Consider the following 57,671-nt stretch of genomic DNA (forward strand, 5'->3'; position numbering starts at 1 on the left):
TGCGTCGGCCGGCGCGAAGGTTTATCCGGGAGGCAAACGCGAACTCGGATGGGGAACCATTTCTATCACGCAGGAAGGGATGGCCTCGCCACTCAGGCATTTGCGTGAAGCGGCATGTCACGTACTCCACTGGCATGGAGACACATTTGACCTGCCAGAAGGCGCGAGGCTGCTCGCATCGAGCCATGTCTATCCTCACCAGGCTTTTTCGATAGGCTCAAACGTGCTTGGCGTGCAGTTTCACCCGGAGGTAAAGGAGCATGGATTCGACCGCTGGCTCATCGGGCACGCAGTCGAGATTGGCATCACGCCGGGACAGAATGTGGCCGATCTCAGACGAGGAACGGCTGGATATGCGACGGCATTAGCTATTCAGGCATCCAGAATGTTCAACGACTGGCTTGATGGACTGAAGTCGCTTCCAACTCCACATTGAATACCGGGGCCTGTCAGCTCGTGAGGCGACGATACGCGCTTAGATGACGAACGAGGCCCTGTGGATCGCCGCGTTTCTCGAGCAGCATCGCCAGATTGTGGTGAGCATCCGCGTACGACGGGTCGAGTTCCAGACAACGTATATAGCTTCGCTCAGCGTCCTCGAAGCGACCCATCTCCTCGAACGCAATCGCGCGATTGAAGTGCAACACGGCATCGTCGGGGAAGTGAGCTAGCGCCTCGTCGAATACGTGCAGCGCATCTTCGCAGCGCGCTTCGCGTTCGCACAGCAGCGCGCCGAGGTCCACGTAGGCAGCATAAAAAGGCTGCGGAGATAACTCGATGGCCTTCTTGTACGCCCTTTCGGCACCGTTCACATCGGATGTCCGCAACTGTTCGCCGAGGTCGTACCACTCGTGGGCCTGGTGCGCGAGATCCTCGTGCGCAGGCGCCGAGTCGAGAAAGACGACATCGCCCTTGATTTGCGCGACTTCGAAATCCAGCAGGAACTGACCTGTCGCAGCGTCCCATTGCGAAGGGCCGGTCCGCACGGCCACATTGTTGCCGACCGCCGATACGCGAATCCCTGTGAGCGGCAACTCGTCGGGCAGTTCGTCTCGCAGCCGCGAGAGCGCCGTGATGATTTTGCGCGTCGGTATGCGGGCGTCGCGCAACTGCAACGCGGTGCGCAGCAGCACGACATCCTGGAACGTAAAGCGGTATGCGTTTCGTGGCCCCCGCGACGGTGTCACGAAGCCCGCAGCAATGAGGCCTGAAACCACGCTGCGCGAGACGCCCAGCATGGCCTGCAACTCACGCATCGAAATCTCGCGCGTGGCGACTTGTGGCGTCACTTGCGTGCCCGGACCTTTGCAGGCGCTTCAGCGGGTGCTTTCGCTGCACGCGCCGGTGGCTTGCGCGTTTTAGGCGCGACAGGCAATTCGGCAACGGGCTCCGCGCTCTTGCTGCGCCTGGGTGCCGGAGCCGCTTTTGCTTTCGCGCCGCCCTTGAGGCTGGCGCGCAAGGCATCCATCAGGTCGATCACCTGGCCGCCGCCGGCCAGTTCTTCGTCAGGCTCGTGAACGACGACCTGCTTGCCTGCAATCTTTTCGTCGATAGCCGCGAGAATGCGCTTCTTCTCTTCATCCTCGTACGCCTTCGGGTCGTAATTGTCTTCGGCGCCCTGCTCGATGATCTGCAGCGCGAGTTTCATCTCGGTATCGGACACTTCGACGCGTTCGACATGCAGGTCCGCCAGCGAGCGCACCTCGTCCGCATAAAGCAGTTGCTGAAAGACGAGTCCATCTTCCTCGGGGCGCACCTGCACGATCCGCGTCCTGCCTTTGGACGCCCATTTCGCCAAAGCGCAGCGTCCGCTTTGTGCGAGCGCCTGCTGCAGCAGGCTGTATGGTTTTCCGCCGCGCTTGTCGGGTGCAATGTAATAGGCCTTGTCGTAGAAGACCGGGTCAATCGCCTCCTCCGGGATGAAGGCCATGATCTCGACAACATGACTCGCAGCGTCCTCCAGCGCCTTTAGCTCATCGCTGGTGAAGACCACGAACCGGTCCTTTTCGAACTCGTAGCCCTTGTTCATGCTCGAGCGCTCGACGACATCGCCCGTCTTCTCGGAGACGTACTGCTGCTTCACGCGCGAGCCGTCGGGCGCGAGCATATGAAAGCGGACATCGGACGAACTCTCGGTCGCGGTGTAGAGCTTCACCGGTATCGAAACGAGCCCGAAGGAGAGCGACAGGGAGGCAATTGAGCGGGCGGGCATGGACTTCTCCTCGCGGCATTGGCACATTCGGCACGGCGCCTGGCGCAAGGCCCGTGCCGCCGCCGGGCAGCGGTCGTTTCATTTTAGGAGCTTTATGGCCGATGCCAATGATTGCGCCGCCGCCCCGTAATCCGCCCACGGGTCCTGCTGCTGGAAGCTGAGGTAATCGCGAGCGGTCTGCACCGTCCACTGCGCGCCGCTTTTCAGGTCGTTCAACTGCTCCCAGGCAACCGGCATCGAGACGCCCATTCCGGCCCGCGCCCGCGCGGAAAACGCCGCGGCGGTCGTCTGCCCCTTGCCGTTGCGCAGGTAATCGACGTAGACCTTGCCGATGCGGTTCGAAGCCCCCGCGGTCGCCGAAAAGCGCTCGGGAATCGTTTTCGCGAGATGCCGCACGAAGGCCTGCGAGAACGATTTGACCGCCTCGTAGCCCAGCCGTGGGGCCAGCGGCACGACGACATGCAGCCCTTTCCCGCCGCTCGTTTTCAGCCAGGCTTCCAGCCCCAGTTCCGAGAGCAGCGTTTGAACCAGGAGCGCGGCTTCCTGAACGCGCCCCCATTTCACGCCCTCGCCGGGGTCCAGGTCGAAGATGACGCGGTCGGGCTTGTCGAGTCGCCGGACCGTCGAATTCCACGTATGAAACTCGACGACATTCATTTGGGCCGCCGACAGCAGGGCGTCGACGGTGTCGACGGTTAGCAGCGGCGGATGATTCGGCCAAAGACTGCGGTCATGAGCCGTCAGGCCGGGCATGTTCGTTCTCTCGGCATGCTTCTGGAAGAACAGCTGTTCCGCAATGCCGTCGGGGGCACGGACCATGGCGAGGGGCCGCGCCTTCAGATGCGGCAGTATCCGCTCCGCGATGCTCGCGTAGTAGCGCACCAGGTCTGCCTTCGTGATGCCGGTCGTCGGGTCGACGACACGTTCCGGATGCGTGATTTTCAGCTTCGGCGAAGGTTCAGGCGCCTGCGTCTTCCCCCCCTCCCGGACCACGCCGCGTGGCGGCTTGTCGATTCGCAGACCTCTGAACGAGGCCTGGCGGATGACGCCATCGGTGGTCCAGTCCGCGAATTCGACTTCCGCGACGAGTTCGGGGCGAACCCAGCGCTCGCTGCCGGCCGAACGCCGGGACCACCGGCGCGACCTGGCGACATCGACATCAAATGGTGCCGCATCGGCTTCGAGCGGCGTCAGCCGCGTCCACAGGTCTTGCGCCGTCCGCGCATTCCAGCCGGTGCCGACGCTTCCGGCGTCGCGAAGCTTGCCGTCTACGTAATAGCCCAGCAGCAGGCTGCCAATCTCGCCGTCCTTGCCGCCACGTGCGGTGAAGCCACAGATGACCAGTTCCTGGCGAAGCCGGGATTTCGCCTTGAGCCACGTTTGTGTGCGCCCCGGTTCATAGGGCGCGTCGCGGCGCTTGAGCATGAGGCCTTCAAGACCCAGACCTGCGGCCGCTTCGAACAGCTGGGCAGGAGGCGCCTCGAAATGCTGGCTGAACCGGATGTGCTCGCCCGCATTTTCAAGGACCTGCGCGAGAAGCGCGCGCCTCGTCCAAAGGGGCACCTTTCTGAGGTCTTTCCCGTCCAGGTACATCAGGTCGAACAGGAAGTAGACGATGTCCTGTCTTGCCGCCCCGTCTATCGCCTCTTGCAGCGCGGCGAAACTCGGAATGCCATTTTTGAGGACTGCGATTTCACCATCCAGCCATGCACTGTTGAGTGGAAGCGCTCCAACCTCTGCAGCAAGCTCGGGAAACTTCGTTGTCCAGTCTAGTCCGCCGCGCGTGATGAGTCGCACCTGCCCTTTGGCGACACGGGACAGCATGCGATAGCCATCGAGTTTAGCTTCGGTTAGCCAGTCTCCGCTCGTGGGCAGCGTTGCCGCCAGGGTCGCGAGTTGCGGCTCGAGTTTGGCCGGCAGCGGCGCGGTCACCCCTGCGGAAAGGTCCACCTGGGGCGCTGCGCCGCGCGCAGGCCTCACCTCCCTCGGCTCGCGTTCTTCAATGAGCCCGAGCGGTTTCGCCGTCACGCTGTCGGGAAGCGCCTTGATGACATCGTATTCCGCCAGCGGTTGTGCCCATGCATCGCGCTTCTTGAACAGCATCCACGGGTCCTGCTTGTCGTCGGGCTTCGAGATCCGAACCAGTTCCCAGAGTCCTGCGAGCTTTTCGCCGTGGAGCCGGAAGACCAGCTTGCCAGCCGTCATGCCCTCCTGCGGATCGCCGACAGGCTCCCATGTGCCGCGGTCCCAGACAATGACGTCACCGGCGCCGTAGTGCCTGGGGGGAATCGTCCCTTCGAAGCGGGAATATTCGACCGGATGGTCCTCCACGTGAATGGCCATGCGCTTTTCCTTCGGGTCGTAACAAGGGCCCTTGGGCACGGCCCACGACAACATCACCCCATCGAGTTCGAGCCGGAAATCGTAATGCAGCCGGCTTGCCCAGTGCTTCTGCACGACAAAGCTCAGATGTCCGTGGTCGACGGACTGACTGGCAGCCGACGGCGCCGGTTCGGGCGTGACACGGAAGTCCCGCTTCTTGCGATAGCGGGAAAGCGGCGGAGACGACGGATCGCGGTCGCGGGTTGGGGCCATGACGATAGTCTAGGAAGAACGCTCGCCTGGTGCGTCGCAAACGCAACGCCCGAAGTGAAACCGCACGCCGCGTTCGTCGGGCGGCGGAACCGGGACGTGAATGCCACGCGTATGCGCTGCATCTGCTGCGCTCATTTAGGCGTCATCTGCTCATTGAGGCGCCTCCCGCGGCGCGATAACGTCTTCCCTCCGCGTCCACCGCACGCCCAGCCTATTCGCAGCTACCTATGTATCGCTACAACGAATTCGACAAAGCCTTCGTGGCGAACCGCGCCGCGCAGTTTCGCGACCAGATCGAACGCTGGCAAAGCGGCCAGCTAAGCGAGGACGCGTTTCGCCCGCTGCGCCTGCAAAACGGCTGGTACGTGCAGCGTCACGCGCCCATGCTGCGTGTCGCCGTACCGTATGGCGAGCTATCGAGCGCGCAGCTTCGCGTGCTCGCGCGGGTTGCCCGCGAATACGATCAGCCCGAAGCCGAGGTCTACCAACGCGCCATGGAGGCCCAGCGCAAGCTTGGCACCGTGCGCCTGCCAACCCACCACGCGCACTTCACGACGCGCACCAACGTTCAGTTCAACTGGATTCCGCTGTCGAAAGCCGCCGATGTGATGGATCTGCTCGCCACGGTCGACATGCACGGCATCCAGACGAGCGGCAACTGCATCCGCAATATTTCATGCGACGAGCGCGCAGGCGTGGCGCCCGACGAGATCGCCGACCCGCGACCCTTCGCCGAAATCATGCGGCAATGGACGACGCTGCATCCCGAGTTCGCATTCCTGCCGCGCAAGTTCAAGATCGCGGTGACGGGCGCCACGGAAGATCGCGCGGCGACCGGCTGGCACGACGTCGGGCTGCGCCTCGTGCACGATGCAAACGGTGAACTGGGCTTTCGCGTCACGGTGGGCGGCGGCATGGGGCGCACGCCGGTCATCGGCATCGTGTTGCGCGAATTCCTGCCGTGGCGGCACATCATGAACTACATCGAGGCGGTCGTTCGCGTGTACAACCAGTTCGGCCGGCGCGACAACAAATACAAGGCGCGCATCAAGATTCTCGCAAAAGCCGAGGGTCAGCGGTTCGTCGACGAAGTCGAGGAGGAGTTCCGGCAGATCGTCGAGCTCGACGGCGGCCCACATACGATCCCTCAACCCGAACTGGACCGCATGCGCGCGTATTTCGTCGTGCCGGAGCAAGCAGCCGCCTGCCGCCCCGCCAACGCCGCCGCTGCCGCCGCACGCGAGGACGCGGCCCGCCAAACGCCGCAGTTCCAGCGCTGGCTCGAGCGCAACGTCGCGCCGCACAAAGACCCCTCGCTGCGCATCGTCACACTCTCGTTCAAGCGCGTCCTGCAGGCGCCAGGAGACGCCTCGGCAGACCAGCTCGAGCGCGTGGCGGATCTCGTGGACCGCTTCTCGGCCGGTGAAGCGCGTGTGACGCACACACAGAACATCGTCCTGCCATGGGTTCATGCCGACGACCTGCTGCCGCTTTGGCGCGCGGCCGTCGACACCCAGCTCGCCAGCGCCAACGTGCATCTGCTCACCGACATGATCGCGTGCCCCGGCGGCGACTTCTGCGCGCTCGCCAACGCGCGCTCGCTGCCGATCGCGCAGAGCATCATGGAGCGCTACCAGGACCTCGACGAACTGAACGACATCGGCGAGATCGATTTGCACATCAGCGGCTGCATCAATTCGTGCGGCCATCATCACAGCGGCCATATCGGCATACTCGGCGTCGACAAGGACGGCGCGGAGTGGTACCAGATTACGCTCGGCGGCGCGGACGGCTCCACGCGCAGCGGCGACGCGCGGCCCGGCAAGGTCATTGGCCCGTCGTTTGCCGCGCACGAGGTGACCGACGCCGTCGAAGCGGTGATCGGCTGCTATCTGGCGCTGCGCGAGCACGGCGGCGAACGCCGCGAGACGTTCATCGAAACCGTGCGCCGGGTCGGGCTCGAACCGTTCAAGGCGGCTGCGGACACCGTTCGCGCAACCGTGGAGGACCCAGCATGAAGACCGTTGCACGCATTCGCCTGCTCGGCGCACACGACAATGCCGCCGATGCAGCCACGCCAGTCGTCGCGTTGCCAAACGACGCGGACCCACTCGCCTATGCCGCCGAAATCGCAGGCGCCGCGCGGGTCGAGCTGCACTTTCCTTCATTCACCGATGGCCGTGCGTATAGCCAGGCTTATCTCGTGCGCCGCCGGCTCGGCTTCAAGGGGGACCTGCGGGCGACGGGCGAAGTGCTCGTCGACCAGGTGCTGCAGATGGAACGCATGGGCTTTTCGAGCGCGGTGCTGTGCACGGACCTCGCCCTCGCAGACGCACAGCGTCAACTCGAACGCTTCCCGGCGTTCTATCAGGGCGATCTCCTTCGCGAAGCGCCGTACCGGGAAGCTTGAACTACGCGTCATGACGTGCAGCAATCCTGTAGAGACGATGTCACTTCATTCAGGATTCCAATGAGATCTAGTGCGATCTGATCGAGCGGCGTGTCCGGTCCGAATATCTTCCGCACACCGCAGGTGAACAGCGATTCGTGATGCGCCTCCGGCACGATGCCGCCAAGCACCACCGGAGCGCCGCAGCCGCGCTCGCGCAACGCGCCGAGCAGCGCGGGCACCAGCGTCGCGTGCGCACCCGCGAGCGTCGAAACCCCAACGATATCGGGCTCGCGTGCGTGCGCCCAGCCAGCCGCCTCGTGTGGCGTCGCAAAGAGCGGCCCCAGGCTGACGTCGAAACCTGCGTCGCCAAGCGCCGCCGCCACGACACGCGCGCCGCGATCATGGCCGTCCTGCCCTAGCTTCACGAGCGCCATGCGCGGCTTGCGTCCATACGCTGCGCGCCAGTGTTCGACAGCATCTTGCGCCTTGCGCCACGCGGCGTCGCGCTCGCGTGCGCCCGACCAGGCGTGAGCCTCGCAAGCGAGCGCGGCGTGCCTGCGTGGCCACACGCGCTCGAGCGCCGCGGTGCATTCGCCAACCGTCGCGCGCGCGCGAATCGCGGTTATCGTCGCGGCGAGCAAATTGCCCTCGCCCGTGCATGCGCATTGCGTCAGCGCATCGAGTGCGGTGGCCACTCGTAGCGCATCGCGGGTCGATTTCATCTGCCGCAAGCGCTCGACCTGCATCGCGCGCACCATGCGGGCGTCGACTTCGAGCCGCTCGCTCCCGGTGGCGTGCGCCTCGCGGCTATGATTCACGCCGACCACCACGCGCTCGCCCGAGTCCATCTGCGCCTGCATGCGAGCCGCGCCGCGATGCAAACGCGCCTGTACCCAGCCCGATTCGATGGCGGCGATTACGCCGCCTTGACTATCGATTTCGGCGAGCAGCGCTTTCACGGCTTCCACCGTGCGCGCCGTGAGTGATTCGATCAAATACGAGCCACCCCATGGATCCACCACGTCGCACAGGCCCATTTCGTGCTGCAAGATCGCTTGCGTGTCGCGCGCGAGCGTAGCAGCCGCCTCGCCCGGAAGCGAAAGCGCTTCGTCCCACGCGTTCGTGTGCAGCGACTGCGTGCCGCCGAACATGGCTGCCATGGCCTCCACGGTCGTACGCACGACGTTGTTCTGCGCACGCTGCGCGTGCAGGCTCGACCCGGCGGTCTGGCAATGCATGCGCAGTTGCATCGCGCGCGGCAAGTGCACGCCGAGTGCCTGCGTGAATTCGGCCCACAACACCCGCGCCGCGCGCAGCTTGGCGATTTCGCCAAAAAAGTCTCGCCCCACAGCGAAAAAAAAGCTCAGCTGCGCGCATACGCTTTCTGCATCGGCCCCTTGTTCGACCAGCCGCCGGACGTATTCGCGCGCGTTGGCGAGCGTGAGCGCAAGTTCGAGCACGCCATCCGCGCCCGCTTCGTGCAGGTGATACCCGGAAATCGACATCGCGTTGAAATGAGGCAAATGCGCGAGCAGGTAGTGCACCACGTCGGTCGCAATCCGCAACGAGGGCTCGGGCGCAAAGATATACGCGTTGCGCGCCATGAACTCCTTGAGAATGTCGTTCTGGATCGTGCCGCGCAGTTGCGCCACGTCGAAGCCCGACTCCTCGGCCGCGACAATGAAAGCGGCGAGCACGGGCAGCACCGCCCCGCTCATCGTCATCGATACGGAGACTTCGTCGAGCGCCACGCCATCGAAGAGCCGCTTCATGTCCTCGACGGCGTCGATCGCAACGCCCGCCATGCCCACCTCGGCGGCTGCGCGCTCATGGTCCGAGTCGTAGCCGCGATGCGTGGGCAAATCAAACGCGACTGACAAACCCTTCGCGCCACTTTCGAGCGCCGCCCGGTACGCGAGATTCGAGGTGGCGGCGTCGGCGTAGCCCGCGTACTGGCGAATAGTCCATGGGCGCTGCGTGTACATCGTCGCGTGTATGCCGCGCTGGAACGGATACTCGCCAGGACGCGCGTCGAGCCACGGCACGTCGGCGAGATCGGTCTGCGTATAAAGCGCCTTGCGCGGCGCCATAGGGGCTTCATTCATGCGACCACCGTTTATGTGTGACGACGTCGGCAATGCGCACGCCATCCGCCGCGCGCGAAATGGCGCACCAGTGCGAGAGCCCGTCGTGGCCCGCATGGCGCGCGCCGAACGACAGCGTGAGCCGGTCGCCGACATTCGCGTTGCCATAGAACGCCATGTCGCGCTCGACGAGCGTGGGCGGCGCGGAATGCTGCGCGGACCGCCAATGCCACTCGGCGCGCTCGACCATCGACTGGAAGCTCGCGAAATACAGCAGATGCGCGCCGTTGAAATCGAGCGAGGGACAAGGCAGATAGTCGACCCCATGTTCGACTGCATGCGCCGCGCGATCGAGACGGCCATGCCGCGTCCAGTCGCCCGAGCGCAGCCGCTTTGCTTGCGCGATCAGTTCATGCGCGGCGGCGGGCGTCGCCGGCGCGGGCGCACCGGCGAACATCGCTTTGCATACCGAACGGTTGTCGCCGGCCTGCTCGCGCCGCACGAACGTAGACATCATCTCGACTTTCGCAATCGCGCTCTCGGTGGTGAAAACGCGAAACTGGCCGAAGTGGCGCGCGCCCGCAATTCGTTTCACATCCGCTTCGATCGCGAAGCGCTGGTTCTCGCTCACGTCTTCGAGGCGCGCTTCGCACACGCGAATTGCCGTGAAGGCCGCATACGATTTGCGGCCTTCGTCGTCGTAGAAGTCCGGCGTGTTCAGTTGCGCCTGTGCCGCCAGCGCGTTCCAGTGCAGTTGCCCGCATGTGCGCAGGAGCCACTGCTCGGAGAGCCCTGCGAACGCCAGCTCCGGCATGCCCGCGACGTAGTGCGTGCGGGTTTGCGCGGGCACACGCTCGCTGTCACGCCGCGCGCGCATCGAGCCTCGCAGGCGCTGAAATGCAGTCGGCCAGATACGCGGCGTCGCGCGCGATGCCCGAGAAGCGCCCCGAGCCCCATGTATGCAGCCACGGCAGGCCCAGAAAATAGAGCCCCTCCTGCACCGTCACGCCGCGCGCGTGGCCCGGATAGCCGCGCCCATTGAAGACCGGCAGATCGATCCAGCCGAAGTCGGGCTGAAAACCGATGCACCAGATAATGCTGCCGATGCCGCTCGCGGCGAGATCGAGCGACGTGCGCTCCTGCTGCGGCGTCCAGACCGGACGATACGGTTCGCCCGGCGGCGCGTCGATACCGTTCTGTGCGATGAAGCGATCGATCGATGTGTTGATGCGATTGTACGTGTCGTCGGCGCTGTCGAGATTGGCGCGCAGATTCCCTTTGAAGCGCAACTTGCCGTCGGCAAAATCCTCGAGCACGCCGTACAGTTCCATGCCTTCGCTCGCGAACCTGCGCAGATCGATATCGCGCCCGCCGTCGCGGCCCGTGACGTAGTGATTCGTGTTGTCACGCACGCCTTCGCGTAGCGGATGGTCTTCGACTGGCATGTCGTAGTACTTCATATCGGCGAGCCAGTCGACCACGTCGCGGCCGCGATAAAAGCGTGCGCAGCGCGGCGCTTCGCCGACGGCGAGCACGACCTTGCGCCCCGCGAGATGCAGGTCTTCGGCGATCTGCGCGCCCGATTGACCCGAACCGACCACGAGCACCGCGCCCTCGGGCAACGCCGCCGGATTGCGATACTCCGACGATTGCATCTGCACGATCGAAGCGGGAAGCCGCTCGGCCATGCGCGGCACGATCGGCGTGTGATAGCCGCCCGAGGCGATCACGACCTGGTCCGCGCTCAACGACCCCTCGCTGGTCTGCACGAGAAAGCCGCCGTTGGGCCGCTTCGACACGCGCGTGACGGCCACGCCTTCGCGCACAGGGGCATCGACATGGCGTATGAAGCCGTCGAGCCACGCGATGATTTCGTTCTTCTTCATGAAGCCGTGCGGTTCGTCGCCGCGATACGGATAGCCCGGCAGCGCGCATTGCCAGTTCGGCGTGACAAGCGAGAACGCGTCCCAGCGCTGTTCGCGCCACGTATGCGTGACGGTGCGCTTTTCGAGCACGACATGATCGATGCCGCGTTGCTTGAGGTAGTAGCTCATCGACAGGCCGGCCTGGCCGCCGCCGATGACCGCCACGCTGAAATGCGCTTCGGGAACCGGCGGGTTGGCCGCGTTCGTCTGGGTGGACATGCGAATCTCCTTGATAGGTTCAGTCGACGCTCACGACGGTCACCTGCGCCGCCGGTTGCGAACGGAATGGCTGTGCAGCGAGTTCGATCGCTGTCCACTGGTCCTGCGCCGACGAACACGCGTAGCCGAACTTCTCGCGCACACGCTCGGACGCCGCGCACAGCGCGTCGTGCGCCCTGGCGAGAAAAAGCTCGAGCGGGTAGACGCCGGGTTGCAGATGCTCGCGCACGATGGTCGAGGGGGAATAACAGCGCGCTTCGTGGCCGTCGGGCCAGCGCACCACGAAATGGGTAACAGGCATGGTTGCTCTCCGGGAGGGGCGCTCAGGTAGACGTGCAAACGGTTGGCTGCTCGAACGCGCGCGTCGCGCGCCGGTCGGCGGGCACGATGAACGGCTGCGCGTCGAGACGCCAGACGCTGCGCGTTGCGCCGCCGAGTTGCAGGTCGATGGACGGGTCGCCGTGAATTTCGCCGATCTGCGCACATGCGATGTCGCGCGCCTGAAAACGCGCGATGACCGCATCGACATGCTCGTCCCGTACGCTCAGCAAATAGCCGAAGCTCGGGAAAATCTCGAGCCAGCGCGCGAGCGGCACGTCCGCAGGCTTGGGCAATCGATCGAGATCGATGCGCACGCCCACACGCGAGCACTCGGCCAGCATCATCGCGGTTCCCGCGATGCCCGCCATGCTGATGTCCTTCGCAGCCGCGCAGAGCCCGCTTTCGGCAAGTTCCGCGAGCACCGCCAGGTCACCGCGCAGACGGTGTGCGGGCGCTTCGGTCGCGGCGTTCCAGTACGGATACGGCTCCACGAACGCGCCGCGCAGGTCCACGGCCATGAGCAGCTTCTCGCCGGCCCGTGCCGCAAAGCTCGAAAGCAGATGCTTCGCACGACCTACGATTGCCACCGCGAGTTGCGTGCGCTCGCTGCGCGCGTTGCTATGGCCGCCCACGATCGGCACGCCCAGTTGCCGCGACGCCGCCGCCATGCCTTCGAGCACCGGCGCGGCGGGTTCCAGGCCATCGCTCCAGATCACATCGACGACAGCAGTCGGCCGGCCGCCCATCGCGCACACGTCGCTCACGTTCACGAGCACCGAGCAGTAGCCCGCGAACCACGGCATCGCCTCGATCAGGTCGCTCACCATGCCTTCGGCGGCGAAGAGCAGATACCCGTCGCCGTCGGGTATCGCGGCGCAGTCGTCGCCTGCGGCCATCATCGCGGAGTCTGCGTTGCCCTTGCTACCTGCGTCGAGCACGGCCAGCACAGGCGCGATATCGGACTTGTGCGCAACGCCGCGGCTCGCGCGCAGTTTTGCCAAGATTTCGTCGAGCGTCATGCCGCCCTCCGCTGATCGACGACGAAGCCGTCGAAAGGCGTGGCGCAGGGCGGATAGTGTGCGAGATCGGCACGCATGACGTGATGCGCGCGCCCGAAGACCATCGCCTCTTCGACCGTGTGCCAGTGCAGCCGGCGAAAGAGCGGCGCATTCTGCGCCTGAACGTGCGCGAGGAACGTCTCGCAGCCGAATGCATGCGCGCTGCTCACAGCAAGGCGGATCAAGGTCGCGCCAATGCGGCCGTGACGCCGGTATGGCGCGCTGACCGCGAGGCGCGAGCCGTACCATGCCGCTTCCGTCGCGTGATCGCGATGAATCCGGACGGTGCCGACCACCTGCGGCGACTCGCCGTGCGGATTGACAACGGCCACGAGCAGTTGCGCGTGTGCGTCGATCTCATCACGATCGTCGTGCGCGAAGATGCCCTGCTCCTCGCAGAACACGGCGCGGCGAATGGCAAATGCGGCTTCGCGCTCCCACGCGTAGCGCGCCCAGCGCACGACCATGAGTTCGTCCCCGGCACCAGGATGCATCGCGTTCATGCCGCCACCTTTTCGAATGAAGAGAGCGAAGAACACGCGCCACATTTTCCGCAGCCTGCCTTGATATCGGCCGCGCGCAAGCCCGCCTCGCGCACCATCGCGCCGAGTGGCGCGAGTATCGAGCGCATGAATTCCGGTGTGGGCGGCGCATGATCTTCGAGCGGCGTGCCGGAGATGGGCACGAACGGCACGACGAACGGATACACGCCGATCTGCAGCAGTTGCTGCGCCATTTCGAGCACACGCTCAGGCGAATCGCCGAGGCCAGCGAGAATATAGGTGCTCACCTGGCCGCGCCCGAACACCTCGACCGCCGCTTCGAACGCCGACATGTAGCGGCTCACCGGCACCGCCGCCTTGCCTGGCATGATGCGCGCGCGCTCGGCCTCCCCCAGCACTTCCAGATGCATGCCGAGCGTATCGATGCCCACCTCGCGCATGCGCGCGAACCACGCATCGTCGTCGGGCGGCTCGCATTGCGCCTGAATGGGCAGGTCGACTGCGTGCCGGATCGCACGCGCGCTGTCGCACAAAATGGCCGCGCCGCGATCGGGCGTGGGCGGCGTGCCGGTCGTGAGCACCATGTGCTTCACGTTGTCGAGCAGCACGGCCGCGCGCGCCACTTCGGCCAATTGTTGCGGCGTCTTGTGCGCGACCGTGCGCCCCGCGGCGAGCGACTGGCCAATCGCGCAGAACTTGCACGCCTTCTTGCGGCTTTCGTAGCGAATGCAGGTTTGCAGCACCGTGGTGGCAAGCACATCCGTGCCGTGCAGCGTGGCGATGTGCGAATACGGCACGCCGTCGAGCGTTTGCAGCTTGTAAAAGCGCGGCTGCTTTGCGAACGCGATCTGCGCGATCGGAATGCTGCCGCGCGTGAGCACGCTCACGCCATTGGCGTCGGGCGTATTCGCGACGAACGCGGACTGATGCGCGCTGTGCGTATGCACGGGCACCATCAGCGTGACGCCGTCGATGACCACGGCCTTGTGATCGGACGGCCCCGCGCCGCCACGCCTCGACAGCCCCTCGTGATCGGGCGCGGCAAGGCGCAGGCCGCTCGACTGCAGCTCAGTCAAGAGTTGCAGGCTCGATTCCGGGAAATTGACGCTGGCATTCATCGTGGGAACTCCATGAAGCGGTGACGGGCGTGTCGTCGAAAGAGAAAACCGGCGTGGCGGGCCGCTCGTTGATCGCGAGACTCAGCAGTTCGGGCCGCGCGTAGTGGCCAACCGAATCCATCATCCGTTTGCGCTTGGTGATGAGCGCCATGTCGAGATCGGCGATCACCATGCCCTCGCCTTCGCGCAGCGGCGCGGCCAGATGCTGACCTTCGGGCGAGACGATCGCCGCGTTGCAGCCGCCGCGCAGCGCCTTTTGCAGCTTCGGGTCGCTCGTGACGGAGGCGATCTGCGCGTCGGTCAGCCATCCCGTTGCGTTCACAACAAAACAGCCCGATTCGAGCGCGTGATGACGGATCGTCACTTCGATCTGTTCGGCGAAGATCGGCCCGACGAGCGAACCCGGAAACTGGCTGCAATGAATTTCTTCGTGCTGCGTCATCAGCGCGTAGCGCGCGAGCGGGTTGTAGTGCTCCCAGCAAGCGAGCGCGCCCACGCGGCCCACGGCCGTGTGCGCGACCTTCAGCCCGGCTGCGTCGCCCTGCCCCCAGATCATGCGTTCATGGAACGTGGGCGTGAGCTTGCGCCGCTTCACCTTGATCTGGCCGTCCGTATCGAAGATCAACTGTGTGTTGTAGAGGCTGCCGTGATCGCGCTCGTTCACGCCGAGCACGATCACCATGCCGTGCTCGCGCGCGAGCGCGCCAATGGTTTCCGTCACGGGGCCGGGTATCGTCACCGCCTGCTCGTACAGCCGCAAATGTTCCGCGCCCGACTGCACCGGCGGCAGCACGAACGAAAAGTACGGGTAGTACGGCAGAAACGTTTCGGGAAACACGGCTAGCTGCACGCCCTCGCGCGCGGCGCTGACAATCGCGTCGCCAACACGCGAGAGCGTGCCCGTGCACGATTCGAGATCCGGCGCGATCTGCACGGCGGCGGCGCGAACGATGCGCTTCGTGGATGTGGTCGACATGGCGATACCCGTGCGAACTCAAACCGTCCAGGTGTCGATCACGAGCGCGTTCGACTTGCGATGCAGCAGCTTCAGGTCGAGCACGTCGAGCGGATTGATGGCCCGCACGCCTTCGATCAGCGCGGCTTCGGTCTGGCCGTAAAGCGCTTGCAGCGCGAAGCGGCACGCGTAGACCTTGCCGCCTTCGGCCATGAACTTCATCAGCTGGTTGTTGAAGTTCAGATGGCCCGGAAAGGCTTCGGCCCCGAGCGTCGGGAAGCCGCGCTGCACGCCGAGCATCACGCCCGGGCCGTAGAGCAAGATCGACGTTTCAAAGCCTTTGCGCTGCAGGCGTGTGGCCTGGAGCATGTTGACGAAGCCGATGGAACCTTCGAACGCGACGGTATGGAACGTGACGAGCGCTTTCTCGCCGCGTTCTGCCTTGACGTCCTCGAAGACCTTCTCTTCGTAGTCGACGAGGTAGTCACCGGTCTTGTGGGCGGGCGTGGTGATGGCGGGCATTGCGTGACTCCGTTCAATGATTGGGGACTGGGGCCGACCGGTGGCCGGCGTCTCTCATTTCGCAACGGATATGCCATCAAGTGGCACGCGCCATGCAATCAATTGCCAATCAATGCCGCGTGCCGCGAATGATCCAGGTGATTTTTTCTCGCGAAGCACGAGCGAGGCGTGCGTGGACGATGTGGCCCGTCATCCGCGCAGCGCCGGGTTCGCCCCGGCACTGGGCAACACGCATGCGATTCAGGTGCATGCATGCATCATTTCGGATCATTCGATGCGATCACCTGCGATCAATTGTTTTATTTTTCACCACGCATTCTCACTAGAATGAATCAGCTCATTGTCGAAGGCGCTTTCGCGCAACGCCCCATGTCGAACGTCACCGCCCACTGGCTCAAACGGCTTGCCGAAAGCGACAAGCCCGTTTATCAGACCATTCCCGATCTCATCGAAGAAGACGTCGCGAGCGGCCGCCTGCGGCCGCGCGACCGGCTGCCGGCGCTGCGCGATCTCTCCGACGCGCTCAAGATCAACTACACCACGCTCGCGCGCGGCTATGCCGAAGCGCGCAAACGGGGCTTGATCGATTCGCGCGCGGGCAGCGGTTCATACGTGCGCGGAAGGCCGCCCGCGGTCCCGCTTCGCGCAGGTACCGCGCTGGAAATGACCATGAACATGCCGCCCGAGCCGGCGGAATTGACTGCGCTGCTCGCGGAATCGGCGGCGCAGATCATCGGCACGGCCGACCCGTGGTCCATGCTGCGTTATCAGGATTTTGGCGGCTCGCAGTACGAGCGCAGCATGGCGAGCCAGTGGCTGCGTCATACGCTGCCTTCGCATCGCACAGACGCGCTGCTGGTCTGCCCCGGCATACACAACGCGCTCGTCGCTTTGCTACTCAGGCTCGTCAAGCCCGGCGAAGCGATCTGTACCGATTGCCTCGCGTATCCCGGTTTGAAGGTGATCGCGAATCAGCTTGGCATGCCGCTCGCGCCGTTGCCGCGCGACGACGAAGGCCTCAACGCCACAGCGTTCGAAGCGCTCTGCAAGACGCGCAAGCCCGGCGTGCTCTACTGCAATCCCACGCTGCAGAATCCGACCACGCGCACGCTCTCGCAAACCCGCCGCGAGCATATTGCCGATATCGCGCTTCGCTACAACGTGCCCATCATCGAGGACGACGCCTACGGCATGCTTTGCGAAACCCCGCCCGTCGCGCTCGCCACGCTCGCGCCCGAACTCACCTACTACGTGACGGGCATGTCCAAGTGCTTCGGCGCGGGTTTGCGCGTGGCCTTTGTCGTCGCGCCGGGCGCGCGTCATGCGGAGCGGCTTTCCGGCGCGCTGCGCGCGACCACCGTGATGGCGAGTCCGTATATGTCGAATCTCGCAGCGCGCTGGATCGAGAACGGCGTTGCACAGCAGATGCTAGGGGCCATTCGCAATGAGTGCGCGGTACGCCAGCATATTGCGGCACAGGTCTTTGCCGCGCGCGAAATCGAAGCGTCCAGCGACTGCTTTCATCTTTGGCTCACGGTGCCTTCGGAAACGGGCTGGAGCGCGTCAGAACTCGCATCGCATCTGCGCACGAAGCAGATTGGCGTGGTCTCCGGCGCCGCATTCAGTACCGATGGCAATCCGCCCAATGCCGTGCGCATCTGCCTGGGCGGGCCAGGCGATGCAAGCGCGATGGAAGAGTCGCTGCACCTCGTGGCGGACATGCTCGATCATCCCGACCATCTGCATTCGCCCATGCTTTGAAGCGAGGCTTGCCCGTGAGGGGCCAGTGCAGAAAGGCAATGCTTGCCTTCCCGGCAAACGGTTACTCCTGATTGCCTGAATGAACAAGGACATGAAGATGAATATTCGTGAAGCGCAACCAGGCGACCTCAATTCGATCAGAAGACTGCTTGAGGAGAACCAACTGCCGATCGAAGACGTGACTGATGCGCTCCTGGACGATTTTCTCGTGGCGGTTGGTCCGGATCTCGTGGGCGTGGTAGGACTTGAGCGATTTGAGAGCCATGCGTTGCTGCGGTCGCTCGTTGTTGCCCGCGACGATCGCTCTCGCGGACTCGGCCAGGAACTGATCAAGAAAATGGAAAGGACGGCAAGAGCCAAAGGTGTCGCATCGCTGTGGCTTTTGACAACCACGGCGAAGGTTTTCTTTCAGAATGCGGGATATACGACAGTTCCCCGAGATGAGACTCCGGCAGTGGTGCAAGGCAGCAGGGAGTTTGCAGAGCTCTGTCCGGCGAGTGCCGTTTGCATGTGCAAGCACCTCTGACGAATACTGCGACTGCTCCAGGAAGTCAGGCCAAAAATGGCCGTGCCATACGCCTCAAAATGCTCCGCTTGCGCAATGGTCTTGTTGGGTGGGCTCCGGCAGCTGAAAGCTCAAGAATCTGCAGAACCCTCGTCTCTTCTGCCCGACTGCTTGACTGGTCGTCGCCATCTCAACTTGCGCTGCTCTATCAGCATCTTCCAGTCGAGTTTCATGAACGCGTAAACCGACGCCAGCAGTGCCAGTTGCGAAAGCGCGAAGCCGATTCCAAGATACTGCCCGTCGAGCAGGGCCTCAGGATCGACGACCTCCGATGCAAACCGCCCGAGACGAGCCCAGATCACGTAGCTCACCGTGCGCCCTGCGAAAAACGCTGCGCCGATAAACCTGAGCGGCAAGCCCGACAGCCCGTAAGCGATGAACAGATAGTTGGACGGAAACGGGCTAAGCGCATAGAGCACAAAGGCTCCGGCCGTCTTCTTCTTATGCTTCTTGAGCCATGCGCTGACCACGTCAATGTTTTGTCGATCCGCCTCGCGAATCCAGCGCCTTCTTACCAGTGAACGAGAGAAGCCGGCCAGCGCGAGTCGACCGAGCGTCGCCGCACTGGCCGCTACAAGGGCAAAGAGCAGCGGGCTGCCCTCGCGAACATTGAAGCCGACCCACGACATGGCCATCCAGGTTGGCGGCGCAAACGCCGGCATGAGATTGATGAGCAACACAATCAGAAACAGGATCGCGAGGGTCTTCACGCCGCTCCTCCATGAGCGCACTTGCGCACGCTTCGGGCTTCGGCAACTTCGCCGGGGCCGAACTCCGTTTGCGGTTGCGACAGTCTCCGACGTGCGCCGCCGACCGGCGAAATGCGTCCTGCCGCGGGATCAACCGGCCGATTCCGGTACGAGTAGCAGCGGCACCGCGCTCAAGCGCACCTCCCGTTCCGCGACGCTGCCGAGCAGCCAGCGCGTGAGACCGCGGCGCCCGTGCGTTCCCAGTACCACGAGCTGCGCCTTCCAGTGCCGCGCCTCCCGGTCGATCGTGTGAGGCACGTCATCATACGTATTCCTCGTCTTGATGAGCGCCGTCTCCACCACCCATTCCTTTTGCTGGCCGTGCGCGGCAAGCTCGTCTGCGGCCGCCTTGACGGCAATATGCCCGCTCTCGGTCAGCACGGTTTCGAGTTGTCTTTCGAAGGGCCCTGTCCCGGATGCGAGTAGCCGGTCAACAACGTAAATGACGCGGCAATCCGCCCGCGGCGCGACCAACCGGGCACCCACACGCAAAGCGGCCACGGACGCGGCGCTCCCGTCGGTCGCAAAAAGAACCCGGGACGGCAATGCGTCCGACCCGGCCTCATGGCCGACCGGCACGATCAGGACTGGCCATTGAAGCAGCCGGGCAAGCGGTGCGGAAACCTCGCCCTCCACCCAGCGCAACAGCGCCCGGTGATGCCGCGTGCCGAGGACAACAAGGTCGGGGGACCATTGCGACATCGCTTCGGCGAGAGCGTGTACGAGGTCTCCCCCTTCCTTGCACAGGTCGATCAGTTGCGTCTCCAGCTGAGATCCGCAGCCATCCAGCGCGGATCGTGCCGCCTCAATCGCCTCCCCGGCATCACGCCGTAGCTCCTCTCGCGCAGCCTCGAGCCGCGACCCAACCCACGCTCCGAGTGGCACGAGCGTGCGCGGATTCTCGGCGACGGACACGATGCACAACGTTGTGCCGGGATGCAGGAGCCGCCTCAGATACCCGATTGCCGCGGCCGAGGCCGGGGTGGAATCGACGGCGACCATGATCCTCGCGAAGGGCACGGAAGCATTCGTGGCAGATTGCTGGGTCATTTCGCACCTCGCGGTCAATGACGAAATATCATCCCCTACGGTACTTGGGGTAACGCGCTGACGTTTGATGCAGATCATCCTGCTTTGCGCTTGAACGATCAAGGTGCGCCGTAGTAATAGGGCACGGAGAATCCGTTTCGCAGGCTGCCCCCCCATGGCAGAAGCTATTCGTCTGCAGTGCCCCCTGGCTTGCAAGCGGCGAGGCGGTGCTCAGCCTTCCTCGCCTACGAACAAACGGTTGACAACGGTTGACCACAGAGCGCTACGGATTCTCGGCTCGTGACGGTTGAGCGGCGGCCCCGGACGACTTGCGTACTTTGGCGACCTGCTCGGCTGTTACTGGCGAAGCATGATTTCCCCAGCTCGCACGGACGAACGTCAGTACATCTGCGACGTCACGGTCCGTCAGTCGCGCGTCGAATCCGGGCATGGCGTAGTGCGTCGGACCTGCCTTGGTCCACGGCATCTCTCCGCCTTGCAGCACGATGTGGATCAGCGAGGTCGGATCGTCCGTGTTCACGACCGTCGACAGTGCCAACGTCGGGAACGTGCTCTCGTAGCCGCTGCCGCTCGTACGGTGGCACGCCGCGCAGTTGTCGACGAATGTCAGCGCACCGTTGCTGCGGTCAGTGCCGGCGCGCAACGCGTTGGCCGAGGCAGGATCGGCCGCGAGTGTGCTACCCGATGTGTTGGCCGGCGCGAGCGTTTTGAGGTACGCGGCGATCGCAGCAAGGTCCTGATCACTCATATGCTGCGTGCTGTTCTGCACGACTTCCGCCATCCCGCCGAACGCGGCCGAATGCGCCGTGCGTCCGCTCTTCAGGAACGCGACGATGTCAGCTTCGCTCCAGTTCCCAAGGCCGTCCTTGCGGTCGCCACGCAGATTCTTCGCGAGATAGCCGTCGACCACGCCGCCCGACAGGAACAGGCTGCCGTCGTCGGTCAGCGACTTCTCCTCCAGGCCATACCCTCTGGGCGTGTGGCACGCGCTGCAGTGCGCGAGGCCTTCCACGAGATAGCGGCCACGCGCAACCGGGTTGTTCGGCAGCGGGCTGTCGTCGCTCGCGACTTCCGGTGCAAATGCCCCGCGCCAGAAGCGCAACGGCCAGCGCATCGAGAGCGGCCACGGAATGTCGGACGCGCGATTGCCCTGCGAGACCGGCTCGACCCCATGCATGAAATACGCGTACAGCGCTTTCACATCCGAAGGTTTGATCTTTGCATACGAGACGTACGGCATGGCTGGGTACAGCGTCGAACCATCCTTCGCGACACCGTGGCGCACGGCGCGATCGAAGTCGTCGAGCGTGTAGGTGCCGATGCCGGTAGCCTTGTCGGGCGTGATGTTGGTCGAGTAGATCGTGCCGATCGGCGATGCGATGCCAAGACCGCCCGCGAACGGCTTGCCGCCCTTCGCCCTGTGGCAGGCAATACAGTCGCCTGCGGCTGCGAGGTAGCGGCCCTTCTGGATCAGCTGTGCGTCGGCAGCGGTTGGCGCGGCTGCAGCCACGGCCTGCGCGGATACACCGGCACTCGCTGCAGTCGTCATAAAAGCAACCGTACAGGCCATGGCAAACGTAATCTTTTTCATGATGTTTGCCCGCTCCTTATGCCTGCACCAGCGCAGCCGGGTTCTTCAGATACTGCTCGCGAATCGCCTTGGCCGAGTGATACGAGAGTGCCGCGACAATGCCCGTCGGGTTATAGCCCATGTTCTGCGGGAACGCCGAGGCGCCCATCACGAACACGTTGGGCACGTCCCAGCTTTGCAGATACTTGTTGACGACGCTCGTCGCGGGCGATGCGCCCATCACAGCGCCGCCCGTGGTATGCGTCGACTGGTACACGCGCGTGTCGTAGTGCTGGCCTTTCTTGCGGATCGCGCGGAAATACTTCTCGGGATTCATCGCCTTTGCGACTTCTTCCATGCGCGTGCCGACGTAGTCGAGCATCGCGTACTCGTTGTCGTGCCAGTCGAACGTCATGCGCAGCAGCGGCAAACCGTACGCATCGCGATAGGTCGGATCAAGGTCGAGGTAGGCATCGCGATACGGCATCACGGAACCCGAAATGCCGATCGTCATGTAACGCTGGTACGCATCCGAAATGCCGGCTTTCCATCCGCTGCCCCAGGTCGGCGTGCCGGGTACGGTCGCGGCCTGCTTGATCGGACGGCCACCCGTTCGAATGTGACGCACGCTCGCGCCGCCGAGAAAGCCGAGTGGACCATGGTCGAACTGATCGCCGTTGAGATCGTCCATGCCCACGCCGCCTGCGCCACTGCCGATGAAAGGATTGAGCTGCGTACCCTTCGGCAGAAGCACGTTGATGCCGCCGTTCATCTGATACGCGTAGTTGCGCCCCACCACGCCTTCACCCGTTTTCGGGTCGTACGGCTTGCCGATGCCCGAGAGCAGCAACAGACGCACGTTGTGCATCTGGAACGCGGCGACGATGACCATATCCGCGGGCTGTTCGACTTCGCGACCTTGCGCGTCGATGTAGGTGACGCCGGTCGCGCGCTTCTTGTCCGGCGAAAGCATGACCTTCGTGACGTACGATTTGGTGCGCAGTTCGAAATTGGGCTTCTTGAGCAGCACTGGCAAAATAGTGGTCTGTGGCGACGCCTTCGAGTACATGTAGCAGCCGAAGTCTTCGCAGAAGCCGCAGAAGTTGCACGGGCCAAGCCGCACGCCGTACGGGTTCGTATACGGCGCCGACGCGTTCGCCGCAGGCGCATCGTATGGATGAAAACCCACTTCGCGCGCGGCCTTTTCAAAGAGCGTGGCGCCGAGGCCGTTCTTTAGCGGCGGAGTTGGAAACTCGCTGCTGCGACGCCCTTCGAGCGGGTTTCCGCCCGCCTGGATCTGACCGTTGAGATTGCCCGCCTTTCCAGACGTGCCGAACACTTTCTCCGCGAAATCGAAGAACGGCTCCATCTCGTCATAGGTGACGCCGAAGTCCTGAACCTGCATGCCTTCGGGAATGAACTTCTTGCCGTAGCGCTCTTCATAGCGCGTGCGCAACTCCAGTTCTTCGGGCAGCATCCGGTAGTGCATGCCGTTCCAGTGAAAACCGGCGCCGCCCACGCCATTGCCAAGCAAAAACGACGCGTGTTGACGGTACGGCACCGCGAGATCGTCAACGCCGTGCCGGATAGTCACGGTTTCGGTCGACAGATCCTGGAAAAGCGCGCCGCGCACGCCATATTTGAGTTCGTCGACAACTTTTGGATAGTTCGCATCAGTCGGCGTGTCGCGCATCGCGCCGCGTTCGAGCGCGACTACGTTCAAACCCGCATCGGTCAGTTCTTGCGCGAGAATCGCGCCGGTCCAGCCAAAACCTGCGATGACACAATCGACCTTGTTCTTCTTGATCGCCACTGCTTACCCCCGCCTGCCATTGATCGACACCGGACCGTACGGGTACTTCACGCCCGGTTGATCGATCCAGTCCATGAAGTCCGCGCGCGCGCCCGGAAAGCCGACCATCTTCCAGCCGGCCATGTCCTTGTTGCCGCCGTAGATCGGATCGGCAAGGAAGCCTTCCTTGGTGTTGCCCAGCAGGAACGAGAAGAAGGTGCGCGAGGGCACGGTTTCGAACGCGAGCTTGCCGTGCTCCATGTCGTGCAGCACCGCTTCCTGCGCCGCCACGTCGAGTTCGGCGAAGGTCTTGCCACCATGGGTCCTGGCGCAGTACGCATCGCAGGCCTGGATGCCGTGACGGTAGACGTCACGCGGCGCGAGGTTGATCTGGTAGCCCATTTCCGGCACGGCGTCGGGATGGAACGGCCCCTGCATGTACCAGAGCTTGCCGTGGCCATAAGGCATTTCCATCTGGCGATCGATGTATTCGGGCACGCCGGCCTTCACGGCACCTGGGCCGTGTTCATCTTCGGGAATCAAACGGTCCACGGCTGCATGCAGAAATTTCCATTCCGCAGCCGTGAAATACGTGGGCTGGTAGTTTTCGCTGGCGGTCGCAGCGGGGGATGCATTGCTGCTGCAGGCACTTTGAGTGAGCGTTGCACCCGACGCGACCGTTGCGGCGGGCACGATGGCCAGCACCTGCCGCAGGAAGCGGCGGCGCGGCTCCTGTTCTTGGGACATGGGATTTTTTCTCTGTTGAATAATTATGTTTTTACTTAATTATATGCGGCGCTTTGTCGCAGCGCAGCGAGCCCGGCACCGCCGGGCTCAACACAAGTCAGGCTGCCTCGTCGCCGAGCGAGAACTGCGCCGCCGTCGCCGCGAGCATGCGCGCCTGGTCCTCGAGTGAACTCGCCGCCGCAGCGGCCTCCTCGACGAGGGCGGCATTCTGCTGCGTGGCGTTGTCCATGTTGTTCACGGCAATGCTGACCTGGCTGAGCCCATGGCTCTGCTCCTGTGTCGCTGCCGCGATCTCCGACATGATGGAGTTCGTGCGCGCGACCGCGTCGATCAGTTCACTCATGGTGTCGCCGGCTTCGTTGACCTGCCGCGCGCCATCGTCGATACGCGTCGTCGACTGCGCGATCAGCTCGCGAATTTCCTTCGCAGCGGCGGAAGAGCGTTGGGCGAGCGTGCGGACCTCGCCCGCCACGACCGCGAAGCCGCGCCCCTGATCGCCGGCACGTGCGGCTTCGACTGCCGCGTTGAGCGCGAGGATGTTGGTCTGGAACGCGATCCCTTCGATGATCGAGGTGATCTCCGCCACCGACGCAGAGCTTTGGCTGATGTCGCCCATCGTCTTCACGACGCGCGAAACGACTTCGTGCCCGCGCCGCGCAATATCCGATGCCGATGACGACAGCTCGCTCGCGCGCTGCACGTTGTCGGCGTTTTGGCGCACGGTGCTCGACAGCTGCTCCGCGCTCGTTGCCGTCTCCTGGAGCGATGCCGCCTGCGATTCGGTGCGTGCCGACAAGTCGGCGTTGCCTGCAGCAATCTGGCGGGTCGCGGTCGCGATAGCGTTGCTGCCTTCACTCAGCGTGCGCACCGTGCGTCGCAGGTTCGCCTGCATCTCCACCAGCCCGCCGAGCATGCGGCCCATTTCATCGTTCGTGCGGACCTCGATCTTGCGACCGAGATTGCCCTGCGCGATCTGCCCGAAATGCGTGATGGCATCGTTCACGGGCACGAGAATCGCCTTGCGCAGGAAATACCAGCTGGCCGCCGCTGCGCAGAGTCCCGCGATGATTGCGACAATGCTCGCCGCAAGAAATAGCTGATAGCGGCGCTCGGTCGCTTCGTACTGCTCTTTCGATTGATCGAACTGATACTTTTTCAGTGCGTTCGCAGCGTCCTGCATGCTCGTATAGACCTTCCCCACGCTAAACATCAGCTTGAGAATTTCGTCGCGATTGCCGCGCTGCGTGGCTTCACGAAAACGCGCCAGCTCCGCTTCAGTCGCCTGGTACTGCTGAGTCACGCCGGCAGCCAGCCGGTCCTCCTCCGCATCGCGCGGCAGGGAAAGATATTTTTGCCATGCTGCATCGGCGGCATCACGGACCTCCTTCTCTTTCCCGTACATGTTCTGCGCGTCATCCGAGCCTGGATTGATCGCGGAGCGGTCGAGCGATGTGCGCTGGCGCCCGACCATGATGGTCATTTCCCCAACGGCAATTGATTTCGGCAATTGTTCCGAGTAGGTATGGCGGTTCGCATCGTTGCTGGCCACCATGCCCGCGAGCCCGAACCCGCCAATTACAACCAGAAGAATGCTAAGGAACAACATGGCCGCAACGAGACGACCATTGATTGAAAAGTGGGTGCGCTGCATCGTCGAGGAGTGGCTCTGCCGTAAACAAGGAAATTGAAGTTTGTCGCGAACTGAAAACCGGACAAGCACCAGATTGCATTATCGACACTCAAAACATCGACTTTAGTGTTTACTGAAAAATGAAGAAATTATTCAGTCGTCAAGCCAGCTTCACGGAGATGAACAGACAGCGAAAAGAATAATATGTGCGATCGTTCGTATATTTACGTGGCATCTTTTACGCAGCGCAAATTGATCAATTGGCTGCCTATTGTTCTGCTCCCGATACGCCGAAGTGCGATCGAATCAACCGGCCACGTGGCCGGTCTTCGTACACCGCAGCGCGCCGCGAGTTTCAGTCGAGCCCACCCTGGCACAGATACTTGATGCTGAGGTAATCGTCGAGGCCATACTTCGAGCCTTCGCGCCCATAGCCGGACTCCTTCACGCCGCCGAAAGGCGCTGCTTCGCTGGCCACGGCGCCCTCGTTGATGCCGACGATACCGACTTCCAGTTTTCGCGCCACACGATCGATTCGGCGCACGTCGTTTGTGTAGAAGTAAGCAGCGAGACCGAATGGCGTATCGTTTGCAATCCTGATTACATCGTTCTCGTCCGTGAATCGGAATAGCGGCGCCACAGGCCCGAACGTTTCCTCGCAGCACAGCACCATCGCGTCGGTCGCGTCGGCGAGCACGGTGGGCGCGTAATAATTCGGTCCCAGTTCGCCAAGTCGCTTGCCGCCCGTGAGTACGCGCGCGCCGTTCGCCACGGCGTCGTCGACGTGCTTTGCGATCTTGTCGATCGCGCGCTCGTTGATCATCGGGCCGATTTGCGCCTTCAGGTCCGTCGCCGGTCCAACGTGAAGCGCAGCCACACGCTGCGCGAGCAGATGCCCAAATCGTTCGTACACCGATTCATGCACGTAGATGCGGTTGGGACAGACGCAGGTCTGGCCGCCGTTGCGGAACTTGGCCGCCATCAGGCCGTTGACGGCCGCGTCGAGGTCGGCGTCCTCGAACACGATAAACGGCGCGTTGCCGCCCAGTTCCAGCGAGAGCTTCTTGAGCGTGCCTGCCGACTCGCGCGCCAGATGCTTGCCCACCGCCGTCGAGCCCGTGAAGGTGATCTTGCGCACGCGATCGTCGGCGAGCCAGTCGGCCACAGCGGCAATACCTTCGTCACGCGCGGCCGAGATCATGTTGAGTACGCCGTCGGGCAAGCCCGCCTCCTGCGCAAGCGCGGCGAGCGCGAGTGCCGTGAGCGGCGTGTCTTCGGCGGGCTTCGCCACGACGGTGCAGCCGGCAGCGAGCGCCGGGGCGATCTTGCGCGCGATCATTGCGAGCGGGAAATTCCACGGCGTGATCGCGGCGACCACGCCAATCGGCTCCTTGATCGCGCTCATGCGCTTGCCGCGCTGCGTCTGCGGAATGATGTCGCCATAGACCTTCGTCGCCTCTCCGGCAAACCACGCGACGTACGAAGCCCCATACGCGACTTCGCCGCGCGCCTCCGCGAGCGGCTTGCCCTGCTCCATAGACATGAGGCGGGCCAGATCCTCGCTGTTCTCGATGATGAGCGCGTGCCAACGGCTGAGCACCTGCGCCCGCTCGCGGGGCAGCTTGTCGCGCCAGGCGGGCAAGGTGCGGCTCGCCGCTTCAGTCGCCGCGCGGGCATCGCGGGCCGAGCTGTTGGCAACCTGCGCGAGCGTGTCCTGCGTCGCGGGATTCGTCACCGCGTAACGGCTGCCTCCGGCGGCGGCGATCCACTTGCCGTCGATGAAATTTTCCTGTCGAAGCAGTTCGCCTCGCGTCAACTCCAAACTCACTGCATGCTCCTTTCTACAAGGGATTTCGAGTATCAAAATCGTCAGATGTCCAGCGCCTGCGCGTGCTGTACTTCTGCACGCGCGCGCAAATGTGTCCGTGAGCCGCTAGACCGTCGCGACAGGTGTGACCGGCGAGCCGACCGCGCGCGGCAGCCGCAGCGGCGGCGCGGTCAACAGAAAACGGTTGCGGCCGTGCGCGTGCAACCAGTCTGCGAGTTCGCTCAAATGCCAAAGCTCGCCCAGATGCACGCCAAGCCGGAACAAACACAAATCGTGCAACGGATGCGAGGGATAGCGCGCGTCGTTGCAAGGCGCCGCGGGCAGGCATTCGACGGCCACGTTATCGGAGATCAGAGCGGCCACATTCGATTCGATGATCCAGCGGCGCAGCGCTTCGTCGCGGCCGTCGAGACCGGCAAAACCGCCCTCGAGCGCCTGCTCGTTCTGCGTGCGATAGACATCGAGCAACGCTTCGTCCATGCCCGTTCGCAGGCAGAGCATGTCGCCGGGTTCGACAACCACGCTCTGCGCCTTCATCGCTTCCATCAACTCGCGATAGCCAATGCGCAACGGCCCCGTGCCGAACTGCCGTTTGATATCGACCATCACCGCTCGCCCCTGCACACAGGTCGCTGCCATGTTGTCGATGCCGAGCCGCCAGGCGCCGCTCGCGCGACCCGTCTCGGGCAACGTCTCGTCGCGGTAATCGAGCGGTCCGACGATGTCCTCGCCCGCGCGAAAGCCGTTGTAGAAGCACATTTCCGGCTTGCCGTCGCCGTCGGCGTCGAACCATTGGCCCATGTGCGCGAGGCTGTCCCACTGCGTCGAATACTGCAGCGCGAGCGTGACCACGTCGTCGCAGATCACGTCGGTGAGGACCGCGTTGTCGCGTGAGAGCGGGTAGGTCATGTTCGGCTTGTCGCCGCGCATCGTCGCTTCGACACGCGGCGGCGCACGGCGCGGGTTCAGCACGCGGTTGCCGGGGCAATCGAGCGGCAGGCTCAGGCAGAACGTCCGGCCTTCGCGCGCTTCACGCAACCCTTCGAGCACCTTCGCGGGCGTGATCAGATTCAGGCGGCCGAGTTGATCGTCGGCGCCCCAGTCACCCCAGGTGGAATCTTCGGGTCGCCGGGTCCAGCGGCGTGCGGTTGTGTTCATCGGTGTGCTCCTGTTGGCCCGTTCAACGCGTGGCGCTGCCGGCCGCCAGCATCGGCGGTTCGGCTTCGCCGGGCTCCGTGCCGCCTTGAGTCGCGCCTTCGGCCGCTTCGCCGCGCGGCATCCAGCGCGAAGTATCGAACACGCTGATCGCGATCAGCAGCAGCGCGCCGCCCGCGATGAACGACGCCATCCCGAACTTGAGCCCGAGCGACGGCGTGACGAGCGCGATTGCATACGGGGCGACCACGCTTACCGAGGTCATCGCGTAGCTGATGCCAATGCCGGTCGCGCGCCCTTCCACCGGGAAACGCCGTGATTGATAGAGCGGCATGATGCCGAACAGGCCGTTCGCGAACATGCCCATGCAGAACGCGCCCACGCCGAGCAGGAAGTGGCTCTGCACCATCGTATAGAGCACCGTCGACGGGATCACGACGCCGAGGAACATGCAGATCGTGCGGCGCTCGCCGAAGCGGCTCGCGCTATAGCCAGAAAGCGGCTTGCCGATGACCGAGCCCACCGAATAAGCGATGATGAACGGAAAGATCTGGCTCGAGTCGAGATGCTGCGTCGTGAGCAGGAACGTGGGATACAGCACCTGCACGGCCCACAGCATGAAATTGATCGCGGCCGAAAAAAGCCACGCCTGCAAGACGGCCGGATTGAAGATGAACACTTCGCGCGCGCGGCGGCGCACCTTCGACTGCCGTTCACGCTCCCAGTCCGGCGACTCGCCCACGTTGCGGCGCAGGAAGAGCGTCAGCAGCGCGGGCAGCACGCCAAGGAAAAACATCCAGCGCCAGCCCGTGACGGGAAACAGAAAGTGGAATGCGAGCGCCGCGAGCAGATAACCGAACTCGTAGCCCGCGACCATGATGCCCGAGGCGAGCGGACGAATTTTCGCGGGCACGGTTTCCATCAGCAGCGCGACCGATGCGGTCCACTCGCCGCCAAAGCCAATGCCGAACAATACGCGCATGGCCATGAACGACGCGTAGCTCCATGCGAGGCCGCTCAAACCCGCGGCGCATGAAAACCACAGCACGGCGGCCATGAACACGATCTTTCGACCGAAGCGGTCCGCGGCGAACCCCCAGCCGATCGTTCCCGCCACTTTCGCGAAGCCGGTTGCGGTCACCACGAACGCCATCGCGGGCAAACCCACGCCGAACACCTTGCCCAGATGGGGAATCAGAAACAGCAGAATCGTAAAATCGAATGCGTCGAGCGCCCATCCCGCCGTCGCGGCAAAGATGATGCGCCAGTTCTCGCGCAGGGCCCGGATATGCTCAGCCGCCCCGCTTTTCACTGCGAAATCGTTCATGTCGCGTCTCCTCCTCCATCGCTTTGCGCGGTCTTTTGGCGCGCTGCTTCAGTCCGCTGTGCGCACGTCCGCGAAATCACGCGCGAGCTTGCGCGCCGCATTCGCGAACATCAGGATGTCCACCCCCGTCGCGACGAACGTGCAGCCAAGCTCCAGGTAGTGACGCGCGAGCGCCGGGTCGGACGTGAGTGTTCCCGCTGCTTTGCCCGACGCGACGATCGTGCGGATCGCCCCGTCGATCGCCTGCTGCACTTCGGGATGCGTGGCCCGGCCGCGATAACCCATGGACGCCGCGAGATCAGCCGGCCCAATGAATACGCCGTCCACGCCGTCCACGGCGCAGATCGCTTCGAGGTTGCCAAGCGCCGTCGCCGTTTCCGCTTGCACGAGCAAGCATACTTCGTCATCCGAAATATCGAGGTAGTCGGTACGCAGGCTCCAGCGCGACGCGCGGCCCACCGCGCTGCCCACGCCGCGAATGCCATGCGGCGGATAGCGCACGGCGGCGACAAGCGCGCGCGCTTCGTCGGCGGTATCGACCATCGGCACGAGCAGATTGCGCGCGCCGATATCGAGCAGACGCTTGAGCAGCGCCGGGTCGCCGTTCACGGGGCGCACGACCGGCTCGCCCGGGTACGGCGCCACGGCCTGCAGTTGTGCGAGGATCGTGCGCAGCTCGTTCGGTGCGTGCTCGCTGTCGATGAGGAGCCAGTCGAAGCCGGCCGTCGCGCTCACTTCTGCGAGATACGGATCCGCCATGGAAAGCCAGAAGCCAACCTGCTTCTTGCGCGCGGCGAGCGCCGCCTTGAACGGATTAAGCGCTGAAGTCTGCGGGTTCATGAATGCGTGTCTCCTGTGAAGGGTCGCCGAATTGAATGGGTTCCACCTTCCCGAGGAGGAACAGATAGTTGACGATCGCAATGCCGATCAGCGCCGCCGAGAACAGCAGCGCGGCAACGAACGAGCCAGTCGCGCCAACAATGGCGCCCGTGACGATCGGGCCGACCACGCCGCCGAGATTCGACACGGAGTTTTGCAGGCCCGCGATCATCGAAACGGCATTGGGCGGCGCGACGTCGCCGGGTAGCGCCCAGACCTGCGAAGCCGCGACCGTGGTGCCCGATTTCGCGATGCACAGCAGCAGCACCGCTACGAGCGCCGAGTGCGCAAACGCCGCGAAGCCGATGCTCGACGCCATCACGAGCCCGACCACGAGAAAGAGCTTGCGCGTGGCAGTGAGCGAAAGCTTGCCACTCGCGAATACGCGATCCGATGCCCACCCCGCGAAAATCTCGACGACGATCGACACGAGCAGCGGCAACGAGGCCATCCAGCCCATCTGCAGCACGCTCATGCCACGCTCCTTCATCAGATACGTGGGCAGCCACGTGATGAAGAAGTACGAGTTGTAATTGATCATGAAAAAGCCGATGCACATCGCCCACACGTTGCGGTGCGCAAGCAGCTTGCGCCACGGCGGACGCGCGACGGGCTGCGCGCGTTGCGCGCTTTTATCGCTTTCGATGTGCGCGAGTTCCGCCGCATTCACGCGCGGATGCGCCGCGGGTGAGTCGGTGAAGCTCACGAGCCACACGACGAACCACACGATGCCGAGCAGGCCCGTGAGCACGAAGGTCATCTTCCAGTCGAACACGGCCAGCATCCACGCGATCAGCGGCAAGGCGATCGCGCCACCCAGCTTCGAGCCGCTGTCGAAAATGCCCGCAACGGTCGCGCGCTCCTTGCGCGGAAACCACCGCGTGGCAATACCCGCGTTGCTCGGGTACGCGCCCGCCTCGCCCACGCCCAGCGCCACGCGCAAACCGACGAGCGAGCGAAAGCCGGTCGCGAGGCCCGTCATCGCGGTCGCGAGCGACCACCAGAGCACCGCGAAACCCAGCACTTTCTTCTGGCCCAGCCGATCGGCGAGCAAGCCCGCCGGCAATTGCAGCAGCGCATACGACCAGAAAAACGCCGACATGACGATGCCCATCTGCATCGCGTCGAGATGGAACGCGGTCTGAATTTTCGGCGCCGCCGCCGAGAGCACCGTGCGATCGATATAGTTGATCGCAATCGCCGCCCACATGAGGCCGGCAACCCACCAGCGCATCTTCGAGCGGCCGTGCCGCTGCGCAGATTCGAACATCTGCTGTCTCCCTACCTGTTCTATTAATGCCGGCTCAAGGCGCGCAGTCGCGCGCCCTCAGCTCACGATGCCCATGTGCCAGGGCACGAACTCGTTGTCGCCGAGTCCGAGCAACTCGCTCTTCGTGCGCTCGCCCGAAGCCGCGCGCACGATCAGATCGAAGATGTCCTGGCCCATTTCCTCGATCGTGCGTTCGCCGTCGATCACGAGACCGCAGTTGATGTCCATGTCCTCTTCGAGACGCGTGAACATGGGCGTGTTGCTCGCGAGCTTGAGCGTCGGCGCGGGCTTCGAGCCGAACATGGAGCCGCGGCCCGTGGTGAAGCAGATCAGGTTCGCGCCGCTCGCGATCTGCCCCGTTACCGCGACGGGATCGTAGCCGGGCGAATCCATGAATACGAAGCCTGCGCGATCGATCGGCTCCGCGTATTCGTAGACGGCTTGCAGCGGCGTCGTGCCGCCCTTCATGGCAGAACCGAGCGACTTTTCGAAGATGTTGGCGAGACCGCCCTGCTGGTTGCCCGGCCCGACCACGCCGTTGAACTGGCCATTCTGGCCGCGCGTATAACGCTCCCACCACGCGAGCCGGTCAAGCAGTTTCTGGCCGACTTCGGGCGACACGGCGCGGCGCGTGAGCATGTATTCGACGCCGTGAATCTCGGGCGTTTCGGAGAGGATCGCCGTGCCGCCGTGACGCACGAGCAGGTCCATCGCGGCGCCCAGCGCCGGATTCGCGGTGATGCCCGAGAAACCGTCCGAGCCGCCGCATTCGAGGCCGATCTTCAGATGGCTGACGGGCACCGGCGTACGCACGATGTCGTTTGCCGCAGGCAGCATCGCCTGCACGGCCTGGATGCCGGCTTCGATCGTTGCACGCGTGCCGCCCGTGTCCTGCATCACCAGCGCGTGCACGGCCTTGCCCGTCTTCAGCCCCTGCGAGTCGAGCAGATCGCCGACCTGGTTGCGCTCGCACCCCAGCCCGACGATGAGCACGCCGCCCAGGTTGGGGTGGCGCGCGTAGCCCGCGATGGTGCGGCGGAGCACGTCGAAGTGCTCGCTCGGCGAGGACATGCCGCAGCCACTCGTTTGCGCGAACGCCACCACGCCGTCGACATTGGGATAATCGCGCAGCCGCTCGGGTGTGAAGTAGTCGGCGATATGGCGAATGACCGTGGCCGAACAGTTGACCGACGCCAGGATGCCGATGAAGTTGCGCGTGGCGACGCGGCCGTCGGGCCGCACGATGCCGTCGAACGTCGCGCGCTGCTCCGGCGCGACGTAGTCGACGGGCTTCACGTCGAGACCGAAACCCGGATCGCGATCGAAGTCGACGAGCGTGATGTTGTGCGTATGAACGTGCTCGCCAGGCTCGATGTCGCGCGCCGCCACGCCGATCACGGTGTCGTATTTGCGGATGGGCTCGCCCGACGCCATGCGCCGCGCGGCCACCTTGTGGCCCGCCGCGACCTGCGCGCGCAGGCGAATCACTTCACCTTCGATCAAGACTTGATCCCCGATCGTCAGCGACTCGCGCGCGATCAGGACGTTGTCGTTGGGGTTGAGCCGGATCAACGGCCCGTTATAGGACTTGTTGGATTGGAGCATTCGCCTGTCTCCGCTGACGATCCGAAGGGCGCGCAGCGGCGCCGGCTCCGGTCCCATGCGAAATTGTTGCTGGCTGCGCCGGGGAACGCGCGCCTTTCGTTTGGAACAGCGTTACCGGTTAATGTAACCGGTAACATAGGTGCCATCGTAGTACAGTTTTGGGATAATGCCAACACCTTTTTGCCGCAGGAGCGCGCGCGCCCGTGACCAAGACCTCGACAGAATTCGCCCAGCCCGCCGCCGGCACCGCGTCGCGGCGTGCCCGCAAGAACACCGGCCGGGTCACGCTCAGCGACCTGGCCCGACTGACGGGGGTCACGAAGGTCACCGTTTCACGCGCCCTCAACAATCCCGAACTGGTTTCGGTTGAAACGCTGGAACGCGTGCGCGAGGCCGTGCGGCAAACGGGCTACACACCCGATCTGATCGCGGGCTCGCTTGCCTCGAATCGCAGCCACCTCGTCGTTGCGCTGATCCCGGCGATGGCGGGCAGCGTGTTCCAGGAAACGGTCGCCGCCCTGACCGCGGAACTCGAGACGGCCGGCTATCAGTTGCTGCTCGGCCAGAGCGGCTACGACGAATCGCGCGAAGAGGCGCTGCTGGACGCCATCATCGGCCGGCGGCCGGCAGGCATCGTGCTCACCGGCGTGATTCACTCGGAGGCGTCGCGGCAGAAACTGCGCGCGGCCGGCATTCCCGTGGTCGAAACGTGGGACATCACGCGCTCGCCGCTCGACATGTTGATTGGCTTCTCGCATACGCGCGTAGGCGAAGCGGCGGCGCGCTACCTGCGCGAGCGCGGCGCGCGGCACCCGGCCATCGTCACGCCGGGCGACCGCCGGGCGACGCTGCGCGCCAACGCGTTCATCGACGCCTTTGGCGGCGAGCGCGAGATTCCCGTGGCCGCCGTGCCCTCGCCCGCCCATCTCGGCGACGGACGCCGCGCGCTCGCGAAGCTGCTCGACGAGCATGCGCAGATCGACGCGATCTTCTGCGGCGCGGACATCATGGCGCTCGGCGTGCTCATGGAAGCCCGTGCGCGCGGGCTCGACGTGCCGGGGCGCCTCAAGGTGATCGGCTACGGCGACCAGAATTTCGCCGCCGACACGGACCCGCCACTCACAACCATTCGCATCGACGGCACGAAGATCGGCAAGCTCGCGGCGTCCATGCTGATGGAGAAAATCGAGACCGGCGCGAGCAAGCGCGCAAAAGTGGACGTCGGCTTCACGCTGATCGAGCGCGGCTCGGCTTGAGCTTGAGCGTGATCGCGTCGCGACGACAACGCAAAAAGGCCTCGCACACATGGCGAGGCCTTTTTGCTTCCAATGCGTAAAGGCGCGATCAGAACTTCGTGCGGATGCCCGTGAACACGTCGACCTGACGATTGGTGGACGATGCGCCGCCCGCATACGCAATCGCCGCGATCCGGCTGTAAGACGAACCTACGCGCGTCGATGCGTCGCCGGCCGCGAGCTGATACGTGCCCGAGAGGTAGACGTCCGTACGCTTGGAGAGCGCATAGTCCACACCCAGCGTGAACTGATGCCACTTCGGCTTGAGCGTCGCGCCGCCCGTGCCCGCCAGCCCGTTCGCGCGGCCGTCCGTGAACGTGTATACGCCGATCAGCGTCGTGGCGGGCGTGAGCAGGTAGCGCAGGTTCGCGTCGTAGTTGTTGAACTTGCGGGAGGACCCGTCGTTATAGTCGAGTTCCGTGTGGCTGAACGCAAAGCCCGCAATCGCGCTGCCGATCTTGTAGTTCGCGCCGGCCGCCGCAATTTGCTGACGGGCCACGCCGCCGTCGAGGTTGTAGAAGAACCCGCCGCTGTAGTCGTCGCCGCTCGTGGTCGACGCGCCACCAATCGCGCCGCTCGTGTTGGTCGTCGTGTTCGGATGATCGAGCAGCACGTAACCGCCGCCGATCGAGAGCGGCCCGTTCACGTAGTTCGCGGCGAGGCCCCAGGCGCGGTTGTTTCCAAAGCCTTGACCGCCCGCGCCGCTCGCCTGGTTACTGAACGCGTACATGCCGTCGACGGTGAAGCCTGCGATGGTGTCGCTGCGGAACTTCACCGCGTTGTTGATGCGGAACGTCTGGTTCAGGTTGTCGTTGTCGCCCACGTGGGTGGACGGCGACCAAAAGCCCGAACCGGCGTATTGTGCGACGAGATCCGCTAACGGCTCATACTGGCGGCCGAGCGTGAACGTGCCGATGCCGCTCTTCGCAATGCCCACGAACGCGCTGCGGCCGAACAGACGCCCGCCTTGTGCGGCGGTGCCGTCGCTGGGCTTGAAGCCGCCTTCGAGCGTAAACACCGCGCTCAGGCCGCCGCCGAGATCCTCGTTTCCTTTCAGGCCCCAACGGCTACCGCTCAGGCGGCCGCTCGTCAACTGGAACGCCGAACCGCCCTTGATGTTATTGACATAACCGATACCGGCATCGACGAGACCATACAACGTGACGGAGCTCTGGGCCTGCGCCATGACGGGTGCGACGGACAAAAGCCCGGCCGCTGCGAAAAGTGCTTTTTTCATACAGGTGACCTGTCTGGTTTTAATATTTAGAGGACTACTATGTATTACCGCCTGAGAGAAAACGGCGGGAATGCTTCCGGCGAAACCGCGTAGGTTGATCCGGTGGTATTACGGGGCGTTGCTGTACTCGCGCGCCTGCGGCTGCGGCGAAGCACCGTCGAGACGAATCGGCTCGACCTTGCCCAGCAGGAACAGATAGTTGACGATCGCCACGCCGATCAGCGCCGACGACACGACGAGCGCTGGCACGAACGAACCCGTCGCGCCAACAATCGCCCCTGTGACGATCGGGCCAACCACGCCGCCGATGTTCGATACCGTGTTCTGAACGCCCGCTACCATCGACACGGCGTTGCGCGGCGCGACGTCGGCCGGCAGCGCCCAGACTTGCGAAGCCGCCACGGTCGTGCCCGACTTCGCAATGCACAGCAGCAGCACCGCAACGGCGGCCGAGTCGGCGAACGCGGCGAAACCGATGCTCGATGCCATCAGCAAGCCGATCACGAGAAAGAGCTTGCGCGTGGCGGTGAGCGAAAGCTTGCCCGAGGCGAACACGCGATCCGACGCCCAGCCCGCGAAAATCTCGACCACTATCGAGACGAGCAGCGGCAGCGACGCCATCCAGCCCATTTCCATCATCGTCATGCCACGCGCCTTCACGAGATACGTGGGCAGCCAGGTGATGAAGAAGTACGAGTTGTAGTTGATCATGAAGAAGCCAATGCACATCGCCCAGATGTTGCGGTGTGCGAGCAGCTTGCGCAGCGCGGGGCGCTCTGCCTTGTCGCTTAGCTCTGCCAATGAATCGCTCTCGATGTACGCGAGTTCCTCGGCATTGACCCGCTTGTGATCACGCGGCGAATCGCTGAACGTGAACTGCCACACCACGTACCAGATCAGACCGAGCAAACCGGTGAGCGCGAACGTGATCTTCCAGTCGAACGCCGTGAGCATCGCGGCAATGAGCGGCAGCGCGATGGCGCCACCCAGCTTCGACCCGCTATCGAAAATGCCCGCGACCGTCGCGCGTTCGCTGCGCGCAAACCACTTCGACGCAATGCCCGCGTTGCTCGGATACGCGCCCGCCTCGCCCGCGCCAAGCGCCACGCGCAACGCGACGAGCGACTTGAAACCGCTCGCGATGCCCGTGGCCGCCGTCGCCAGCGACCACCAGAGCACCGCGAAACCCAGCACCTTTTTCTGGCCCAAACGGTCGGCAAGAAAGCCCGCGGGCAGTTGCAGCAGTGCGTACGACCAGAAGAACGCCGACATGACGACACCCATTTCCACCGCGCTCAGGTGGAATTGCGACTGGAGGCGCGGCGCCGCCGCCGACAGCACGGTGCGGTCGATGTAGTTGATCGCGATCGCCGCCCACATGAGGCCCGCAACCCACCAGCGAATCCTCGACCGGCTCCGCACGTTGGTGGCCAGATTCATCTCGTGTCTCCTGTTTTATTAGTCATGGTCGCTCCCGGCCGCGCCGGGGTGAAGCGCGACTCCGCAGCCGGGATGTTACCGTTTACTGTAACCGGTAACATTGGGCGCAATCCTAGTCTGTCCGCTAGAGAAATGCCAGTGTCTTTTCCTTGGGGTAAATGCCAATATCCTGCAATCGCAAGGTGGCCGTAACGCGAACGAAAGCGCCAGACCCGAACGCGGCCGGTTATGCGAACGAAGGCCCGAAGCGCGTCGCGATGCGCTCCGTCGACTCGAACAACTCGCGCAGCACGGCGCTCGTACAAGTCGGCTGCACGTACAGATAGAACGCGACCTCCGGCAGGCGCGGCAAGCCATCGCCTTCGGTCAGGACGCGCATATTCGCGTCGAGCAGTTCGGTGGTCCGTGCCGTGACGCCGAGGCCAGCACTGATCGCGGCCTTGATGCCCGTCAGCGTTGGAGACATGAAGCTCGTCCGCCAGGGAATGTCGTTCGCGTCGAGTTCAGCAATCGACAGCTTGCGAAACAGGCTCAGCTCGTCGGCCATCACGAGTGGAACGGGCTCCCCCGGATTGAACGTGAAATCCTCCGCGCAGATCCAGACCATTGGCGACGTGCGCAGCGTGACGCCCGGGAACGCATCGTCGTAGCGCGTCGAGATCACGAGATCGAGTTCGCCATCGCGCAACGCATCCATCAGGAACGGGCTGCGTCCGACGTTGATTTCCATCTGCAGTTCAGTCGACAACTTCGACAATCGCCGCAGCATGTTCGGCAGGATCGAGTCCGCCACGTCGTGCGGCGATCCTATGCGGACTTTCTCGCCAGGGCCCCGCGAATGCGCCAGCTGCACCGCCTGATCGTTGAGCGCGAGGATCTTGTTTGCGTAGGCGAGCAGCCTCGACCCGTCCGTCGTCATCATCTTCTGCCGCCCCCGCTTCTCGAACAGGATGCAGCCCACTTCCTGCTCGAGCCGCTGCATCTGCTGTGTGATCGCAGACTGCGTGCGGCCGACCTGCTCGGCCGCCGCGGCGAACGTTTCGCGCTGGGCGATGGCGACGAACGTGCGCAGCAGATCGATATCGAGGTTTCGCATTCCGGGCATCCGATAGTTCAATTTCGCTAATGCTTTTCGGCAAATAATTAAATTGTTCGCCAAAATTTTGACCGATAAGCTTGTCAACACTCAAGCACAATTTATGCAACGGGAGACATGTGCGTGCGTCGACGCGTGCCCTCAACGTACAGGTGGGCACAGGCGGGCGCGCTCGACCGCGGCACCCGTCATCGCAGAGACTTCCTTTCTGGAGGAGACCCCGCTTTATGTGGCAACGAAAACTGGCCGTTCTGACGATCACCCTCCTCGCCACCTTCGGCCGGGCGAATGCAGACGAACTGGCCGACATCAAGGCCCGCGGCACCCTCGTATGCGGCACGCAAAACGCGAGTGAGCCGTACGCCTTTCCCGATCCCGCCACGCGCCAGATCGTGGGCTTCGACGTCGACGTATGCCGGGTGCTCGCGCAAGGACTGGGCGTGAAGCTCGACCATCGCACGCTGTCGACCGACGCGCGCATTCCCGAACTGAAGACGCACCGCGTCGACGTGCTCGCCGCCGCGATGGCGTGGTTGCCGGCCCGCGCCGCACAGGTCGACTACAGCGACCAGTACTACGTCGCGCCGATCCGGGTGCTGGTGCGTGCCGATTCCCCCATCCAGAATCTCGATCAGCTCAACGGCAAGAAGATCGCGGCGTCGGAAGGTTCGAGTTCGGCGGCGGTATCGGTCACGCGCCTGCCGAACTCGAATCTACTCACGTTCCACGATATTCCGTCGGCGTTCCTCGCGCTCCAGCAAGGCAAGGTGGACGGTCTTGTCGCTGGCCAGAACATCCTCGCGCGCTTTGCGAACGAGGCTGCGCAAAAGGGCGGCCAGCAATACCGGATGCTCGCTGCGCCCGTCTACGAGGAGCGCTGGGGTGTGGTCATGAACAAGAGCGAACCCGCGTTGATGGCGGCGGTGAACAAGATCCTGCACGACTACGACAAGTCGAGCGGACTTCAGCAGAGCTTCGACAAATGGCTCGGCGTGAACTCGCCGTACAAGTTCACGCGCGACTATAAGGTCGAACCGATCAGGACGCAGTGAACGCACGCGCTTCGCGCGGAAGTCACCGGGACGGAAACCCTGCGCAACGCACGCCGTCCCCGTCATTTTTCTTATCGACTCCTGACGACCTGCCCCAGCATGTTCGACTTCTCCTTTCTGCTCGACGACGGCTACCTGCCTTTGCTGCGCAACGGCGTACTCACCACATTGCAGTTGTTCGTCGTGTCGGGCCTGTTCGCGATCGTCGTAGCCGTCGTGCTCGCAACGCTGCGTGCACTGCCCATCAAGGCGTGCAAGACGTTCGTCGTTGCCGTTGTCGAATATCACCGCAACGTGCCGATGCTCGTACAGATCCTCGTGTGGTATTTCGGCGTCCCTCAACTGTTGCCCGCGCCGCTTTATCACTGGGTCAACGCCGGGAACACGGAGTTCTTTTTCGCCACGATCGCGCTGGCGCTCAACTACGGCGCATTCATGTCGGAAGACCTGCGCTCCGGCTTGCGCACGATTCCCTATACGCAGCAAGAGGCGGCGTGTTCGATCGGTCTCACGTACCTGCAGGCGTTTCGCTATGTGATCTTGCCGCAAGGCATGCGCGTGGCGCTGCCGGGGCTGCTGAACCAGGCGTTGCGGCTCTTCAAGGACAGTTCACTCGCCATGGCGATCGGTGTGCACGAACTGCTGTACAACACGCGCCAGATCGACAACCTGACGTTTCGCACCTTCGACATCTTCCTCGTCGCAACCGTTCTCTATCTGATCGGCACGCTGGCGCTGATGGCGCTCTCGGACCACTTCGCCAAACGTCGCACGACGCCGCTCGGGACCTGAGCCATGTTCGATATTCTGCACAACTATCTTGGTCTGTTTCTTGTCGGCAACTGGCCGCACGGGCCGCTCGGCGGCGTGGCGATCACGCTCGTCATCTCGGCGCTGGGCCTCGCGATGTCGTTCCCGATTGCCGTCGCGATCGGTCTCGCGCTCGTCTCGCCGTTGCGTGGGCTGCGGCGCGCCGCCAGCATCTGGACACGTCTGATCCGTGGCATTCCGCTGCTGATGCTGATTTTCTGGGCCTATTTCGCGGTGCCGCTGCTGGTGGGCGCGCAGGTGTCGGCGGTTACGACGGCCGTGTGCGCGATCGTCGTCTACGAAAGCGCGTTCCTTGCGCAAATCGTGCGCGCCGGACTCGAAGGACTGCCGCGCGGTCAGATGGAAGCCGCGCGCTCGAACGGGCTCTCGTGGCTGCAGAGCATGCGCTACGTGCAACTGCCTCAGGCGCTCGCCAACATGCTGCCGTCGATCGTCAACCAGTTCGTCTCGATCATCAAGGCGACCTCGCTCGCGTATGTGATCGGCGTGCCCGAGCTGACGTATTCGGCGGCGCAGGTCAACACGATCACGCTGACGCAGCCGTTTCAAACGTTCCTCGTGCTTGCCGCTTTTTATTTCATCCTGTGCTTCGCCGTCTCGCGCTTTGCGGGGCAGCTGGAGCGCCGCATCGCTCGCCAGCGCGCGGGCCTCGCTTGATATCGCAGGAGCAAAAGAGACCATGACCATGCTCGCTTTCGAGAACGTGCACAAGCACTACGGTCAGCACCATGTGCTCAGGGGCATCGACGCCATAATCGAACGCGGCGAAGTTGTCGTCGTATGCGGGCCGTCCGGCTCCGGCAAGTCGACCTTGATCCGCACCGTCACGCGGCTCGAAGCCATCGAGCAGGGACGCATCCTGTTCGAAGGCTGCGACGTGAATGCGCGCAACGTCAAGCTCAACCGGCTGCGCGCCCGCATCGGCTTCGTGTTCCAGAGCTTCAACCTGTTCCAGAACCTGTCGGTGCGGCAAAACCTGATCCTGGGCCCCACCCGGGTGCTCGGCATGTCGCGCGACGAAGCCGTCGCCCAGGCCGAGAATCTGCTGGCCAAGGTCGGCCTCGCGCACAAGATCGACGCGATGCCCGCGAACCTGTCCGGAGGCCAGCAGCAGCGCGTGGCGATTGCACGCGCGCTTGCGATGAAGCCGCCATTGATGCTGTTCGACGAACCGACGAGCGCGCTCGATCCGGAGATGGTGCAGGAGGTGCTGCAGGTAATGCGAAGTCTCGCCAACGACGGCCTGACGATGGTGATCGTCACCCATGAAATGGGCTTTGCGCGCGAAGTGTCGAGCCGCGTCTGGTTCATGGACCAGGGCCAGTTGCTCGAAGACGCGCCGCCCGACAGGTTTTTCACCCGGCCCGCACACGAGCGCGCGCAACGTTTTTTACATGACGTACTGCGCCCGTCGCCGCGCGAGCTTGCCGAGTATCGCGCCGCTTAACCTACTTTCAATCCCGGAGACCCATTCCTCATGTCAACACCGTCCCTGTCCGCACAACGCGATACTGCCGTCGCTGAAGCGATTGCCGCCATGAAATCCGAGCTTGCGCCCGCGGGCGAGACGCGCCCGGCGCTCGCCGCGGTGCTCGATCAGGTCAAGTCGCTCGCGGCGCGCCGCGAGCTATGGCAGGACGCGGACTTCCCGCCGCCCGCCGATGGCGAGCTTCAGGCGCGCTACCTGATTCACGAAGACGCCGACCAGACCTACGCGCTGTATCTGAATGTCATGCGGCCCGGCAAGAAGATCACGCCGCATAACCACACGACATGGGCCTGCATTGCGGCGGTCGACGGCATCGAGCACAACTTCCTCTATCGGCGCACCGACGACGGCAGGACGCCGGGCGTGGGCTCGGTCGAAGTGACGCAGACCGTCGTCGTCGAACCCGGCCACGGCATCGCGCTTGCCTCGGACGACATTCACGCCGTCGAGATCAAGGGCGATACGCCGATCCGCCACCTGCACATGTATGGCCGCGCGCTGGAGACGCTAACCGAGCGCATCACATTCGACCTCGAAAACGGCACGTATCAGGTGATGAACATCGGCGTGAAGACGCGCCGCTAACGCAAAGCCCACTCCCGAATCCTGCCCGGCGCCCTGGCGGCGCCGTGTCCAGCACAGGTCCGCCCACATGGGGCTGGGACCGAGGCACCGTTTTGCCCCGGCAATCGGTGGGGATTCGTTCAACCCTACGAAACGGCAACGCTTTCGACATGACCTCATTGCTCCCTTCGTTTATCGACGCCTCGACGCTCAAGCGCTGGCTGCGCGACGGCGCCGAGATCGCTCTCATCGACGTGCGCGAGCACGGGCAGTACGGCGAAGCGCACCTCTTTCACGGCGTGCCGCTCCCCTATAGCCGGCTCGAACTCGAGATCGGGCGGCTCGTTCCCCGCCGCACCACGCGCCTCGTGCTCTACGACACCGATGCGACCGTCGCGCTCGACGCGGCGGCTCGACTCTTCGAGCGTGGCTATACGAACCTGCACGTGCTCGAGGATGGCACCGAGGGCTGGCAGCGCGCCGGCCATACGCTGTTCGCGGGCGTGAACGTGCCGTCGAAGACGTTCGGCGAGCTGGTCGAGCACGCGTATCACACGCCGCACATTACGGCACGCGAACTCGCGGCAAAGCGCGAACGCGGCGAGCCGGTCGTCATCCTCGACGGCCGCACGCTCGGCGAATACCAGAAGATGACGATCCCTTCGTCGATCTGCTGCCCCAATGGCGAGCTTGGCTATCGCATCCGCGAACTCGTTTCCGACGCAACGACGCCGATCGTCATCAACTGCGCGGGTCGCACGCGCAGCATCATCGGCGCGCAAACGCTGATCAACCTGGGCATCGCCAACCCCGTGATGGCGCTCGCAAACGGCACGCAAGGGTGGTACCTGGAGGACCTGCCGCTCGAGCACGGCAGCACCCGCCGCTACCCGGAAGCGGTGCCGCTCGCCGCCCTCGAGCCGATGCGCGAAGCGAGCCGCACATTGGCCGAACGCTTCGCGGTGCCACATGTGGACGCGGCCACGTTCGCACAGTGGGCGTGCGATGCGTCCCGCACGCTGTACCTGTGCGACGTGCGCACGCCGGAAGAATTCGCCTCCGGCTCGTTGCCGGGCGCGCAACACACCCCGGGTGGACAGCTGATACAAGCCACGGATCAATACGTCGGCGTCCGTCATGCGCGTGTCGTGCTGTTCGACAGCGACGGCGTGCGCGCGCCGATCGTCGCCAGCTGGCTGCGCCAGTTGGGCCACGACGCGTACGTGCTGCCCGACGCGTTCGCGAGCGGCGTGGCGCTGCCGGTCCTGCCTGCGGCTGTGGAAGCGACCCTGCCCGAAATTGACGCGGCAACGCTTGCCGAAGCGCTCGCGACCCGGCGAATGCAAGTGGTCGATTTGCGGGCGAGCATGAGTTATCGAAGCGCCCATATTCCGGGCTCGGAATGGGCAATTCGCCCGCGTCTGCCCGATCCGCCGGATGTGCCCGCGGACCGGAACATCGCGCTCGTCGCGGATGAGCGTGGCGTCGCCGAGCTGTTCGTCGCGGACTGGCTGCGACGCCGGCCTCACGATACAGGCCGTTTCGTGCTGCTCGCAGGCGGCCTTGGCGCGTGGACGGCGGCCGGACACGCCGTAAGCGCCACGCCCGCCATGCCGCCCGACGAAGCCTGCATCGACTACCTGTTCTTCGTGCATGATCGTCACGACGGCAACAAGGCAGCGGCGCGTCAGTATCTCGCATGGGAAACCGGCCTGCTCGCCCAGCTCGACGCCGATGAGCACAGCACGTTTCGAATCGGCGCAGCGGCCACGACGAAGTGAACGCAGGATGTGCGGGCGATGCCCGCACATCAGGCAACGACGAACCTGCCGGCGAACGGCACCCGCTTCAAGGCACCTATTCACATGTCCCACGATTCGCGCGCTCCGCGCCTTGCCACCCGTCTTGTCAAAGGCGGCACGTCCACGGTCGTCGACGGCGGGCGCGCGGTCAATCCGCCGGTCGTACGCGCGTCGACTGCGCTGTTCGAGACGATGGCCGATCTGAACGATGCACGCAGCCGGCGCAGTACCGAGCGGTTGTTCACATACGGCGCGCGCGGCAATCCTACCGGCTTCGCCCTCGAAGACGTCGTGTCGGGACTCGAAGGAGGCTATCGAACGCGCCTCTTCCCCACTGGCCTCGCGGCCATAACGATGGTGTTCCTCGCCTACCTTCGCCCTGGCGACCACGTGCTGATTTCCGATTGCGTCTATCAGCCGCTGCGCCACTTCGCCAGTACGTTCCTCGATCCGTGGGGTATCGACGTCACGTATATCCGGGCAGACGGCTCGGATGTCGCGAGCCGCATGACGCCCCGCACGAAGCTCGTCTACGTCGAGTGCCCGGGCTCGCTGCTCTACGAACTGTGCGATCTGCCCGCGCTCGCCGAACTGGCGCACCGCCACGGCGCGCTGCTGGCCGCGGACAATACATGGGGCTCAGGCGTGCAATATCAGCCGTTGAGGCTCGGCGCCGACATTTCCATCATGGCCGCGACCAAATACCTGAGCGGCCATTCCGATGTGATGATGGGCACCGTAACAACGACTGAGGCCGCCTGGCGGCCTCTCGCGACAATGAGCGATGCGCAGGGTGTCGCCGTCAGCCCCGACGATGCGTACCTGGTGCTGCGCGGCACGCGCACGCTGGGCGCCCGGCTCGCGCTGCACGAGAAGCATGCGCTCGAAGTTGCACACTGGCTCACTACGCAGCCTGCCGTCGCGCGCGTCTTTTGCCCTGCGCTGCCGGAACATCCGGGTCACGCGCTATGGCAGCGCGACTGCACCGGCACCAACGGACTGATCTCATTCGAACTCTCGCAAGTGTCCGCCGAAGCGGCCGATCGCTTCGTCGATGGGCTGTCGCTGTTCGGGATCGGGGCGTCATGGGGCGGCTTCGAAAGCCTCGCGACTGTCGTCAACGTCGCTAGCGCCAGAACCTGCGAGGACTGGAAAAGCACCGGGCCGATCGTGCGCCTGCATGTGGGGCTTGAAGACCCGCGTGATCTCATCGACGATCTCGCGCACAGCCTCGGCGCAATCAGTTCCGGCCAATAATCTGGCGATACTGCGCGGGCGTCAAAGCCGTCAACGCCTTGAACATGCGCCGCATGCCCGCGCCGCTATTCGAACCGCAGAGTTCCTTGCGTTCTATCGCGCAGCAGTAACAATCGGTAAATTGCTTGTCGGGGCGCTGAAGTCGCCGTGCCGTAAAATCGGTCGCGCTCACTTGCCCCTCTTTCAACGATGCCCCGCTCTTTCGAATCGACTGCGCGTCGCGGCGCACGCTGGCTCACCACCGTGCTGGCGCTGCTCGCGGGTTCCTATGTGCCGCTAGCGCACGCCGAATGCCGACCGACCGCGGACCCCGGCGTGCTGGTGCTGCCGCTTTCTCCCGTGCATCTCTCGGTGCCGCTCAATGCGCCGGTGGGAACCACGGTCGGCTCGGCCCATGTGGCCGCGCTCAACGACATTCCCTTCACGTGCAGCGGCCCGGACAACGTGCGCGAATTGCGCGTGCTCGCGCCCGCCGACACGAGCTCTGACCTCGGCAACGTCTACGCGACGAGTCTTCCGGGCATCGGCTTTCGGATCGTGACGCGCGGCGGCAGTTTCGCGGGCATCGACGACGGCCCGCGCAATGCGGCGTACCGTGTCACGCTGCCGCCTCATGCGGCGCACCTCACGGGTTTTGCCGCCGATGTCGAGTTCATGACAACCGGTCCGAGTCACAGTGGTGTGCTCGCGCCTGGCAAGCTCGCGAGCGTGTTGATTGGCGGTACCGAATTCATCGACGTGAGCGTGCCGGAGAACGGCGTCCTGGTCGACGCCATGCAATGCGCGCCGGTTTCGGCGAGCGACGAGATGTCGGCGGGCGTGGGGACGATGGGATCTTTCACGCAGGAAGCCGCAGTGATCAGCACGGGATGCGGTCCGGTTGGCGTGAGTCTCGCGATCGGGGTGGGACAGGGCTACGTGTATGGCGCGCATCCGTCGCTGAATGCGAATGCGCAGCCCGAGCACCACGCCCACGTTGCTGCCGGTTTAGCCGCGCTGGACGCCGCGCCTGGTCCGGGCGCGGCGGGCGTGACGCTCACGCGCAGCCGCAACGCCGCACACACGTCAACGCTCGACGACAGCCAGTTGGGCAGCGTCGAAACGGGCACGGTACAAGGTTCGAGTGCGGGCGGCTGGTCCGGCGGCGGCTTCAGTGCAGGCGGCGGAATGCGGCGCTGAGCCGGTCACTGCTGTTTTTTACACGTGTGCGTTGCGTAATCTTTGTTTCGAGATTTTCTTGCCGATTATTAACGGCGTACGCGTTGTTTGAAATCGGCCCGGTCATCTTCTGGGCCACGGCTACGCGTTGACAAGGTTTGCAGCCACCCGCCCCGACCAAACAGCCGTAGCGCTTTCATCGGCATCCGAATCAAGTCTCGATGTTTAGTTATGAAGAATAGACTCGCCGCTGCCATAGAATCGGCGTCGGCCACAATATCAAGCCGGAGACAATCAACCATGTTGGAAACGAAAGGAAGGAATATGAAGATGGACAAGCTCGCGGCAGTCGCGCTGATCGCCGCCGCGTTGTCGTTCGAGGGCTGCACGTCCGTAGCCCAAAAAAATACCGACCAGTGTGTGGAGCGAATGCAGAGATCCGCGGAACCCGCGATCGTCTCGGTCAGTGACACGCGGCCGTCGCCGGATGGCCGCTCGTTCACCGTGAGCGGCATGATGGAGGACCGGAGCACGCATGCGCTCGTGCCCGCGCAAGTCGAATGCCGGTTCGAAGGCAAGGTCCTGACGGGCTTCCGTTGGCTCGCGCCCGCCAATTTCGCATCGAAGTACTGAGCGTCGCGATGCGCCGTGGTGCCCAAACAGCCACGACAGCTTGATGAATTGAAAATCGTAATCGACTGTAATGCTTTATGTAACCTGAGAAACTTTGACTCGCCCTACACTCCAGCGTCTCAGCGTTGGTCTGTCGGAGGTTGCGTTCGGCCACGGGCATTTGAATTCACTACCGAGGTCGCATGAATCCCGAATCGAAAGCCATTTTCCTGCACACCGGATATCGAACGGCGGGCACGTGGTTATGGTCCTGCTTTCGCAGCCTGGATCAAGTGACCGCGTACTATGAACCGCTGCATGAAATGCTGGCGAGCATCGATCGGGACATGCTCAACACAAGCACGGCGAGCAGTTGGCGTTCGGGGCATCCCGATCTGGAGAGCCCCTATTTCGCCGAGTTCGCCCATTTGCTCGACGGTGAAAAGCGGGGAATCGCCGGTTACGAAGCGGTCTTTTCTGTCGATAGTTTTTCCGGCGATGCACCCGAAGCCGCGCCCCGTCTTGTCGAGTATCTGAATACGCTCACGCACACGGCAAACGCCGCCGGGCGCACACCGGTCTTCAAGTTTTGCAGGTCGTTGGGGCGACTCAACTGGTTCTACGAAACGTTTACCGACGCGGTGCATATCGTTGTCCTGAAGAACCCGGTCACACAATGGCAATCGTGCTGGGAGCTGTTCGCCAGGCACCGCAACGCGCATTTTGTCGCCATTCCGTTTGCCGTGCTCGATATGAACCGGCACGTTCCGCTCGCGCGCAAAGTGATTGAGGCTTTGCGGGTCACGTTGCCGGAGATGCCAGAGAGCGGCACGCGTGTCACGCTTGAAGCCCGCCTCACGTTCTGGAAACAGTACGTTGCGCAGATCGATCCCGCCGATGCGTATCGCGGCTTTCTCGCGCATTGGCTGTTGACGCTCCGGCACGCCTTCACGTCATCCGATGCGGTGTTCGATTGCGATCTCGCCGCGCGCTCGCCCGCTTATGCCCAGGCGGCGGAACAATGGATCGCGGAGATGTCGGGCTTGAATCCATCGCTTGGCAGCGTGGAATCCGCCGATGGTCCTCGCCAATGCGGCTTTGACGCGATGCGCGGCCTGGCGATTCACCTCGACGCGCTGGCGCTTTCGAAAGTACTCGTCGAATCGCGCGAGATTAGTGATGAAACGCATTCATTCTGGTCCAGCAAGCTCGCGCAAGCGACCCAGGTGCTCGCATTCGGTCCCGACGTGAACTGGCCGCAAGGCGCGGTTTCCCTGCATCGCTCGACGCGTGTCGTGAATATTGCGTTGATCGACGGCATTGCGGCGGACGCCGCGCTAGTGAGCGAACTCGCTGCCACGCGCAGTGCGCTCGAGCGTGCAAAGGAACAGGTCAAGGCGCTCAAGCGTGCCCCGTTGCGGCGGCTCGGCACGAAGGTGCGCAAGCTATTCGCGCCGAAACCACGCCGCTCTGAAACATACATTAAGAAGTGGCGCTCGCGCGGTAACTAAAAAACACGCGCCTTCATTTATGGTGGCGGGATCGACTCACGGAACCCGTCCACCATGTCCACGACCCTTTCCTTTCTCAGTGAACGCGTCTCGCGCGCGGTCCTCGAAGCCAGTTCAGCGCCGCTATGGTCCGCCTGCATGGCCGAAGCCGCGCACGTGTGGATGCCGTCGCGCGATCGTGCGTTGATCACGCCAGCCGCTGGCATGATCGCAGTGCAAGATGCTGGAGCGCACGCGCATGGCTGAGAACGTCACGGCTATCGTGCGTCAGATCAGTTCGGCCGACCTGAGCGCGGACGGCGAATTCCTTCTGATTCACGATGGAAGCGCCACGGCGGCACTCCACCGTTCGGTATTCAACGACCTGCTGGTTGCGCTGCCCAACGCGATGGAAAAGATCCAGCGCATCAACAAGAGCGAAGCGCCATCGTTCGCGCTCATGCACGCGCGCGGCTGCGAGATCGGGCGGCTCGACGGTACTCGCCATGTTGTGATCCGCTTTCGGCTATCGCAAACTGCCTGCCTGTCGTTCACATTGCCCTGCGAGCACATTCGCGGCATTGTCGACGCGCTCGAGTCCGCATCTCATCAAGAAGCCGTGCTGTCTTCCCGCACCGCCTGGCTGCAATAAGCAGGCGCCCCGCACGCGGACGCGCTCCCAGCGAGCCGCACACACATTTTCATCCGCAAACCCTGGTTTCCCTGGCCTATCGTGATCCTGCGTGACGCATTGCGCGGCTTACGTCTAAAGCCGCTGATTTCCCTGTTGCTGGTCGCGCCCGGATTCGCGCCACCCGCCGCACTCGCTCAACTCTCCGGCACGGCATCGCAGCCCGCATCGCTCGGCGACGACTCGCCCTTGCGCGTCGATCCGCAGTTGCAGGAGCATCCGCTGCAATCGGGCGACAAAGCCGCAACGACCGCAATCGCCCGGTCCATGAACGGCACGACCGACACCGACCTCTCGCTACATGGGGAGGCCGAGTTGCGGCGTTACGCGTCGGCCATCAAAGGCGACTCCATTCACTACTTCGAGGACGCGGACACCGCCGACGCTTATGGCAACGCGAGCCTCACGCAAAACGGCATCACGTTCTTTGGACCCTATGCGCATATGCGCGTCGAAGCGGAGCAAGGCTATATCAATACGCCGCGCTACCGCTTCGTCATCAATGGCGGATGGGGTTCGGCCGCACGCGCCGACCTGATCGACAACGAGCGCGCGGTGATCCACAACGGCACCTATTCGACCTGCCAATGCAGCGGCGAGCCCGCGTGGTACCTGCGCGCCTCGCAGTTCGAAATGGACAACGGCACGAATACCGGCGTTGCGCGCAACACGGTGCTGTTCTTTCAGGGCGTGCCGATATTCGCGAGCCCGTGGCTCTCGTTTCCGCTCTCGAACGACCGGCGCAGCGGCCTGTTGCCGCCAACGTTCTCGTTCAGCTCCACGGGCGGCTTCGACCTGGCGACGCCGATCTATTTCAATCTCGCACCGAACTACGATCTCACGCTGACACCCCGCACGATCAGCCGCCGTGGTGAGATGATGAGCGCCGACTATCGCTACCAGGGCAGCGACTACAGCGGCGAATTCTCGGCTCTGGTTCTGCCGCACGACGCACTCACGAAGACCGACCGCTATTCCCTCTCGCTCAAGCACGACTGGAATATCGGCTCCGGCTTCTCCGGCTACGTGAACTACAACCGCGTTTCGGATTCGAGTGTCACCACCGACCTGAACGCCGAAAACCAGCTTCTGCTGGGATCGACGACACTCTATGACCAGGAAGCGGGCCTGCGCTATGCGAACGGACCGTGGTCGGTGCTGTTGCGCGAGCAGCACTGGCAGGCCTATTCGAACGATACGGTCTACAACCGCGAGCCGCAATTGAACGTGCAATACGCGCGCTATAACGTAGACGGATTCGACTTCGGTGCAGAAGCGGATGCATCGCGCTTCACGATGTCGAGCAGCGACGTCGCGCAGGGTAATCGCTTCGTATTCAATCCCTACGTGTCGCTGCCCGTCGTGCGCCCGTCGTGGTACATCACACCCAAGTTGCAGTGGCACTTCGCGACCTACGACCTTTCCTCGCTCGGCAGCGACGCCGTGGCCGGACAGCCGCGCAATTTCCAGGTCAACGTGCCGACGGTGAGCCTCGACTCCGGCATGACGTTCGAGCGTTCCATCACGCTATTCGGCCACGCCTATATTCAAACGCTCGAACCACGGCTTTATTACGTCTATACGCCGTATCGAAACCAGAGCTTCGCGCCGCTGTTCGACACCGCCGAGAGCGATTTCGGCCTCGCCGAGATCTTCACGGCCAATAGCTTTGTCGGCAATGACCGTGTTGCCGATGCCAATCGCGTCACCGCCGCCATCACGACACGTTTCATCGACGCCGCGACGGGTTCGGAGGCAGGACGCTTCGTGCTCGCGCAGCAATACAACTTCACCACGCCGCGCGTGACACTGGAAGCCGACGGCACCGCCACGGACATGACCCGCACGGGCGTGATCGCGGGTGCCTCGCTCAACATCAGCAGCGCGTTCAAGGCCGAGCAGGCCATCGAATACGACGAGGCGAATGCTTACCTTTCCCATGCGAGCACGGGTTTTTCGTGGGCGCCCGCAGCGGGCAAAGTCTTGAATATGGCGTATCGATATACGCGCGCCAACGCGTCCGAGGACGACGAGCCGGTCAGCCAGTTCATCGTCTCGGGCCAATGGCCGCTGAGCCGCCGGCTTTCCAGCGTCGCGCGCGTGAACTACGACATGCATTTGCACCGGCTCATTGCGGGGTTGGTCGGCTTTCAGTACGACGCAGATTGCTGGTCGATCGGCGTTGCCTTCGAAAAATACACGAATGAGACCAGTTCCACGGTGCCGAGCAGCGGCAGCCGCGTACTGATGCAGTTGCAGTTCAAGGGTCTGTCGAAAATCGACAACGGCCTGCTCAATCAGTTCAGGGAAAACGTGCCGGGCTATACGCCACCGCCGGGCGGCGATGCACCGGTCTCGAAGTTCACGGACTATGAGTAAGGCGGCGTTCTCAAGTTGACGGTTGCAGGCTGTGCGCATGATCGACAGAATCTTCGATGTGACTTTTTGGAACATGTCTATGCGCGATATGAAGTGTTTTTTCTGAAGCGCCCGTCCCAGACTGTCTCTACAAACCCCGCGTACACCCCTGAGTGGGTGTCCCGCCGAGGGACCGAGGACCCGTAAGGTTCAACAAGGAGACAGCAGTGTCAGATATACCGTCCAATACGGCCGCACAACGATATCGCAGCGCCACACCGGTCATTCGCACCCGGATGGCCGGCTGTATCGGGCACGCCATCGAATGGTTCGACTTCTCGATTTACGCGAACTTCGCCATTTTCTTCGGTCCCCAGTTGTTCCCGTCGACGGATCAGCGCTCCGCGCTGCTCGCCGCGTTCGGCGTCTACGCAATCGGCTTCGTGATGCGGCCTGCGGGGGGCTGGCTGCTAGGCGCCGTCGCCGATCGCCATGGCCGCCGGACTGCGCTCGCCATTTCCGTCACCTTGATGGCGCTGGGTTCGCTCCTGCTCGCGGTATTGCCGCCCTACGCGGCGATCGGTCTCGCCGCCCCGGTAATTGCAACGATTGCCCGGCTATTGCAGGGGCTCTCCGTCGGCGGCGAGTTCGCCGCAGCCTGTTCGTTCCTTGCCGAGACAGCGCCGCCGAACCGCCGCGGATTTCACGGCAGCTTCCTGTTCTTCGGCACGGGCATCGGCTTGATCGCCGCCTCGGCGATCGCCTGGGTGCTGAACCGCGCGCTCACCCACGAGCAGATGCTGCATTTTGGATGGCGCATCCCGTTCCTGATCGGTGCGTTTGGCGGCCTGTTCGGGTACTGGCTGCGTACGCGCGTCGAAGAAACCGAAGCGTTCCGGCGCACCGCCACGCGCGCCAAGGAACGCAAAGGCTCGATCCGCGTTCTGTTCACGCAATACGCGAAGCCAACGTGGACGCTCATCGGCACCAGCATTCTCGGCGCGTTCGCCTTCTATCTGTTCATTGTCTACGTGCCGGTCTACGCGATTCACCGCTCGGGCGCGGAACCGGCGACCGCCTACGCGGCGAGCACGTTGAGCCTGATCGCGTTCACCGCGGTTCAACCGCTCTTCGGCTGGCTCTCGGACCGCTTCGGGCGTCGTCCGCAACTCATCGTGATGGCGGCGCTCTATACGCTGTTCGTCTACCCTGTCGTGCTCTCCGTGGGCAGTTCGTTCTGGTCGATCGCTCTGGTCGAGATGTTCGGCATCGTGGTGTACGGCCTCTATACCGCGATTGCGCCAGCGCTCATGGCAGAGCTTTTCGGCGCCGAGATCCGCTCACTCGGTATCGGGCTCCCGTTCAACCTGGTCGTCGCGATTCTCGGCGGCACGACGCCCTATTTGATGACGTGGCTGCAGGGCCGCCAGCAGGAATACCTGTTCCTGATCTATGTCTGCATTGGCTCGGCAATCAGCCTCTTCACCTATGTGCGGATGAAGGAGACGCGTGGCATCGCGTTAGATTCGGAACGCTGACACCATGATCGACGCATTGCATACGCGCCTTTCGCGCGCCGCGATCACCACGCAAGCTGACGAGTGCGCGCTGAGCCACATCGATCTGGGTAGCGGGGCCCCGCTTCTGTTGATCCACGGCGGCCACGGCGGCTGGTACCACTGGCTGAAGAATATTGAAGCCCTCTGCGCCCACTCGCGCGTCATCGCGCCTGATCTGCCGGGCTTTGGCCGCAGCACCGGCCCTGTGCGCAACTTCTCGTTGCAAGTGGCCGCCAGCGAGCTGTTTGCCCTGCTCGACAGGCTTGGTATCGGCACGATTGACGTCGCGGCGTTTTCGTTCGGCGCATGTATTGGCGGACAGATGGCGGTGCAAATGCCGCATCGCGTGCGCTCGCTTGCCGTGGTCAATCCAGCCGGAATGGGCCCGGTTTCAGCACGGCTCTCCGACATTCAACATGAAGCGGCGCGGGTCGCGAAATCGCATGGCCTCGAGCAAGGCGTGCGCATTTCACTCGAGCAAATCATGCTATGCGACTCCCGCCTCGTTACAGAGGACCTTTGCAGACTCACCGCCGACCATGTGCGGGCGACGCGCGTGCAAACGCGCGCCATTGCACGGACTCATCCCACGCGCGCCCTTTTCGAGCGCGTGCGCGCGCCTATGTGGCAGGCACTCGGCTCACAAGATCCCCACCAGCGCCATGCGCTTGACCAGCGGGCTCGCTATGTGCAGTCAATATCGGAATGCAACACCTCGTCGATTTGCCACGCCGCTCATTGGCTGCAATTCGAAGCGGCGCCGTGGTTCAACGACAACCTGACTGCCTTCCTCGACCGCGTTCGCGCGAGGCAGCGCACACCCAGTTCCATCGATACCGGATTCCAGACATGATTCTCGACACCTTCGCAGACTACGTCGCCACACAAGCGGAAGTCGATTTGCCAGCGTCCACCCGTCATGCGGTAAAGCGCGCACTGATCGACTGGTTCGCGGCGCTCCTGCCAGGCACGCTCACGGCCCCCGCCCTGCAGCTGCGGCGCGCGCACAGCGAGGAATTCGGCTTTGCGCGTTCGAGCTTGCCGGGCGCCGGGGCACGCACGTTCCCGGCAACTGCCGCCTGGATCAATGGCAGTACCTCGCACGCCGTGGAATTCGACGATATCTTCCGGGACGCCGTCTATCATCCGGGCTGTCCAACAGTGGCCGCAGCACTCGCGCTAGCCGAAGACAGAAACGCAAGTGGCGACCAGTTGCTCAAGGCGATTGTTGCGGGCTACGAAGTTTCAACGCGCATAGGCGCCGCGGTACAACCCGCTCATTACCGCTTCTTCCATACGACAGGAACGGTGGGATGTTTCGGCGCCGCCGCAGCGGGTGCGCTTCTTGCCGCGCCCGGTTCCAGCGACACGGCGCGTCATGCAATGGCGACGGCGGCGACCTTCGCGTCGGGCCTCCAGCAGGCATTCCGCTCCGACGCCATGACCAAAGCCCTGCACGCCGGCCACGCTGCCGCTGTGGGCGTACGCGCGGCACAGGGAGCGGCCGCCGGACTGACCGGCGTGACCGACATCCTCGAAGGCGCAGCGGGCTTCGGAGCCGCATTGTGCGACTCGCCGAGCTGGGACGGCGTAACCGACGGCCTGGGCGTGCGATTCAACATCGAGCACATTACGCAGAAAAATCACGGTTGCTGCGGACATACATTCGCCGCCATCGACGCGCTGCTCGAACTGAAGCACGAGCACGGCTTCACGGCCGGCGCGATCCGCAATATCACCGTGCGCACGTACGGTGCGGCGCTCGAGGTGGCCGGCATTCGCGATCCGCGAACGGCCTTTGAGGCGCGTTTCAGCCTGCCCTACGTCATGAGCCACGCGGCGATATACGGCTCGGTGCGGCTCAGCGCGTTCGAGCCCGCACGGCTTGCCGAGGCACCGCTGCGCGCATTGATGGAAAAAGTCGAACTGGTCGCCGATCCGGCGCTAACAGCCGCATTCCCGAAACAGCGCGCAGCGCGTGTGGCCGTGACGCTCGACGATGGCCGCACGGTCGAGACTTTTGCTCCTTATCGCCGAGGCGATCCCGAAGCTCCGCTCACGGACGCCGAACTCGACGCCAAGTTCACCGAACTGGCAACGCCCGTGATCGGCACAGCCGCTGCGCGAGCGCTACTCGATCAGCTCTGGCGCATCGACGAACATCGTGTCACCGATCTCGCGCTTGCCAGGCTCGTTGCGTTGCAAGCGTAGACCCCCCATCACTCTGCCATGCCTTCGATCTTTGGCATGGCAGAGATTTCGTCCATGAGCCACGAGCGAAATGCTGCGATCTTGCGCGACGGCCTGCGGCCTTCGGCAACCAGAAGGTAATAACCCAGCTTTCGCTTTACCGGGCGGTTGAACGGACATACCAGCGCGCCCGAGGCGATATCGTTGGCGAGCAGACGCGTTTGCCCGATCACCACGCCGAGACCCTCGATCGCCGCCTGATAGGCGAGCAGAGAGTTCTGAAATCCGCCGCGCTGCTGCTTCACGAGCGCTTCGAGATCGCTGCGCCCCACGGCGCGCAGCCAGTCGAACCAGTCTTGACGCCGATAGCGCGACTGAAGCAGCCGGTGTTTCGCGAGGTCCGAAAACGTCTTCAGCGGCGGCCCGTCACGCAACAACGCCGGGCTGCAAACAGGCTCGATGACATCGTCGAACAAATGCTCGCTCTGGATGCCAGGCCAGTTGCCGTCGCCGAACTGGATCGCCGCATCGGCCTCGACTTCGTTGAAGTTCATCGGAGCAACGGTCGTGCTGATCTCGACGGGAATGTTGGGATAGCGCTGCTCGAAGCGTTGCAGGCGATGCATGAGCCACTTCGCTGCGAACGTGGTGTAGACATTGAGCCGCAGCGCCTCGCCCTCCGCACTCCCCACGATGCTTTCCGTTGCCGCCGCAATGGCGGCGAACGCCGGCCCCACCGCCTTGTGATAAGTCGCGCCCGCCTTCGTGAGCCTCACGCCGCGAGGCTCGCGCTCGAACAACGTGACGCCGAGATATTGCTCGAGCGTGCTGAGCTGCCGGCTCACCGCCGAGTGCGTGACGCACAGCTCGGCCGAGGCCTTCGTGAGGCTGCCAAGACGCGCAACGGCATCGAATACGTGTAGCGGATTGAGCGGAGGAACCGTGCGGGACATAGCTGACTATCCGGGAATTGGTGTTCCAAAAACTCACATCAACGTACCGTATGCGAAGTAGTGTGTCAATCTCGCGGCGGGAATAATGACCTCACGATGAACACGTACCTGGAGACGAAGAGGAGAACCATGGACTTCCAGTTCACTGAGGAGCAAACCGCCTTTGCAGACGCCGTGCGCCGGTTCGCGAAAGACACGCTTGCGCAAGGCGCGCTGCGGCGGGCCCACGAACCCGGCTACGCGTTCGACGTAGCGCGGCTACTGTCCGAACAGGGCCTGCTCGGCATTACGATGGACGAGGAGGACGGCGGCCAGGGCGGAACGTTGATGGACGCCGTCATCGCGATCCAGGAAATCGCACTGGTCTGCCCCAAGAGCGCGGACGTCGTGCAGGCCGGCAACTTCGGTCCGATTCGCACTTTCGTCGAGTATGCGAGCGCGGAACAGAAGCGCCGCTACCTGAAGGATCTGCTCAGCGGACGCAAGGTCATCGCGCTCGGCATGACCGAGCCCGGCGCGGGTTCGGCCGTCACCGAACTGTGCACCTCCGCGCGCGAAGAAGGCGACGAGTACGTCATCAACGGCACGAAGATCTTCTCGACACACAGCCCCGAAGCCGACCTCTTCCTGATTTACTGCCGCTTCGGGCCGGGAACGGGCAACATCGGCTCGGTTCTGATCGAAAAAGGCACACCTGGATTCACGGTCGGCAATCCGTCCTGCTTCATGAGCGGCGAACCGTGGTCGCAGTTGTACATGGAGGAA

Annotated in this window: 52 protein-coding genes (2 of these 52 cut by a window edge); 23 read left to right on the forward strand and 29 right to left on the reverse strand. The window is 63.7% G+C overall.

All coding sequences use genetic code 11. The annotated features are described in order from the left end of the window. On the forward strand, nt 1-436 hold the 3' portion of the coding sequence (locus U5A58_RS15440) for a glutamine amidotransferase (protein ID WP_321962051.1). The gene continues 308 nt to the left of window position 1, outside the view; the window shows 436 of its 744 coding nt (coding positions 309-744); its start codon lies off the left edge, out of view; its stop codon occupies nt 434-436. A gap of 13 nt (nt 437-449) precedes the next feature. On the opposite strand, the gene U5A58_RS15445 is transcribed toward U5A58_RS15440, so the two are convergent. The 3 genes from U5A58_RS15445 to ligD all read right to left on the reverse strand — a co-directional run bounded on the left by U5A58_RS15445 (nt 450) and on the right by ligD (nt 4,807). Further along, nucleotides 450-1,256: a tetratricopeptide repeat protein gene (locus U5A58_RS15445; protein ID WP_415774233.1), complete on the reverse strand. Its 807-nt coding sequence runs from the start codon at nt 1,254-1,256 to the stop codon at nt 450-452. Between the two features lie 29 nt (nt 1,257-1,285). After that, nucleotides 1,286-2,212: a Ku protein gene (locus U5A58_RS15450; RefSeq protein ID WP_321962053.1), complete on the reverse strand. Its 927-nt coding sequence runs from the start codon at nt 2,210-2,212 to the stop codon at nt 1,286-1,288. Nucleotides 2,213-2,290: 78 nt separating this feature from the next. Next, nucleotides 2,291-4,807, reverse strand: a complete 2,517-nt coding sequence (ligD, locus tag U5A58_RS15455; RefSeq protein WP_321962054.1) for a DNA ligase D — start codon at nt 4,805-4,807, stop codon at nt 2,291-2,293. A gap of 227 nt (nt 4,808-5,034) precedes the next feature. On the opposite strand from ligD, the gene U5A58_RS15460 reads away from it, so the two are divergent. Further along, complete coding sequence (locus U5A58_RS15460) at nt 5,035-6,825, forward strand: nitrite/sulfite reductase (protein ID WP_321962055.1); 1,791 nt, start codon at nt 5,035-5,037, stop codon at nt 6,823-6,825. After that, complete coding sequence (locus U5A58_RS15465) at nt 6,822-7,217, forward strand: DUF934 domain-containing protein (RefSeq protein WP_321962056.1); 396 nt, start codon at nt 6,822-6,824, stop codon at nt 7,215-7,217. The genes U5A58_RS15460 and U5A58_RS15465 overlap by 4 nt, the downstream gene beginning before the upstream one ends. A gap of 8 nt (nt 7,218-7,225) precedes the next feature. On the opposite strand, the gene scpA is transcribed toward U5A58_RS15465, so the two are convergent. Genes scpA through U5A58_RS15510 form a run of 9 tightly spaced genes read right to left on the reverse strand, consistent with a single transcriptional unit; the run spans nt 7,226 to nt 15,904 of the window. Then, nucleotides 7,226-9,304: a methylmalonyl-CoA mutase gene (scpA, locus tag U5A58_RS15470; RefSeq protein WP_321962057.1), complete on the reverse strand. Its 2,079-nt coding sequence runs from the start codon at nt 9,302-9,304 to the stop codon at nt 7,226-7,228. Next, nucleotides 9,297-10,160, reverse strand: a complete 864-nt coding sequence (locus tag U5A58_RS15475; protein ID WP_321962058.1) for a Pnap_2097 family protein — start codon at nt 10,158-10,160, stop codon at nt 9,297-9,299. The genes scpA and U5A58_RS15475 overlap by 8 nt, the downstream gene beginning before the upstream one ends. Then, nucleotides 10,144-11,427 carry an MSMEG_0569 family flavin-dependent oxidoreductase gene (locus U5A58_RS15480; RefSeq protein ID WP_321962059.1) on the reverse strand — a complete coding sequence of 428 codons (1,284 nt, stop codon included), beginning with the start codon at nt 11,425-11,427 and terminating at the stop codon, nt 10,144-10,146. The genes U5A58_RS15475 and U5A58_RS15480 overlap by 17 nt, the downstream gene beginning before the upstream one ends. A gap of 19 nt (nt 11,428-11,446) precedes the next feature. Further along, nucleotides 11,447-11,728: an MSMEG_0570 family nitrogen starvation response protein gene (locus U5A58_RS15485; RefSeq protein ID WP_321962060.1), complete on the reverse strand. Its 282-nt coding sequence runs from the start codon at nt 11,726-11,728 to the stop codon at nt 11,447-11,449. Nucleotides 11,729-11,750: 22 nt separating this feature from the next. Next, nucleotides 11,751-12,767 carry a sll0787 family AIR synthase-like protein gene (locus tag U5A58_RS15490; RefSeq protein ID WP_321962061.1) on the reverse strand — a complete coding sequence of 339 codons (1,017 nt, stop codon included), beginning with the start codon at nt 12,765-12,767 and terminating at the stop codon, nt 11,751-11,753. Next, nucleotides 12,764-13,309 carry an MSMEG_0567/Sll0786 family nitrogen starvation N-acetyltransferase gene (locus tag U5A58_RS15495; RefSeq protein WP_415774230.1) on the reverse strand — a complete coding sequence of 182 codons (546 nt, stop codon included), beginning with the start codon at nt 13,307-13,309 and terminating at the stop codon, nt 12,764-12,766. The genes U5A58_RS15490 and U5A58_RS15495 overlap by 4 nt, the downstream gene beginning before the upstream one ends. Then, the gene (locus U5A58_RS15500; RefSeq protein ID WP_321962062.1) at nt 13,306-14,427 is read right to left on the reverse strand and encodes an MSMEG_0568 family radical SAM protein; all 1,122 of its coding nucleotides are present in this window, start codon (nt 14,425-14,427) and stop codon (nt 13,306-13,308) included. The genes U5A58_RS15495 and U5A58_RS15500 overlap by 4 nt, the downstream gene beginning before the upstream one ends. Next, nucleotides 14,378-15,403, reverse strand: a complete 1,026-nt coding sequence (locus U5A58_RS15505; RefSeq protein ID WP_321962063.1) for a Nit6803 family nitrilase — start codon at nt 15,401-15,403, stop codon at nt 14,378-14,380. Before U5A58_RS15505 ends, U5A58_RS15500 begins: the two co-directional genes overlap by 50 nt. A gap of 18 nt (nt 15,404-15,421) precedes the next feature. Next, the gene (locus U5A58_RS15510; RefSeq protein ID WP_321914559.1) at nt 15,422-15,904 is read right to left on the reverse strand and encodes an MSMEG_0572/Sll0783 family nitrogen starvation response protein; all 483 of its coding nucleotides are present in this window, start codon (nt 15,902-15,904) and stop codon (nt 15,422-15,424) included. A gap of 369 nt (nt 15,905-16,273) precedes the next feature. Here U5A58_RS15510 and U5A58_RS15515 point away from each other — a divergent pair, with 369 nt between their 5' ends. After that, nucleotides 16,274-17,665 (forward strand): PLP-dependent aminotransferase family protein, encoded by a 1,392-nt coding sequence (locus tag U5A58_RS15515; RefSeq protein ID WP_321962155.1) that lies wholly within the window; start codon nt 16,274-16,276, stop codon nt 17,663-17,665. Between the two features lie 79 nt (nt 17,666-17,744). Further along, nucleotides 17,745-18,191 (forward strand): arsenic resistance N-acetyltransferase ArsN2, encoded by a 447-nt coding sequence (gene arsN2 / locus U5A58_RS15520; protein WP_321962064.1) that lies wholly within the window; start codon nt 17,745-17,747, stop codon nt 18,189-18,191. A 110-nt stretch (nt 18,192-18,301) separates the two neighbouring features. Here arsN2 and U5A58_RS15525 read toward each other — a convergent pair whose 3' ends face one another. The 12 genes from U5A58_RS15525 to U5A58_RS15580 form a co-directional block, all read right to left on the reverse strand. Next, nucleotides 18,302-18,940, reverse strand: a complete 639-nt coding sequence (locus U5A58_RS15525; protein ID WP_321962065.1) for a hypothetical protein — start codon at nt 18,938-18,940, stop codon at nt 18,302-18,304. Nucleotides 18,941-19,069: 129 nt separating this feature from the next. Beyond that, nucleotides 19,070-20,029: a universal stress protein gene (locus tag U5A58_RS15530; protein ID WP_321914557.1), complete on the reverse strand. Its 960-nt coding sequence runs from the start codon at nt 20,027-20,029 to the stop codon at nt 19,070-19,072. Between the two features lie 262 nt (nt 20,030-20,291). Beyond that, nucleotides 20,292-21,620: a cytochrome c gene (locus U5A58_RS15535; protein ID WP_321962066.1), complete on the reverse strand. Its 1,329-nt coding sequence runs from the start codon at nt 21,618-21,620 to the stop codon at nt 20,292-20,294. Nucleotides 21,621-21,636: 16 nt separating this feature from the next. Continuing rightward, nucleotides 21,637-23,412 (reverse strand): GMC family oxidoreductase, encoded by a 1,776-nt coding sequence (locus U5A58_RS15540; RefSeq protein ID WP_321962067.1) that lies wholly within the window; start codon nt 23,410-23,412, stop codon nt 21,637-21,639. Between the two features lie 3 nt (nt 23,413-23,415). Continuing rightward, complete coding sequence (locus tag U5A58_RS15545) at nt 23,416-24,138, reverse strand: gluconate 2-dehydrogenase subunit 3 family protein (protein WP_321962068.1); 723 nt, start codon at nt 24,136-24,138, stop codon at nt 23,416-23,418. Nucleotides 24,139-24,235: 97 nt separating this feature from the next. Continuing rightward, nucleotides 24,236-25,789 (reverse strand): methyl-accepting chemotaxis protein, encoded by a 1,554-nt coding sequence (locus tag U5A58_RS15550; protein ID WP_321914553.1) that lies wholly within the window; start codon nt 25,787-25,789, stop codon nt 24,236-24,238. A gap of 334 nt (nt 25,790-26,123) precedes the next feature. Next, nucleotides 26,124-27,596 (reverse strand): NAD-dependent succinate-semialdehyde dehydrogenase, encoded by a 1,473-nt coding sequence (locus U5A58_RS15555; RefSeq protein WP_321962069.1) that lies wholly within the window; start codon nt 27,594-27,596, stop codon nt 26,124-26,126. 105 nt (nt 27,597-27,701) lie between these two features. Continuing rightward, nucleotides 27,702-28,754, reverse strand: coding sequence for a cyclase family protein (locus U5A58_RS15560; protein ID WP_321962070.1), 1,053 nt, complete (start codon nt 28,752-28,754; stop codon nt 27,702-27,704). A 22-nt stretch (nt 28,755-28,776) separates the two neighbouring features. Further along, nucleotides 28,777-30,078: an MFS transporter gene (locus U5A58_RS15565; RefSeq protein ID WP_321962071.1), complete on the reverse strand. Its 1,302-nt coding sequence runs from the start codon at nt 30,076-30,078 to the stop codon at nt 28,777-28,779. Nucleotides 30,079-30,126: 48 nt separating this feature from the next. Next, a complete protein-coding gene (gene hpaI / locus U5A58_RS15570) occupies nt 30,127-30,918 on the reverse strand; it encodes a 4-hydroxy-2-oxoheptanedioate aldolase (RefSeq protein WP_321962072.1) in 792 nt (263 codons plus the stop codon). Continuing rightward, nucleotides 30,893-32,227 carry an MFS transporter gene (locus U5A58_RS15575; RefSeq protein ID WP_321962073.1) on the reverse strand — a complete coding sequence of 445 codons (1,335 nt, stop codon included), beginning with the start codon at nt 32,225-32,227 and terminating at the stop codon, nt 30,893-30,895. The genes hpaI and U5A58_RS15575 overlap by 26 nt, the downstream gene beginning before the upstream one ends. Before the next feature lie 57 nt (nt 32,228-32,284). Then, the gene (locus U5A58_RS15580; protein ID WP_321962074.1) at nt 32,285-33,832 is read right to left on the reverse strand and encodes an altronate dehydratase family protein; all 1,548 of its coding nucleotides are present in this window, start codon (nt 33,830-33,832) and stop codon (nt 32,285-32,287) included. Between the two features lie 203 nt (nt 33,833-34,035). On the opposite strand from U5A58_RS15580, the gene U5A58_RS15585 reads away from it, so the two are divergent. Further along, a complete protein-coding gene (locus U5A58_RS15585) occupies nt 34,036-35,088 on the forward strand; it encodes a LacI family DNA-binding transcriptional regulator (protein ID WP_321914546.1) in 1,053 nt (350 codons plus the stop codon). 88 nt (nt 35,089-35,176) lie between these two features. Here the strand turns inward: U5A58_RS15585 and U5A58_RS15590 are convergent, their stop codons facing one another. From U5A58_RS15590 to U5A58_RS15600, 3 genes are all read right to left on the reverse strand, one after another. Further along, complete coding sequence (locus tag U5A58_RS15590) at nt 35,177-36,364, reverse strand: porin (protein ID WP_321914545.1); 1,188 nt, start codon at nt 36,362-36,364, stop codon at nt 35,177-35,179. Nucleotides 36,365-36,472: 108 nt separating this feature from the next. Beyond that, the gene (locus U5A58_RS15595; protein ID WP_321962075.1) at nt 36,473-37,804 is read right to left on the reverse strand and encodes an MFS transporter; all 1,332 of its coding nucleotides are present in this window, start codon (nt 37,802-37,804) and stop codon (nt 36,473-36,475) included. Nucleotides 37,805-38,030: 226 nt separating this feature from the next. After that, complete coding sequence (locus U5A58_RS15600) at nt 38,031-38,900, reverse strand: LysR substrate-binding domain-containing protein (protein ID WP_321962076.1); 870 nt, start codon at nt 38,898-38,900, stop codon at nt 38,031-38,033. Between the two features lie 227 nt (nt 38,901-39,127). On the opposite strand from U5A58_RS15600, the gene U5A58_RS15605 reads away from it, so the two are divergent. From U5A58_RS15605 to metC, 7 genes are all read left to right on the forward strand, one after another. After that, entirely contained in the window at nt 39,128-39,952 is an 825-nt protein-coding gene (locus U5A58_RS15605) for a transporter substrate-binding domain-containing protein (RefSeq protein WP_321962077.1), read from the forward strand. Between the two features lie 99 nt (nt 39,953-40,051). Further along, nucleotides 40,052-40,744, forward strand: coding sequence for an amino acid ABC transporter permease (locus U5A58_RS15610; RefSeq protein ID WP_321914541.1), 693 nt, complete (start codon nt 40,052-40,054; stop codon nt 40,742-40,744). A 3-nt stretch (nt 40,745-40,747) separates the two neighbouring features. Next, on the forward strand, nt 40,748-41,440 hold the full coding sequence (locus U5A58_RS15615; RefSeq protein WP_321933429.1) for an amino acid ABC transporter permease: 693 nt from the start codon (nt 40,748-40,750) through the stop codon (nt 41,438-41,440). A gap of 28 nt (nt 41,441-41,468) precedes the next feature. After that, on the forward strand, nt 41,469-42,230 hold the full coding sequence (locus U5A58_RS15620) for an amino acid ABC transporter ATP-binding protein (protein WP_321962156.1): 762 nt from the start codon (nt 41,469-41,471) through the stop codon (nt 42,228-42,230). Nucleotides 42,231-42,260: 30 nt separating this feature from the next. Further along, on the forward strand, nt 42,261-42,857 hold the full coding sequence (locus tag U5A58_RS15625) for a cysteine dioxygenase family protein (RefSeq protein WP_321914539.1): 597 nt from the start codon (nt 42,261-42,263) through the stop codon (nt 42,855-42,857). Nucleotides 42,858-43,006: 149 nt separating this feature from the next. Further along, nucleotides 43,007-44,617 (forward strand): rhodanese-like domain-containing protein, encoded by a 1,611-nt coding sequence (locus tag U5A58_RS15630; RefSeq protein WP_321962078.1) that lies wholly within the window; start codon nt 43,007-43,009, stop codon nt 44,615-44,617. 84 nt (nt 44,618-44,701) lie between these two features. Then, complete coding sequence (gene metC, locus U5A58_RS15635; RefSeq protein WP_321962079.1) at nt 44,702-45,895, forward strand: cystathionine beta-lyase; 1,194 nt, start codon at nt 44,702-44,704, stop codon at nt 45,893-45,895. On the opposite strand, the gene U5A58_RS15640 is transcribed toward metC, so the two are convergent. Then, nucleotides 45,879-46,067, reverse strand: a complete 189-nt coding sequence (locus U5A58_RS15640; protein ID WP_321962080.1) for a hypothetical protein — start codon at nt 46,065-46,067, stop codon at nt 45,879-45,881. The genes metC and U5A58_RS15640 overlap by 17 nt on opposite strands. A gap of 17 nt (nt 46,068-46,084) precedes the next feature. On the opposite strand from U5A58_RS15640, the gene U5A58_RS15645 reads away from it, so the two are divergent. The 9 genes from U5A58_RS15645 to U5A58_RS15685 all read left to right on the forward strand — a co-directional run bounded on the left by U5A58_RS15645 (nt 46,085) and on the right by U5A58_RS15685 (nt 55,974). After that, entirely contained in the window at nt 46,085-47,074 is a 990-nt protein-coding gene (locus U5A58_RS15645; RefSeq protein WP_321962081.1) for a hypothetical protein, read from the forward strand. A gap of 309 nt (nt 47,075-47,383) precedes the next feature. Then, entirely contained in the window at nt 47,384-47,686 is a 303-nt protein-coding gene (locus tag U5A58_RS15650; protein ID WP_321914534.1) for a hypothetical protein, read from the forward strand. A 182-nt stretch (nt 47,687-47,868) separates the two neighbouring features. Further along, on the forward strand, nt 47,869-49,176 hold the full coding sequence (locus U5A58_RS15655; RefSeq protein WP_321962082.1) for a hypothetical protein: 1,308 nt from the start codon (nt 47,869-47,871) through the stop codon (nt 49,174-49,176). Nucleotides 49,177-49,230: 54 nt separating this feature from the next. Next, nucleotides 49,231-49,422 carry a hypothetical protein gene (locus U5A58_RS15660; protein ID WP_321962083.1) on the forward strand — a complete coding sequence of 64 codons (192 nt, stop codon included), beginning with the start codon at nt 49,231-49,233 and terminating at the stop codon, nt 49,420-49,422. Then, nucleotides 49,415-49,807 (forward strand): hypothetical protein, encoded by a 393-nt coding sequence (locus U5A58_RS15665; RefSeq protein WP_321914531.1) that lies wholly within the window; start codon nt 49,415-49,417, stop codon nt 49,805-49,807. Before U5A58_RS15660 ends, U5A58_RS15665 begins: the two co-directional genes overlap by 8 nt. Before the next feature lie 81 nt (nt 49,808-49,888). Next, on the forward strand, nt 49,889-52,225 hold the full coding sequence (locus tag U5A58_RS15670) for an LPS-assembly protein LptD (RefSeq protein ID WP_321962084.1): 2,337 nt from the start codon (nt 49,889-49,891) through the stop codon (nt 52,223-52,225). 206 nt (nt 52,226-52,431) lie between these two features. Beyond that, nucleotides 52,432-53,742: an MFS transporter gene (locus U5A58_RS15675; RefSeq protein WP_321962085.1), complete on the forward strand. Its 1,311-nt coding sequence runs from the start codon at nt 52,432-52,434 to the stop codon at nt 53,740-53,742. Nucleotides 53,743-53,746: 4 nt separating this feature from the next. After that, entirely contained in the window at nt 53,747-54,616 is an 870-nt protein-coding gene (locus tag U5A58_RS15680) for an alpha/beta fold hydrolase (RefSeq protein ID WP_321962086.1), read from the forward strand. After that, nucleotides 54,613-55,974: an MmgE/PrpD family protein gene (locus tag U5A58_RS15685; RefSeq protein ID WP_321962087.1), complete on the forward strand. Its 1,362-nt coding sequence runs from the start codon at nt 54,613-54,615 to the stop codon at nt 55,972-55,974. Before U5A58_RS15680 ends, U5A58_RS15685 begins: the two co-directional genes overlap by 4 nt. Before the next feature lie 8 nt (nt 55,975-55,982). Here the strand turns inward: U5A58_RS15685 and gcvA are convergent, their stop codons facing one another. Beyond that, entirely contained in the window at nt 55,983-56,906 is a 924-nt protein-coding gene (gcvA, locus tag U5A58_RS15690; RefSeq protein ID WP_321914526.1) for a transcriptional regulator GcvA, read from the reverse strand. Nucleotides 56,907-57,035: 129 nt separating this feature from the next. On the opposite strand from gcvA, the gene U5A58_RS15695 reads away from it, so the two are divergent. Next, nucleotides 57,036-57,671, forward strand: the 5' portion of a protein-coding gene (locus U5A58_RS15695; protein WP_321962088.1) for an acyl-CoA dehydrogenase family protein. 510 nt of this gene lie beyond the right edge of the window; only the first 636 of its 1,146 coding nucleotides appear in the window; its start codon is at nt 57,036-57,038; its stop codon lies off the right edge, out of view.

This window comes from Paraburkholderia sp. J7, from assembly GCF_905220155.1.
GTDB lineage: Bacteria > Pseudomonadota > Gammaproteobacteria > Burkholderiales > Burkholderiaceae > Paraburkholderia.

Bases quoted from the DNA above. Each gene is read 5' to 3' on its own strand.
- U5A58_RS15500 (WP_321962062.1), bottom strand. From the start codon at position 14,427: ATGAATGCCAGCGTCAATTTCCCGGAATCGAGCCTGCAACTCTTGACT.
- U5A58_RS15550 (WP_321914553.1), bottom strand. From the start codon at position 25,789: ATGCAGCGCACCCACTTTTCAATCAATGGTCGTCTCGTTGCGGCCATG.
- ligD (WP_321962054.1), bottom strand. From the start codon at position 4,807: ATGGCCCCAACCCGCGACCGCGATCCGTCGTCTCCGCCGCTTTCCCGC.
- U5A58_RS15685 (WP_321962087.1), top strand. From the start codon at position 54,613: ATGATTCTCGACACCTTCGCAGACTACGTCGCCACACAAGCGGAAGTC.
- U5A58_RS15680 (WP_321962086.1), top strand. From the start codon at position 53,747: ATGATCGACGCATTGCATACGCGCCTTTCGCGCGCCGCGATCACCACG.
- U5A58_RS15660 (WP_321962083.1), top strand. From the start codon at position 49,231: ATGTCCACGACCCTTTCCTTTCTCAGTGAACGCGTCTCGCGCGCGGTC.
- U5A58_RS15595 (WP_321962075.1), bottom strand. From the start codon at position 37,804: ATGAATCTGGCCACCAACGTGCGGAGCCGGTCGAGGATTCGCTGGTGG.
- U5A58_RS15510 (WP_321914559.1), bottom strand. From the start codon at position 15,904: ATGCCCGCCATCACCACGCCCGCCCACAAGACCGGTGACTACCTCGTC.
- scpA (WP_321962057.1), bottom strand. From the start codon at position 9,304: ATGAATGAAGCCCCTATGGCGCCGCGCAAGGCGCTTTATACGCAGACC.
- U5A58_RS15645 (WP_321962081.1), top strand. From the start codon at position 46,085: ATGCCCCGCTCTTTCGAATCGACTGCGCGTCGCGGCGCACGCTGGCTC.
- U5A58_RS15625 (WP_321914539.1), top strand. From the start codon at position 42,261: ATGTCAACACCGTCCCTGTCCGCACAACGCGATACTGCCGTCGCTGAA.
- U5A58_RS15515 (WP_321962155.1), top strand. From the start codon at position 16,274: ATGTCGAACGTCACCGCCCACTGGCTCAAACGGCTTGCCGAAAGCGAC.
- U5A58_RS15665 (WP_321914531.1), top strand. From the start codon at position 49,415: ATGGCTGAGAACGTCACGGCTATCGTGCGTCAGATCAGTTCGGCCGAC.
- U5A58_RS15630 (WP_321962078.1), top strand. From the start codon at position 43,007: ATGACCTCATTGCTCCCTTCGTTTATCGACGCCTCGACGCTCAAGCGC.
- U5A58_RS15610 (WP_321914541.1), top strand. From the start codon at position 40,052: ATGTTCGACTTCTCCTTTCTGCTCGACGACGGCTACCTGCCTTTGCTG.
- metC (WP_321962079.1), top strand. From the start codon at position 44,702: ATGTCCCACGATTCGCGCGCTCCGCGCCTTGCCACCCGTCTTGTCAAA.
- U5A58_RS15575 (WP_321962073.1), bottom strand. From the start codon at position 32,227: ATGTTCGAATCTGCGCAGCGGCACGGCCGCTCGAAGATGCGCTGGTGG.
- U5A58_RS15565 (WP_321962071.1), bottom strand. From the start codon at position 30,078: ATGAACGATTTCGCAGTGAAAAGCGGGGCGGCTGAGCATATCCGGGCC.
- arsN2 (WP_321962064.1), top strand. From the start codon at position 17,745: ATGAACAAGGACATGAAGATGAATATTCGTGAAGCGCAACCAGGCGAC.
- U5A58_RS15445 (WP_415774233.1), bottom strand. From the start codon at position 1,256: ATGCGTGAGTTGCAGGCCATGCTGGGCGTCTCGCGCAGCGTGGTTTCA.
- U5A58_RS15655 (WP_321962082.1), top strand. From the start codon at position 47,869: ATGAATCCCGAATCGAAAGCCATTTTCCTGCACACCGGATATCGAACG.
- U5A58_RS15460 (WP_321962055.1), top strand. From the start codon at position 5,035: ATGTATCGCTACAACGAATTCGACAAAGCCTTCGTGGCGAACCGCGCC.
- gcvA (WP_321914526.1), bottom strand. From the start codon at position 56,906: ATGTCCCGCACGGTTCCTCCGCTCAATCCGCTACACGTATTCGATGCC.
- hpaI (WP_321962072.1), bottom strand. From the start codon at position 30,918: ATGAACCCGCAGACTTCAGCGCTTAATCCGTTCAAGGCGGCGCTCGCC.
- U5A58_RS15505 (WP_321962063.1), bottom strand. From the start codon at position 15,403: ATGTCGACCACATCCACGAAGCGCATCGTTCGCGCCGCCGCCGTGCAG.
- U5A58_RS15490 (WP_321962061.1), bottom strand. From the start codon at position 12,767: ATGACGCTCGACGAAATCTTGGCAAAACTGCGCGCGAGCCGCGGCGTT.
- U5A58_RS15600 (WP_321962076.1), bottom strand. From the start codon at position 38,900: ATGCGAAACCTCGATATCGATCTGCTGCGCACGTTCGTCGCCATCGCC.
- U5A58_RS15615 (WP_321933429.1), top strand. From the start codon at position 40,748: ATGTTCGATATTCTGCACAACTATCTTGGTCTGTTTCTTGTCGGCAAC.
- U5A58_RS15480 (WP_321962059.1), bottom strand. From the start codon at position 11,427: ATGTCCACCCAGACGAACGCGGCCAACCCGCCGGTTCCCGAAGCGCAT.
- U5A58_RS15580 (WP_321962074.1), bottom strand. From the start codon at position 33,832: ATGCTCCAATCCAACAAGTCCTATAACGGGCCGTTGATCCGGCTCAAC.
- U5A58_RS15650 (WP_321914534.1), top strand. From the start codon at position 47,384: ATGGACAAGCTCGCGGCAGTCGCGCTGATCGCCGCCGCGTTGTCGTTC.
- U5A58_RS15620 (WP_321962156.1), top strand. From the start codon at position 41,469: ATGCTCGCTTTCGAGAACGTGCACAAGCACTACGGTCAGCACCATGTG.
- U5A58_RS15465 (WP_321962056.1), top strand. From the start codon at position 6,822: ATGAAGACCGTTGCACGCATTCGCCTGCTCGGCGCACACGACAATGCC.
- U5A58_RS15495 (WP_415774230.1), bottom strand. From the start codon at position 13,309: ATGAACGCGATGCATCCTGGTGCCGGGGACGAACTCATGGTCGTGCGC.
- U5A58_RS15485 (WP_321962060.1), bottom strand. From the start codon at position 11,728: ATGCCTGTTACCCATTTCGTGGTGCGCTGGCCCGACGGCCACGAAGCG.
- U5A58_RS15450 (WP_321962053.1), bottom strand. From the start codon at position 2,212: ATGCCCGCCCGCTCAATTGCCTCCCTGTCGCTCTCCTTCGGGCTCGTT.
- U5A58_RS15605 (WP_321962077.1), top strand. From the start codon at position 39,128: ATGTGGCAACGAAAACTGGCCGTTCTGACGATCACCCTCCTCGCCACC.
- U5A58_RS15475 (WP_321962058.1), bottom strand. From the start codon at position 10,160: ATGCGCGCGCGGCGTGACAGCGAGCGTGTGCCCGCGCAAACCCGCACG.
- U5A58_RS15545 (WP_321962068.1), bottom strand. From the start codon at position 24,138: ATGTCCCAAGAACAGGAGCCGCGCCGCCGCTTCCTGCGGCAGGTGCTG.
- U5A58_RS15590 (WP_321914545.1), bottom strand. From the start codon at position 36,364: ATGAAAAAAGCACTTTTCGCAGCGGCCGGGCTTTTGTCCGTCGCACCC.
- U5A58_RS15535 (WP_321962066.1), bottom strand. From the start codon at position 21,620: ATGAAAAAGATTACGTTTGCCATGGCCTGTACGGTTGCTTTTATGACG.
- U5A58_RS15560 (WP_321962070.1), bottom strand. From the start codon at position 28,754: ATGAACACAACCGCACGCCGCTGGACCCGGCGACCCGAAGATTCCACC.
- U5A58_RS15530 (WP_321914557.1), bottom strand. From the start codon at position 20,029: ATGACCCAGCAATCTGCCACGAATGCTTCCGTGCCCTTCGCGAGGATC.